General features: G+C 63.1%; 49 protein-coding genes and 2 pseudogenes (2 of these 51 cut by a window edge). 34 read left to right on the top strand and 17 right to left on the bottom strand.

Going from position 1 to position 56867, the window contains the following annotated elements:
• Positions 1 to 362, bottom strand: partial view of an acetyl-CoA sensor PanZ family protein gene (locus tag NUH87_RS15640; RefSeq protein ID WP_338521443.1) — the 5' portion only. 37 nt of this gene lie to the left of the window's left edge; 362 of the gene's 399 nt are visible here — the first part of the coding sequence; the start codon lies at positions 360 to 362; the stop codon falls past the left edge of the window.
• Between the two features lie 273 nt (positions 363 to 635).
• Here NUH87_RS15640 and hisB point away from each other — a divergent pair, with 273 nt between their 5' ends.
• From hisB to NUH87_RS15610, 6 genes are all read left to right on the top strand, one after another.
• A complete protein-coding gene (gene hisB / locus NUH87_RS15635; protein WP_040063491.1) occupies positions 636 to 1229 on the top strand; it encodes an imidazoleglycerol-phosphate dehydratase HisB in 594 nt (197 codons plus the stop codon).
• Positions 1229 to 1867: an imidazole glycerol phosphate synthase subunit HisH gene (hisH, locus tag NUH87_RS15630; protein WP_040063492.1), complete on the top strand. Its 639-nt coding sequence runs from the start codon at positions 1229 to 1231 to the stop codon at positions 1865 to 1867. Before hisB ends, hisH begins: the two co-directional genes overlap by 1 nt.
• Positions 1868 to 2125, top strand: a complete 258-nt coding sequence (locus NUH87_RS15625; RefSeq protein WP_338521440.1) for a DUF2164 domain-containing protein — start codon at positions 1868 to 1870, stop codon at positions 2123 to 2125.
• 41 nt (positions 2126 to 2166) lie between these two features.
• On the top strand, positions 2167 to 2904 hold the full coding sequence (gene hisA / locus NUH87_RS15620) for a 1-(5-phosphoribosyl)-5-[(5-phosphoribosylamino)methylideneamino]imidazole-4-carboxamide isomerase (protein ID WP_038605771.1): 738 nt from the start codon (positions 2167 to 2169) through the stop codon (positions 2902 to 2904).
• A 9-nt stretch (positions 2905 to 2913) separates the two neighbouring features.
• Positions 2914 to 3684: an imidazole glycerol phosphate synthase subunit HisF gene (gene hisF, locus NUH87_RS15615; protein WP_040063494.1), complete on the top strand. Its 771-nt coding sequence runs from the start codon at positions 2914 to 2916 to the stop codon at positions 3682 to 3684.
• 73 nt (positions 3685 to 3757) lie between these two features.
• Positions 3758 to 4513, top strand: coding sequence for an ABC transporter substrate-binding protein (locus tag NUH87_RS15610; RefSeq protein ID WP_338521436.1), 756 nt, complete (start codon positions 3758 to 3760; stop codon positions 4511 to 4513).
• Here the strand turns inward: NUH87_RS15610 and NUH87_RS15605 are convergent.
• The 4 genes and pseudogenes from NUH87_RS15605 to gpmI all read right to left on the bottom strand — a co-directional run bounded on the left by NUH87_RS15605 (position 4494) and on the right by gpmI (position 9615).
• On the bottom strand, positions 4494 to 5297 hold the full coding sequence (locus NUH87_RS15605) for a divergent polysaccharide deacetylase family protein (RefSeq protein ID WP_338521434.1): 804 nt from the start codon (positions 5295 to 5297) through the stop codon (positions 4494 to 4496). The two genes, NUH87_RS15610 and NUH87_RS15605, sit on opposite strands and share 20 nt — an antisense overlap.
• 1 nt (position 5298) lies before the next feature.
• Positions 5299 to 6621, bottom strand: a complete 1323-nt coding sequence (locus NUH87_RS15600) for a S41 family peptidase (protein WP_040063497.1) — start codon at positions 6619 to 6621, stop codon at positions 5299 to 5301.
• Between the two features lie 30 nt (positions 6622 to 6651).
• Positions 6652 to 7940: pseudogene (locus NUH87_RS15595) on the bottom strand (murein hydrolase activator EnvC family protein).
• Positions 7941 to 8079: 139 nt separating this feature from the next.
• Complete coding sequence (gene gpmI, locus NUH87_RS15590) at positions 8080 to 9615, bottom strand: 2,3-bisphosphoglycerate-independent phosphoglycerate mutase (RefSeq protein ID WP_338521431.1); 1536 nt, start codon at positions 9613 to 9615, stop codon at positions 8080 to 8082.
• A 148-nt stretch (positions 9616 to 9763) separates the two neighbouring features.
• On the opposite strand from gpmI, the gene NUH87_RS15585 reads away from it, so the two are divergent.
• The 3 genes from NUH87_RS15585 to secB are packed head-to-tail and all read left to right on the top strand — an operon-like array spanning position 9764 to position 10962.
• Complete coding sequence (locus NUH87_RS15585; RefSeq protein WP_040063500.1) at positions 9764 to 10177, top strand: rhodanese-like domain-containing protein; 414 nt, start codon at positions 9764 to 9766, stop codon at positions 10175 to 10177.
• A 1-nt stretch (position 10178) separates the two neighbouring features.
• Positions 10179 to 10433, top strand: a complete 255-nt coding sequence (grxC, locus tag NUH87_RS15580; RefSeq protein WP_040063501.1) for a glutaredoxin 3 — start codon at positions 10179 to 10181, stop codon at positions 10431 to 10433.
• A 46-nt stretch (positions 10434 to 10479) separates the two neighbouring features.
• Complete coding sequence (gene secB, locus NUH87_RS15575) at positions 10480 to 10962, top strand: protein-export chaperone SecB (protein WP_338521427.1); 483 nt, start codon at positions 10480 to 10482, stop codon at positions 10960 to 10962.
• 51 nt (positions 10963 to 11013) lie between these two features.
• Here secB and NUH87_RS15570 read toward each other — a convergent pair whose 3' ends face one another.
• Entirely contained in the window at positions 11014 to 11469 is a 456-nt protein-coding gene (locus NUH87_RS15570) for a tRNA (cytidine(34)-2'-O)-methyltransferase (RefSeq protein ID WP_248798088.1), read from the bottom strand.
• On the opposite strand from NUH87_RS15570, the gene NUH87_RS15565 reads away from it, so the two are divergent.
• A complete protein-coding gene (locus tag NUH87_RS15565; RefSeq protein ID WP_338521421.1) occupies positions 11468 to 11908 on the top strand; it encodes a hypothetical protein in 441 nt (146 codons plus the stop codon). The genes NUH87_RS15570 and NUH87_RS15565 overlap by 2 nt on opposite strands.
• Positions 11909 to 12483: 575 nt before the next feature.
• Here the strand turns inward: NUH87_RS15565 and ntrC are convergent.
• From ntrC to glnA, 7 genes are all read right to left on the bottom strand, one after another.
• Positions 12484 to 13920: a nitrogen regulation protein NR(I) gene (ntrC, locus tag NUH87_RS15560; protein ID WP_040063505.1), complete on the bottom strand. Its 1437-nt coding sequence runs from the start codon at positions 13918 to 13920 to the stop codon at positions 12484 to 12486.
• Positions 13917 to 15002, bottom strand: coding sequence for a nitrogen regulation protein NR(II) (gene glnL / locus NUH87_RS15555; protein WP_040063506.1), 1086 nt, complete (start codon positions 15000 to 15002; stop codon positions 13917 to 13919). Before glnL ends, ntrC begins: the two co-directional genes overlap by 4 nt.
• A gap of 249 nt (positions 15003 to 15251) precedes the next feature.
• Complete coding sequence (locus tag NUH87_RS15550) at positions 15252 to 15887, bottom strand: DUF4124 domain-containing protein (RefSeq protein WP_338521417.1); 636 nt, start codon at positions 15885 to 15887, stop codon at positions 15252 to 15254.
• Positions 15884 to 16429, bottom strand: a complete 546-nt coding sequence (locus NUH87_RS15545) for a DUF4124 domain-containing protein (protein WP_338521415.1) — start codon at positions 16427 to 16429, stop codon at positions 15884 to 15886. Before NUH87_RS15545 ends, NUH87_RS15550 begins: the two co-directional genes overlap by 4 nt.
• A gap of 83 nt (positions 16430 to 16512) precedes the next feature.
• Positions 16513 to 17082 (bottom strand): chorismate mutase, encoded by a 570-nt coding sequence (locus NUH87_RS15540; RefSeq protein ID WP_338521413.1) that lies wholly within the window; start codon positions 17080 to 17082, stop codon positions 16513 to 16515.
• A 180-nt stretch (positions 17083 to 17262) separates the two neighbouring features.
• A complete protein-coding gene (locus tag NUH87_RS15535; RefSeq protein WP_338521411.1) occupies positions 17263 to 17649 on the bottom strand; it encodes a cupin domain-containing protein in 387 nt (128 codons plus the stop codon).
• A gap of 204 nt (positions 17650 to 17853) precedes the next feature.
• The gene (gene glnA / locus NUH87_RS15530; RefSeq protein WP_338521409.1) at positions 17854 to 19260 is read right to left on the bottom strand and encodes a type I glutamate--ammonia ligase; all 1407 of its coding nucleotides are present in this window, start codon (positions 19258 to 19260) and stop codon (positions 17854 to 17856) included.
• 331 nt (positions 19261 to 19591) lie between these two features.
• Here glnA and thiI point away from each other — a divergent pair, with 331 nt between their 5' ends.
• Both thiI and typA read left to right on the top strand, forming a co-directional pair.
• Positions 19592 to 21046: a tRNA uracil 4-sulfurtransferase ThiI gene (gene thiI, locus NUH87_RS15525; protein WP_338521407.1), complete on the top strand. Its 1455-nt coding sequence runs from the start codon at positions 19592 to 19594 to the stop codon at positions 21044 to 21046.
• A gap of 139 nt (positions 21047 to 21185) precedes the next feature.
• On the top strand, positions 21186 to 23006 hold the full coding sequence (gene typA / locus NUH87_RS15520) for a translational GTPase TypA (RefSeq protein ID WP_040063516.1): 1821 nt from the start codon (positions 21186 to 21188) through the stop codon (positions 23004 to 23006).
• Positions 23007 to 23152: 146 nt separating this feature from the next.
• Here the strand turns inward: typA and NUH87_RS15515 are convergent, their stop codons facing one another.
• Positions 23153 to 23587 (bottom strand): YkgJ family cysteine cluster protein, encoded by a 435-nt coding sequence (locus NUH87_RS15515; RefSeq protein ID WP_040063517.1) that lies wholly within the window; start codon positions 23585 to 23587, stop codon positions 23153 to 23155.
• A gap of 265 nt (positions 23588 to 23852) precedes the next feature.
• Here NUH87_RS15515 and NUH87_RS15510 point away from each other — a divergent pair, with 265 nt between their 5' ends.
• From NUH87_RS15510 to NUH87_RS15485, 5 genes and pseudogenes are all read left to right on the top strand, one after another.
• Positions 23853 to 26303 (top strand): glycogen/starch/alpha-glucan phosphorylase, encoded by a 2451-nt coding sequence (locus NUH87_RS15510; RefSeq protein WP_040063518.1) that lies wholly within the window; start codon positions 23853 to 23855, stop codon positions 26301 to 26303.
• Between the two features lie 95 nt (positions 26304 to 26398).
• Positions 26399 to 30040 carry a DUF2339 domain-containing protein gene (locus tag NUH87_RS15505; RefSeq protein ID WP_338521402.1) on the top strand — a complete coding sequence of 1214 codons (3642 nt, stop codon included), beginning with the start codon at positions 26399 to 26401 and terminating at the stop codon, positions 30038 to 30040.
• Positions 30041 to 30072: 32 nt separating this feature from the next.
• Positions 30073 to 31400: pseudogene (locus tag NUH87_RS31295) on the top strand (DUF3999 domain-containing protein).
• A 164-nt stretch (positions 31401 to 31564) separates the two neighbouring features.
• Entirely contained in the window at positions 31565 to 32575 is a 1011-nt protein-coding gene (locus tag NUH87_RS15490) for a class 1 fructose-bisphosphatase (protein WP_040063521.1), read from the top strand.
• A gap of 4 nt (positions 32576 to 32579) precedes the next feature.
• Positions 32580 to 33182, top strand: coding sequence for a DUF924 family protein (locus tag NUH87_RS15485; protein WP_338521397.1), 603 nt, complete (start codon positions 32580 to 32582; stop codon positions 33180 to 33182).
• Between the two features lie 64 nt (positions 33183 to 33246).
• Here the strand turns inward: NUH87_RS15485 and NUH87_RS15480 are convergent, their stop codons facing one another.
• A complete protein-coding gene (locus tag NUH87_RS15480; protein WP_338521395.1) occupies positions 33247 to 35139 on the bottom strand; it encodes a methyl-accepting chemotaxis protein in 1893 nt (630 codons plus the stop codon).
• Between the two features lie 400 nt (positions 35140 to 35539).
• Between NUH87_RS15480 and bamE the strand changes: the two genes are divergently transcribed.
• Together bamE and NUH87_RS15470 are read left to right on the top strand one after the other, a co-directional pair.
• On the top strand, positions 35540 to 35794 hold the full coding sequence (bamE, locus tag NUH87_RS15475; RefSeq protein ID WP_338521393.1) for an outer membrane protein assembly factor BamE domain-containing protein: 255 nt from the start codon (positions 35540 to 35542) through the stop codon (positions 35792 to 35794).
• Positions 35795 to 35824: 30 nt separating this feature from the next.
• The gene (locus NUH87_RS15470) at positions 35825 to 36382 is read left to right on the top strand and encodes a lipocalin family protein (RefSeq protein WP_338521391.1); all 558 of its coding nucleotides are present in this window, start codon (positions 35825 to 35827) and stop codon (positions 36380 to 36382) included.
• Between the two features lie 102 nt (positions 36383 to 36484).
• Here NUH87_RS15470 and NUH87_RS15465 read toward each other — a convergent pair whose 3' ends face one another.
• Positions 36485 to 37849 (bottom strand): formimidoylglutamate deiminase, encoded by a 1365-nt coding sequence (locus NUH87_RS15465; protein WP_338521389.1) that lies wholly within the window; start codon positions 37847 to 37849, stop codon positions 36485 to 36487.
• Between the two features lie 144 nt (positions 37850 to 37993).
• Between NUH87_RS15465 and hutC the strand changes: the two genes are divergently transcribed.
• The 12 genes from hutC to hutG all read left to right on the top strand — a co-directional run bounded on the left by hutC (position 37994) and on the right by hutG (position 52837).
• Positions 37994 to 38704, top strand: a complete 711-nt coding sequence (hutC, locus tag NUH87_RS15460) for a histidine utilization repressor (protein WP_209437120.1) — start codon at positions 37994 to 37996, stop codon at positions 38702 to 38704.
• Entirely contained in the window at positions 38701 to 39282 is a 582-nt protein-coding gene (locus NUH87_RS15455; protein ID WP_338521387.1) for a HutD family protein, read from the top strand. Before hutC ends, NUH87_RS15455 begins: the two co-directional genes overlap by 4 nt.
• A 503-nt stretch (positions 39283 to 39785) precedes the next feature.
• On the top strand, positions 39786 to 41486 hold the full coding sequence (gene hutU, locus NUH87_RS15450) for a urocanate hydratase (RefSeq protein ID WP_338521385.1): 1701 nt from the start codon (positions 39786 to 39788) through the stop codon (positions 41484 to 41486).
• A gap of 113 nt (positions 41487 to 41599) precedes the next feature.
• On the top strand, positions 41600 to 43069 hold the full coding sequence (locus tag NUH87_RS15445; RefSeq protein ID WP_338521383.1) for a cytosine permease: 1470 nt from the start codon (positions 41600 to 41602) through the stop codon (positions 43067 to 43069).
• A 50-nt stretch (positions 43070 to 43119) separates the two neighbouring features.
• Entirely contained in the window at positions 43120 to 44088 is a 969-nt protein-coding gene (locus tag NUH87_RS15440) for an ABC transporter substrate-binding protein (protein WP_338521381.1), read from the top strand.
• Positions 44089 to 44159: 71 nt separating this feature from the next.
• Entirely contained in the window at positions 44160 to 45011 is an 852-nt protein-coding gene (locus NUH87_RS15435) for a proline/glycine betaine ABC transporter permease (protein WP_338521379.1), read from the top strand.
• Positions 45008 to 45838, top strand: a complete 831-nt coding sequence (locus NUH87_RS15430) for a glycine betaine/L-proline ABC transporter ATP-binding protein (RefSeq protein WP_338521377.1) — start codon at positions 45008 to 45010, stop codon at positions 45836 to 45838. Before NUH87_RS15435 ends, NUH87_RS15430 begins: the two co-directional genes overlap by 4 nt.
• Before the next feature lie 16 nt (positions 45839 to 45854).
• Positions 45855 to 47378: a histidine ammonia-lyase gene (gene hutH / locus NUH87_RS15425; protein WP_338521375.1), complete on the top strand. Its 1524-nt coding sequence runs from the start codon at positions 45855 to 45857 to the stop codon at positions 47376 to 47378.
• Positions 47379 to 47489: 111 nt separating this feature from the next.
• Positions 47490 to 49028, top strand: a complete 1539-nt coding sequence (gene hutH / locus NUH87_RS15420; protein ID WP_338521373.1) for a histidine ammonia-lyase — start codon at positions 47490 to 47492, stop codon at positions 49026 to 49028.
• A 361-nt stretch (positions 49029 to 49389) separates the two neighbouring features.
• Entirely contained in the window at positions 49390 to 50799 is a 1410-nt protein-coding gene (locus NUH87_RS15415) for an amino acid permease (RefSeq protein WP_338521371.1), read from the top strand.
• A gap of 17 nt (positions 50800 to 50816) precedes the next feature.
• Positions 50817 to 52022: an imidazolonepropionase gene (gene hutI, locus NUH87_RS15410; protein WP_040063609.1), complete on the top strand. Its 1206-nt coding sequence runs from the start codon at positions 50817 to 50819 to the stop codon at positions 52020 to 52022.
• An 11-nt stretch (positions 52023 to 52033) separates the two neighbouring features.
• Complete coding sequence (gene hutG, locus NUH87_RS15405; RefSeq protein ID WP_338521368.1) at positions 52034 to 52837, top strand: N-formylglutamate deformylase; 804 nt, start codon at positions 52034 to 52036, stop codon at positions 52835 to 52837.
• 2 nt (positions 52838 to 52839) lie between these two features.
• Here the strand turns inward: hutG and NUH87_RS15400 are convergent, their stop codons facing one another.
• A complete protein-coding gene (locus NUH87_RS15400) occupies positions 52840 to 53760 on the bottom strand; it encodes a hypothetical protein (RefSeq protein WP_338521366.1) in 921 nt (306 codons plus the stop codon).
• 272 nt (positions 53761 to 54032) lie between these two features.
• Between NUH87_RS15400 and pip the strand changes: the two genes are divergently transcribed.
• The 3 genes from pip to NUH87_RS15385 all read left to right on the top strand — a co-directional run.
• Positions 54033 to 55004, top strand: coding sequence for a prolyl aminopeptidase (pip, locus tag NUH87_RS15395; protein ID WP_040063612.1), 972 nt, complete (start codon positions 54033 to 54035; stop codon positions 55002 to 55004).
• Positions 55001 to 55438, top strand: coding sequence for a D-aminoacyl-tRNA deacylase (dtd, locus tag NUH87_RS15390; protein WP_040063613.1), 438 nt, complete (start codon positions 55001 to 55003; stop codon positions 55436 to 55438). Before pip ends, dtd begins: the two co-directional genes overlap by 4 nt.
• A gap of 265 nt (positions 55439 to 55703) precedes the next feature.
• Positions 55704 to 56867 carry the 5' portion of a glucan biosynthesis protein G gene (locus NUH87_RS15385; protein ID WP_338521362.1) on the top strand. The gene runs 606 nt beyond the window's last position, so 1164 of the gene's 1770 nt are visible here — the first part of the coding sequence; the start codon lies at positions 55704 to 55706; its stop codon lies beyond the right edge, outside the window.

Raw genomic sequence — 56867 nt, 5'->3', positions numbered from 1 at the left:
AGCGCCTGGGCCTCGAGATGCCCGGCGGGCGCCTGGAGGCGCAGTTCCGCTCCTGACAGTCTGGCCATTCGTGAGGCTTCTGCCACCAGTCGTTCGGCTACCCCACGGCGTCTGGTGACTTTTCTGACGCAAAGTTGGGATAAAAGCCAGAAGTCCGTGCGCCGTTCCAGGCGCGCCGCGCCCAGCAGGCGGTCATTGAAGCGTCCGGCGATCAGGCTGCCGTCGGCCAGGGCGGTTTCGATCAACTGCTGGCCGTCGGCTTGCGGCGCGAAGAGCCAGGGCGGGGCGTCCTGGTAGATCTTCTGCAGGTCCTGCTGGTCCTGGTAGGTGGCTTCGGTGAGGGACTCGACAACGATGGGCATAAATTCCTCAAATGTCCGGTGTAGGAGCGAGCTTGCTCGCGATGATGTTACAGGCACCGCGGGGCATCAGGTGCCCTGCGTTATCGTTGACGTCCATCTCGAGCAATCGAGCATCGACCTGCTGCTCCTGCAGGAGGGGTGGTTGTACTGACAGGTATAGCCCCGACACCCCCGGATTCAGCCCGTCCGGGAGTTCACCTTGTGTGTTTCTGTTTGCCGTCCGCGCCCCTATAATGATTGCCTTTTTCGCCCAATGATTTTGCGGAGCTGGTGATGGCCGAACGTAAGGCGTCCGTCGAGCGCGACACTCTGGAAACCCAGATCAAAGCCTCGATCAACCTGGATGGCACCGGAAAGGCCCGATTCGATATCGGTGTGCCTTTTCTTGAACACATGCTCGACCAGATCGCCCGTCACGGGTTGATCGACCTGGATATCGAGTGCAAGGGCGACCTGCATATCGACGATCACCACACCGTGGAAGACGTCGGTATCACCGTCGGCCAGGCCTTCGCCAAGGCCATCGGCGACAAGAAAGGCATCCGTCGCTACGGCCACGCCTATGTGCCGCTGGACGAAGCGCTGTCGCGGGTGGTCATCGACTTCTCCGGCCGTCCCGGCCTGCAGATGCACGTGCCCTACACCCGTGCCACCGTGGGCGGCTTCGACGTCGACCTGTTCCAGGAGTTCTTCCAGGGCTTCGTCAACCACGCGCTCGTCAGCCTGCACATCGACAACCTGCGTGGCAGCAACACCCACCACCAGATCGAAACCGTGTTCAAGGCCTTCGGTCGCGCCCTGCGCATGGCCGTCGAGCTCGATGAGCGCATGGCCGGGCAAATGCCATCGACCAAGGGCGTGCTCTGATGCAGACGGTTGCGGTTATCGACTACGGCATGGGCAACCTGCACTCGGTGGCCAAGGCCCTCGAACACGTGGGTGCCGGCAAGGTGCTGATCACCAGCGATGCCACCGTGATTCGCGAAGCCGACCGGGTGGTGTTCCCCGGCGTCGGCGCGATTCGCGACTGCATGGCCGAGATTCGGCGGCTGGGCTTCGATGCGCTGGCGCGTGAAGTGAGCCAGGATCGCCCCTTCCTCGGCATCTGCGTCGGTATGCAAGCCTTGCTCGACCGTAGCGAAGAGAATGGCGGCGTCGACTGCATCGGTCTGTTTCCCGGCCAGGTGAAGCTGTTCGCCAAGGACCAGCACGAGGACGGCGAGCACCTGAAAGTCCCGCACATGGGCTGGAACGAAGTGAAGCAGGCGGTGGATCACCCCCTGTGGCACAACATTCCGGACCTGGCGCGTTTCTACTTCGTGCACAGCTACTACATCGCCGCCGGCAACCCGCGGCAGGTGGTGGGCAGCGGCCACTACGGCGTCGACTTCGCCGCGGCGCTGGCCGAGGGCTCGCGTTTCGCCGTGCAGTTCCACCCGGAGAAAAGCCATACCCACGGCCTGCAATTGCTGCAGAACTTCGCCGCCTGGGACGGGCGCTGGTAAATGGCCGTCAAACAGAAGCCGCCGATCCTGACCCTCACTCCCGAACAGGAGAGCGAGGCCAATCACAAGATCAAGCGCTTCATGGAGGATCGCTTCGAACTGAACCTGGGTTCGTTCGAAGCGGCTGAAATCCTCGACCTGTTTACCCGTGAAATTGCTCCACACTATTACAACAGGGCGATTTTCGATGTGCAGACGCACCTTAAAGAAAGGTTCGAGAGCATCGAAAGCGACTTGTGGGCGCTCGAGAAAAACTGATTTCCGAGTGAAGCTGAAAAAACGACTCTAAGGTTTGCCAGATGCTGATTATCCCCGCTATCGATCTCAAGGACGGTGCCTGCGTCCGTCTGCGTCAGGGCCGCATGGAAGATTCCACGGTGTTCTCCGATGATCCGGTGAGCATGGCTGCCAAGTGGGTGGAGGGCGGCTGCCGTCGTCTGCATCTGGTCGACCTGAACGGCGCCTTCGAAGGCCAGCCGGTCAACGGTGAGGTGGTCACCGCCATCGCCAAGCGTTATCCGAACCTGCCGATCCAGATCGGCGGCGGCATCCGTTCGCTGGAGACCATCGAGCACTACGTGAAAGCCGGCGTGAGCTACGTGATCATCGGTACCAAGGCGGTCAAGGAACCCGAGTTCGTCGCCGAGGCCTGCCGTGCGTTCCCCGGCAAGGTGATTGTCGGCCTGGACGCCAAGGACGGTTTCGTCGCCACCGACGGCTGGGCCGAAGTCAGCTCGGTGCAGGTGATCGACCTGGCCAAGCGCTTCGAAGCCGACGGCGTGTCCGCCATCGTCTACACCGATATCGCCAAGGACGGGATGATGCAGGGCTGCAACGTGCCCTTCACCGCCGCCCTGGCCGCGGCGACGAAGATCCCGGTGATCGCTTCCGGCGGCATCCACAACCTGGGCGACATCAAGGCCCTGCTGGACGCCAAGGCGCCGGGGATCATCGGTGCCATCACCGGTCGCGCGATCTACGAAGGCACCCTCGATGTCGCCGAGGCGCAAGCCTTCTGCGATTCGTACAAAGGCTGAGGACTCACCATGGCGCTGGCCAAACGCATCATCCCTTGCCTGGACGTCGACAACGGTCGCGTGGTCAAGGGCGTCAAGTTCGAGAACATCCGCGATGCCGGTGATCCGGTGGAAATCGCCCGGCGCTACGACGAGCAGGGCGCGGACGAGATCACCTTTCTCGACATTACCGCCAGCGTCGACGGCCGTGACACCACGCTGCACACCGTCGAGCGCATGGCCAGCCAGGTGTTCATCCCGCTGACGGTCGGCGGCGGCGTGCGCACCGTGCAGGACATCCGCAACCTGCTCAATGCCGGCGCCGACAAGGTCTCGATCAATACGGCAGCGGTGTTCAACCCCGAGTTCGTCGGCGAAGCGGCCGAGCATTTCGGTTCGCAGTGCATAGTCGTCGCCATCGATGCGAAGAAGGTCTCGCTGCCGGGTGAAACCCCGCGCTGGGAGATTTTCACCCACGGCGGCCGCAAGCCTACCGGGCTCGACGCGGTGGAGTGGGCGAAGAAGATGGAAGGCCTGGGCGCCGGTGAGATCCTGCTCACCAGCATGGACCAGGACGGCATGAAAAACGGCTTCGACCTCGGCGTGACCCGCGCCATCAGCGATGCCCTGGGCATCCCGGTGATCGCCTCGGGTGGCGTCGGCAATCTCCAGCACCTGGCCGACGGGATTCTTGAAGGCCACGCCAGCGCGGTGCTGGCGGCGAGCATCTTCCACTTCGGCGAATACACGGTGCCGGAAGCCAAGGCCTACATGGCTCAACGCGGCATCGTGGTCCGCTAGGCAGTACAGTCCACTGGACAGCATGGCGAGCCCGGGTCACGCTTGGGCACGCCATGGATTTCGGTAGTACAGCATGTTCAAACCTCTTCTACTCGCTTTCGCTGGCGGCTTGCTGCTGTTGGCGGAGGCTGCCCGTGCGGCGGACACTGCCGACACTTCTCTGGTCCTGCTGACGGAAAACTTCCCGCCGTACAACATGGCGAAGAACGGCAAGAACTTCGCCCAGGACGAGAATATCGAAGGCATTGCCGTCGATATCGTGCGGGAAACTTTCAAGCGTGCCGGTATTTCCTACAGTCTGACCCTGCGATTCCCCTGGGAGCGTATCTACAAGCTCGCCCTGGAGAAGCCCGGTTACGGGGTGTTCGTCATGGCGCGCCTGCCGGATCGCGAGACGCTGTTCAAATGGGTGGGGCCGATCGGGCCGGACGATTGGGTCATGCTCGCCAGGGCTGATAGCCAGCTTGTCCTGAAGGCTTTGCAGCAGGCTCGCAAGTACAAGATCGGGGCCTATAAGGGCGATGCCATTGCTGAAACCCTGGCCAAGCAGGGGCTGGCCCCGGTGCTGGTGCTGCGCGACCAGGACAATGCGAAGAAGCTGGTGGCGGGGCAGATCGACCTGTGGGCCACCGGCGACCCGGCGGGACGCTTCCTAGCGCGTCAGGAAGGGGTGACCGGGCTCAAGACCGTGCTGCGTTTCAACAGCACCGAGTTGTATCTGGCGCTGAACAAGGAGGTGCCGGACGAGGTGGTGGCCCGATTGCAGGCGGCGCTGGACCAGTTGCGCAAGGAAGGCAAGGTCGACGAGATCATGGCGCGCTACCTGTAGGAGCCTGACGGTAAACACCGTCCTTGCCATGCCCGGCCGCGGCCTGGTTGCCGCGCAGGGCGATCATCGACTTGATATCGATCCAGTCGATGCCCTGTTCCTTGAGCTTGGGCAGTTCGCGTTCCAGCACGGCCAGCGTCTGCGGGTAGGGATGGCCGATGACCACCGCGCTGCCTTGCTTGCGCGCCAGCTTGATCGCGGCGTCCAGCTGGGCCGCAATGGCCGGCTCGGTGCGTTCATTGTCCAGGAACACATCCCGCGACACGCTCGCCAGGCCGATCTTCTGCGCTTCGGACGCGGCGACGGTCCTGGCACTGGTACGACTGTCGACGAAAAACTTGTTGCGCCGCTGCAACTCGCCCATCAACCAGGCCATGGCCAGCGGTTCGGCGGTCATGCGGCTGCCTTCATGATTGTTGATGCCGCTGGTATAGGGCACGACCTTGAAGGCGGCCGCCAGGCGCTTTTCCAATTCGTCCAGGGGCAGTTCGGGATGCCAGGCGAAGGGGCCCGTGGCCGGGTCCATGGGCATGTGCAGCATGATGATCTTGCCGGCGGCATGGGCCTCGCGGGCGAGTTCGGCGGCGTGCGGGGTGTCCGGCATGATCGACGGGGTGATCGGTCCGGGCAGGGCCAGCACGCGACGATCCCGGGGCAGGTTCTGCCCCAGGTCATCGATGATCAGTGTGAGGTAGGCCTTGGGCGGCGTCGGCGTGTCGACCGGCGTTGCCTGGGCAACGCCGATCAGGCAGGCGAACAGGGCGCACAACGGCCAGCGCAACATCTCAATTGCCGCGCGTGACGCTCAAGCCCTTGAGCAGGCTCAGCGCCTGGCCCAGCTGGTAGTCGTCGTCCTGCAGGCGTGGCTTGCCCTTGGTCGGCTTGACGCTCGGCTTGTCCGCGCCGCCGTTGCCATTACCCAGGTGACCTTGCAGGTCGGCTTCCTTGAAGGTCTCGTCGTCCTGGGCCCCGCTGACCTTGGCCTGGCGCACCTCGACATCCGGAACGATGCCCTGGGCCTGGATCGAGCGACCGTTGGGCGTGTAGTACAGCGCGGTGGTGATCTTCAGCGCGCGGTCATTGCTCAGCGGCAGCACGGTCTGCACCGAGCCCTTGCCGAAGCTGTTGGTGCCCATCAGGACCGCGCGTTTCTGGTCTTGCAGGGCGCCGGCGACGATTTCCGAAGCCGAGGCGCTGCCGCCGTTGATCAGCACCACCATCGGGACCGCTTCGCTTTCGTCGTGGCCGGTGGCCGAGAAGCGCAGTTCGGAGTTGGCGATGCGACCCTTGGTGTAGACGATCAGGCCCTTTTTGATGAAGTGGTCGACCACTTCCACCGCCGCCTGCAGCACGCCACCGGGGTTGTTGCGCAGGTCGAGGACAATGCCGTTGAGCTTCTTGTTGCCATTTTCCTTGCGCAGGGCCGTTAGGGCCTTGGAGACCTCGTCGCCGGTCTTGACCTGGAACTGGGTGATGCGGATATAGCCGTAGCCGTTATCCAGCATCTGGCTGCGCACGCTCTTGGTGCGGATGATCGCCCGGGTCAGGGTCACGTCAAAGGGCGCGCCGCCATTGCGTACCAGGGTCAGGGTGATTTTCTGGCCGACCTTGCCGCGCATCTTGTCGACCGCTTCGGTCATGGTCTGGCCGCGGGTCGGCTGGCCGTTGATCTTGACGATCAGGTCACCGGCCTGCACGCCGGCCTTGGACGCCGGGGTGTCGTCGATGGGCGAGATCACCTTGACGAAATTGTCTTCCATGCCGACTTCGATGCCCAGGCCGCCGAATTCGCCGCTGGTGTCTTCCTGCAACTGGGCGAAGTCGTCCGGCCCGAGGTAGGCGGAATGCGGGTCGAGGTTGCTGAGCATGCCCTTGATGGCATTCTCCAGCAGGGTCTTGTCGTCCACCGGCTCGACATAGGCGGCCTTGATCCGGTCCATGACCTCGGCAAAGGTGCGCAGCTCGTCGAGCGGCAGCGGGGCCTTGGCGGTGACGGCCGGGGCGGCGGCCGGAGCGGGCTGGGCAGGCTGCGCAGCGAACGCATGGGGCGCGCCGATCACCAGGGCGATCGTCAGGGCCAGCGAGGTGAGGCGGGACAGATGCAACATGTCGAACGAACTCCTGATTAAGATGCGGGCCTATCCTTGGGCGCGGCACCATTGAGCCGGATCACTCGGGTGACCCTGCTGACGTATAGCGAAATACAGTGCTGGTGCCTCCTGACCGCCACTGTTACCTACAGTAGAGATCGATTCACCGGCTTTTACCACATCGCCTGCTGACTTGAGCAGCGTCTGGTTGTGTCCGTAGAGGCTCAGGTAACCGTTGCCGTGGTCCAGAATGACCAGCAGGCCGGCGCCCCGCAACCAGTCGGCGAACACCACGCGGCCACCGTGCACGGCATGCACCTGGCTGCCGGCGGCGGCGCTGATCATCACCCCGTCCCACTTGGTCCGGGCGTCATCGCCACGGGTTTCACCAAAGCGCGCGAGCAAGCGGCCATCAACTGGCCAGGGCAGTTTGCCGCGCGCTGAGGCAAAAGGGCCGCCGAAGGATTCTCCCGCACTCGAGACCAGGGCGCCGGGCGTGGTTTTACGCGGGGGGCGAGGGCTGTCGTCGTTGGCGAGCTCGGCCGCCTCACGCTGGCGCTTTTTTTCCGCTTCCTGCTGGGCGAGCAGCGCTTTCTGGCGCGCTTCTTCCGCCTCGCGGGCCTGGCGGGCCAGGGTTTCTTCGATGGTCTTGAGGACTTTCGACAGGTCGGCCTGGTCCTGTTCGCGGGCGGCGAGCTTCTGGTCGCGGGCCTTCACGTCGTCATTGAGCTTGGCCAGCGCCGCCTGGCGTTCCTTGCGGACCTTGTCCAGCTCGTCGCGCTGGCTGTCCAGGCTGCTTTTCTGCACCAGCAACTGGGCCTGCTGCAGATTGATGTCTTTTTCGACATTGGCCAGTTGGCGCAGGGTCTCGTTGAAGTTCTTCAACTGCTCCAGGCGGGCCTGGCTCAGGTAGTCGTAATAGGTCAGGGTGCGGGCGAATTTTTCCGGGTTCTGCTGGTTGAGCAGCAGCTTGAGGTACTCCTGGCGGCCCCCTGGTAGGCGGCGCGGGCCTGGATGGCGATCAGTCGCTGCTGTTCAGTGCGCGCGCTCTGGAGTTTTTTTTTCTCCCCATCGAGCCGCTGCAGTTCGCTTTCGCTCTTTTTCAGCTCTTTCTGCAGGGCGTCGACTTCCTTCTCCAGCTTGCCCATCTCGGTTTCGGTGCCGCGCAGTTCTTTCTGCACGCCGGATTTTTCTTCCTGCAGCTTGCCCAGGAGCTTTTTCAGCTCAGCGATATCCTGACGCGTGGCGTCCAACTGCTGCTGGGTTTGCGTGCGCTCGTCGGCAAAGGCCGGTTGGAGCAGGCAGATCAAGGCTAGGGCGATAAGGGCGCGGAGCATGGGGCGGGCGACACCTGGGAACGGGACGTCCTAGTATGCCCGCCGCGCGCTGCAAAAAAAACGCCCAAAAGCGGTTGCTTTCAGGCGTTTCCGATAAAGCGGTAGGCCGCAGGCCTGCGGCCGGCCAGATTTACGGCATTTAGATGTCAGTCAGGATCGAAGTACCAGTCATTTCTTGCGGCTGTTTCAGGCCCAGAAGCTTGAGCATGGTCGGTGCGACATCCGCCAGAACGCCGCCTTCGCGGACCTTCAGCGGCCGTTTGCCGAAGTAGATGAACGGTACTGGCTCGGTGGTGTGAGCGGTGTGGGCCTGGCCGGTGGTTTCGTCTTCCATTTGTTCGACGTTGCCGTGGTCGGCGGTGATCAGGGCTTCGCCACCGACCTTCTCCAGGGCGTCGACGATACGTCCTACGCACAAATCCAGACATTCCACGGCTTTAACGGCCGCCTCGAACACGCCGCTGTGGCCGACCATGTCTCCGTTGGCGTAGTTGACCACGATCACGTCATAGCGCAGGTGCTCGATGGCGTCGACGATCCGGTCGGTGACCTCGGGCGCGCTCATTTCCGGCTGCAGGTCGTAGGTGGCGACTTTCGGCGACGGGATCAGGATGCGTTCTTCGCCCGGGAAGGGCTCTTCGCGACCGCCGGAGAAGAAGAAGGTCACGTGGGCGTATTTCTCGGTTTCGGCGATCCGCAGCTGGGTCTTGCCGTTTTTCGCCAGGTAGTCGCCCAGCACGTTTTCCAGGCTGCCCGGGGCGAAGGCCGACGGCGCGGGGATGCTGGCGGCGTATTGGGTGAGCATGACGAAACCGGCCAGCTTTGGTTGGCGGGCGCGTTCGAAGTCCTTGAAGTCGTCTTCGACGAACACCCGGGTCAGTTCACGGGCGCGGTCGGCGCGGAAGTTCATGAACACCACGGCGTCGCCGTCTTCGACCGTGACTTTCTCGCCAATGCTCGTGGCCTTGACGAATTCGTCGCTCTCGCCGCGCTCATAGGCGGCCTGCAGGCCTTCCTGGGCGGTGGCGGCCTGGAACTCGGCCTGGCCGTCGACGATCAGGTTGTAGGCCTGGGCCACACGGTCCCAGCGGTTGTCGCGGTCCATGGCGAAATAACGGCCCACCAGGCTGGCGATGCGGCCCTTGCCCAGGGTGCGGAAGGTTTCGTCCAGCAGTTCGATGGACGACTCGGCGCTTTTCGGCGGGGTGTCGCGGCCGTCGAGGAAGGCGTGCAGGTAGATCTTCTCGGCACCGCGCTTGAACGCCAGCTCGGCCATGGCCACCAGGTGGTCCTGGTGGCTGTGCACGCCACCCTCGGACAACAGGCCGAGAATGTGCACCGCCTTGCCCGCGCCCACCGCCTTGTCCACCGCCGCGCAGATCGTCGGATTCTCGAAGAACTCGCCGTCGCGGATCGCCTTGGTCACGCGGGTGAAATCCTGGTACACCACACGACCGGCACCGAGGTTCATGTGGCCGACCTCGGAGTTGCCCATCTGCCCGTCCGGCAGGCCGACATCCATGCCCGAGCCCGAGATCAGACCATTGGGCACGCTGGCGACGAGACGGTCGAGCACCGGTTTTTTCGCCGCATAGACAGCGTTGTAGTCCTGGCTCTCACTGTGACCGAAGCCATCCAGGATGATCAGGACCAAAGGTTTAGGCGTGGTAGTCATGGATGGCTCTCGCGGCTGGATTGAAAGGACATGGAAAAAAGAGTCGCAGTTTAAAGCCAAGTTCAAATGCCGTCACCGCCGGGCGGGGTTTGGCCGACCTTGACGGCTGTGTATACTGGCCCACATTTTAACGCCCTGGAAACTCCTGATGGTCGATCACCTGATTGCATTTGCCACTAACCACTACCTGTTGGCCGGCGCCTTCGTGCTCCTGCTGGCCTTGCTGATTGCCCATGAAATGAGCCGCGGCGGCGCCAGCCTGAGCACCGGCCAGCTGACGGCGCTGGTCAACCAGGACCAGGGCGTGGTCATCGACCTGCGTCCGAGCAAGGAATTCGCTGCCGGTCATATCGTCGGCGCGCTGAACATTCCCCAGGACAAGCTGATGGCGCGTATCGGCGAACTGGAAAAGCACAAGGCCAAGACCCTGATTCTGGTCGACGCCCAGGGCCAGCATTCCGGGACTCATGCCCGCGAACTGCTCAAGTCCGGCTTCATTGCCGCCAAGCTGTCCGGCGGTATTTCCAGCTGGAAAGCCGACAATCTGCCGCTGGTGAAGTGATATGGGCCAGGTCGTCGTTTACTCCAGTGATTACTGCCCTTACTGCATGCGGGCCAAGTCGTTGCTCGGCAGCAAGAACGTTGCCTTCGACGAGATCAAGGTCGACGGCAAGCCGCAGTTGCGTGCCGAAATGGCCCGGAAGGCGGGGCGCACGTCCGTGCCGCAGATCTGGATCGGCGACCGGCATGTCGGTGGTTGCGATGACCTGTTCGCCCTCGAGCGCGCCGGGAAGCTGGATGCGTTGCTAGAAGCTTGATTCCCCAACCCTTTAAAGACCTGAAGATCAAGAAGGATCTGCTGCGATGACTGACCAACAGAACACTGCTGCGAACGAAGAAGAAAACCAACCGCAATTCTCCCTGCAGCGTATCTACGTGCGTGACCTGTCCTTCGAAGCCCCGAAAAGCCCGGCGATCTTCCGTCAGCAGTGGGAGCCGAGCGTCGGTCTGGACCTCAACACCCGTCAGAAAGCCCTGGAAAGCGACTTCCACGAGGTGGTGCTGACCCTGTCGGTGACCGTGAAGAACGGTGACGAAGTGGCGTTCATCGCTGAAGTGCAGCAGGCCGGTATCTTCCTGATCAAGAACCTGGACGCGGCTTCCATGAGCCACACCCTGGGTGCGTTCTGCCCGAACATCCTGTTCCCGTACGCGCGCGAAACCCTGGACAGCCTGGTGACCCGTGGTTCGTTCCCGGCGCTGATGCTGGCCCCGGTCAACTTCGACGCCCTGTACGCGCAAGAGCTGCAGCGTCTGCAGGAAGAAGGTTCGCAAACCGTTCAATAAGCGGATTGCTGGCCCCTACAGAAAAAAGCGCCTTTTCGGCGCTTTTTTTGTTCAGGCAAAGCCCAGCTGGCGCCAGCCTTCGTAAACCGCCACCGCCACGGTGTTGGACAGGTTCAGGCTGCGGCAGCCTTCGCGCATGGGCAGGCGCAGGCGCTGTTCGCCGGGCAGGGCGTCGAGCACCTCGGCCGGCAGGCCACGGCTTTCCGGACCGAAGAGAAACGCATCGCCCTCGGCGAAGCGCGCATCGTGGAACAGCCGCGAACCCTTGGTGGTGAAGGCGAACAGGCGCGGGTGGCCGAGGCTTTCCAGGCAACTGGCAAGGTCGGCGTGGGTCTTGAGCGTGGCGTACTCGTGATAGTCGAGGCCGGCACGGCGCAGGCGCTTGTCGTCCATTTCGAAACCGATGGGCTCGATCAAATGCAGGTGGCAGCCGCTGTTGGCGCATAGCCTTATAATGTTGCCGGTATTCGGCGGAATTTCTGGTTGAAAAAGGATGACGTGAAACATGCACGGCTCCGAAGATGAAGATAAGCAGCATTCTACTCCCGAAGAGGACCCGCGACCGAAGCTAATGCCGCGGGTGATGGGATCGCTGGCGATTGTCGGCCTGATGATCGGTCTGATGATCGGTCGCCTGACGGCGCCCGAGCCCCTGGTGCTGCAACAGGTCGACGCGGTGCCCGACGGGGTGGTGCTGTGGTTCAGTGCCGAGCCCAAGGTGCATGGCGAGGAGGTCGACGGTGCGGTGGCGTTGTTGTTCGATGCCGAGGGCAAGGCGCAGAGCGGGCACTTGCAGGTGGCCGGCAAGGACGCCAACTGGCATGTGCGCTCGAGTGACAAGGGGTTGCTGCTGACGCTGCTGGCGGCGCGTCCGCTGCACGGCGAGTGGGCCGGTGCGACGGTGGACGGCCGCTGGAGATTGGCGGTCAATCTCAGGGAGGAATAAAAGAGGGAAGTCCTGGCCTGCCTGTACCAGGGTTCCCGAAAGCGTCTGGACTCGTCGCTGTGAGCGGTATGAGTCCCGGTTGTAAAGAAGGGGAGTCCCGGCCTGCCTGTACCAGGGTCCCGAAAGCGTTTGGACTCGTCGCGCGGGCGGTGTGAGTCCGGGTGTTAAAGAGGGAAGTCCCGGCCTGCCTGTACCGGGGTTCCCGAAAGCGTTTTGGGGCTCGTCGCTATGAGCGGTGTGAGCCCCGGTTGTAAAGAAGGGGAGTCCTGGCCTGCCTGTACCAGGGTCCCCGAAACTGGGTTGTACTGGGGTTATTGCAGGGCGCGTGCCAGTTTTTGAAAAACGCTGACGATTGCTTCGGAAATTTCCTAGGGATGGCTGAGAGCCCCGGAATACGGGGCCTTTCCGGTGCGGCAGGAAAACGGCGGTGAGGCTTGCGTAGCTCGGTAGCCTGCTCGATAGCGGTTCAAAGTGCATTGCTGTGGTGCACGCCAAGCTATTTTCAGGGCAATAAAAAACCCTCTACAGCCGGGCTGTAGAGGGTTTGGCTTGAAGCTTCGCAGGTGCGATCAGGTTTAACCCTCGTCGCTGTCGTCCTCATCCCCGCCATCGACCTTCATGCCCAGCTCCTTGATCTTGCGGGTCAAGGTGTTGCGGCCCCAGCCCAGCAGCACGGCGGCGTCGCGGCGGCGGCCGGCGGTGTGCTTGAGGGCGGTCTCGATCATGATCCGCTCGAAGCTCGGCACGGCGCTGTCCAGCAGGCTGGATTGACCGCGTGCCAGCGCCTGGTCCGCCCACTGGCGCAGCGCCTGCTCCCAGTTGGTCACCGGCGCCGAATCCTGGGGCAGGTTGAGCAGTTCCGGTGGCAGGTCGCTGATATGCACTTCGCGACCGGAGGCCATCACGGTGATCCAGCGGCAGGTGTTCTCCAGCTGGCGCACGTTGCCCGGCCACGGCAGGTTCTTCAGGTATTCCTCGGTTTCCGGCTTCAGCAGCTTCGGCTCCACCGACAACTCCTGGGCGGCGCGGGCGAGGAAGTGCTTGGCCAGGGTCGGAATGTCTTCGCGACGGTCCGACATCCGTGGAATATGGATGCGGATCACGTTCAGGCGATGGAACAGGTCTTCACGGAACTTGCCCGCGTGGACCAGGGTTTCCAGGTTCTGGTGGGTCGCGGCGATGATGCGCACGTCGACCTTGACCGGCGTATGCCCGCCGACCCGGTAGAACTCGCCGTCCGCCAGCACCCGCAGCAGGCGGGTCTGGGTGTCGGCCGGCATGTCGCCGATCTCGTCGAGGAACAGGGTGCCGCCATCGGCCTGTTCGAAGCGCCCGCGACGCAGGTTGGCCGCGCCGGTAAACGCGCCTTTCTCATGGCCGAACAGTTCGGACTCCATCAGGTCCTTGGGAATCGCCGCCATGTTCAAGGCGATGAACGGTTGCGCCGCCCGCGGACTGTGACGGTGCAGGGCGTGGGCCACCAGCTCCTTGCCGGTGCCGGATTCGCCATTGATCAACACCGTGATGTTGGAGTGGCTGAGGCGACCGATGGCGCGAAACACTTCCTGCATCGCCGGCGCTTCACCGATGATTTCCGGGGTGCGGGTCAGGGTCGGCGCCACGTCCATGCCTTGCTGTTCCTGGGCATGCTGGTTGGCGCGCTTGACCAGCGACACCGCTTCATCGACGTCGAACGGCTTGGGCAGGTATTCGAACGCCCCGCCCTGGTAGGACGCCACCGCGCTGTCGAGGTCGGAATGGGCGGTCATGATGATCACCGGCAGGCGCGGGTGCTGCTCGCGAATCCGCGCCAGCAGGTCCAGGCCACTGGCGCCGGGCATGCGGATGTCGGAGATGATCACATCCGGCTGCTGACGGACCAGGCGGCTCATCACACCATCGGCACTGTCGAAGCTCTGGGTGGTCATGCCTTCCTGTTGCAGGGCTTTCTCCAGGACCCAGCGGATAGAACGGTCGTCATCGACGATCCACACGGTTTCACTACGGCTCATGTCGATGTGGCTCCTTGTTCCAGTGGCAGAAAGATCGAGAACGTGGTGTGGCCGGGGTGGCTCTCACACTCGATCAGGCCCTGGTGCTGGCTGATGATGTTCTGGGTAATGGCCAGGCCCAGCCCGGTACCGTCCGGGCGGCCGCTGACCATGGGGTAGAAGATGGTTTCCTGCAGCTCGGCGGGAATCCCCGGGCCGTTGTCGATGATCTCGATCTTGGTCACCAGGCGATGGCGGACATGGCCGATGGTGAACTGGCGGATCGCCCGGGTGCGCAGGCTGATGCGGCCCAGGCGCAGCTCGTTCTGGCTGCTGATGGCCTGCATGGCGTTGCGCACGATATTGAGCACGGCCTGGATCATCTGTTCTCGATCTATCAGGACGTCGGGAATGCTGGGGTCATAGTCCCGCACCAGGTTGATGCAGCCCTGGCTTTCGGCCTCCACCAGGCTGCTGACGTGTTCCAGCACTTCGTGGACGTTGGTCAGCGCCAGGGACGGCAGCTTGTTCGAGCCGAGCATGCGATCCACCAGGTTACGCAGACGATCGGCCTCTTCGATGATGACGTTGGTGTAGTCCTTCAGGCTTTCTTCCGGCAGCTCGCGGGCCAGCAACTGCGCGGCTCCGCGGATCCCGCCCAGGGGGTTCTTGATCTCGTGGGCCAGGCCGCGCACCAGCATCTTGGTGGTTTCCTGCTTGGACAGCTGGGCCTCTTCCTTGGTGATGCGCAGCAGGCGGTCACGGGGATGGACTTCCAGCAGCAGCAGGGTTTCGCCCTGGCTGAGAATCGGCGTCACGGCGTAGTCGACGGTCAGGGTCTGGCCGGTCAGCGCCGTGAGCATGGCTTCGCGCTTGGTGAACGGGTGCGCCTGCTCCACGGCCTGGCGCAGGGAGTTCAAGGCTTCGACCGACTCGGTGAACAGTTCGCTGATGAACTGGCCATGGCTGCGCTGGCCGCTGATGGCCAGGAGCATTTCCGCCGCCGGGTTCATGTACTCCAGGCGCAGTTCGGCGTTGAGCAGGATGGTGGCGGTGGTCAGGTTGTCGAGTAACAGTCTGTGCAGGGCGTCGCTGATGGTCATGGGGACCTCTTTTGGAGCATGGCAAACGGGGCCGGTCCCGATTTGCGCGCGCGAATAAGGCGCCGATACGAGGAAAATGCAAAAACCAAACCAAGGCTCCGAAAAGAAGCGCGAATCGTCTGAAATGGGCGTTTCAGGCTCGATTGAGTGGCGTTCTGCCAGTTGTCGCGGGTACTTTCGAACCAAAATGGGATTTGGCTCGGGCAAGTGTGCAGTTTAGTGCACCAATGTGGTGCCTGTGAGCGCTGATCAGAGAAACGGCAAAATGCTGCTGCTTTCTTCTACGGGCTTGTCCGCCAGGGGGCATTCGGGCCGTTGGCCGTAGTCGGCAAGCTGGCAGGGGTTGGCCTGGCGTTTCTGCGCCAGCGAGATGCGCACCATATGGAAGGGCTGGTTGGCCGTGCGTTCGACGATCCGCCCTTGTTCGTCGAGGATTTCCACCGCCAGCTGGTGGCTGCCGCGGTCGATATTGTTCAAGGCGAATACCGGGCTGGAGCCGGGTGCGGCGGTGGGTTTGCCGTCCAGCAGCAGGCGATAGGCGTGGCCGGGCATCAGGCCGGGTTCGCTGGTGACGCTGACGATCAGATTGCCTTCGGTGCTACGGATGGTTGCATCGGGGTCCGGCACCAGGATGCGCAGCATCTGGTAATGGACGATCGGCTGGACCTTGGGCTTTGTCGGGGTGGCTGGCGAAGGCTGGGGGGCCGCCGGTGTCAGCGACAGGCGATTGACCGGCGGCAGGGGCACCGCTTTGGCTCCGACGCGGTGCTGGTCGGTGAAGACCCGATTGCCCTGGCTGTCGATGTAGGTGTAGATCTCGGCCGGCGCGGAGCCTGCGCAGAGGGTCAGGAGCAGCGGCAGCAGGCGGACGAACACTCGAATCATGGATGGCTCACGGGCTTGTGCACCCGTTGGAGGGTAAAGGGCACGATGGGGCTTTGCTGCACGACCTGGTCGCCCGCCAGCACCTGGACGCCGAGGGTATGGTCGCCGCGGTCGATATTCACCAGTTGCAGGCGCGGCACATTGCTCGGTTGGCCGTAGGGCGCGCCGTCGAGCACCAGGCGCAGCAGGTGCTGGCGTTGCAGGCGCGGCTCCAGCTTCACGCCGACGGTAAAGGTGCCGTTGTTGGCGCGCAGGGCTTCCTGGGTCGGGATGTCCGTCAGCTCCAGGGTGCTGTAGAGCGCGCCGTCGTTCGCCGATGTCGCCTTCGAGGTCACGGGTGTGGCCGCTGCCGGTGCCGCCGGCGCGGCCGGTTGCTGCAGGCCGACGCTGTTGAGTGGCGGCAGTTCGACAGTCTGCGCGGCGGTGCCGTCGGGTGGCTGGTTGCTGTAGGCCGTGTTGCCGTTGGCGTCGGTGTACTTGTAGATCTGTGCGGCCGCCGGCAAGGCAACGGCCATTAGCAGCAAGAGAAGGCTTCGACCCATGGGCACTCCCGATAATGGTCCTGGCGGTGGCATCCCGCCCAGGTGCGTCAGGGTGTCAGCATAGAGCACAACCTTCAACGGCTTCAGCGCCCGCTGACGCACAGCTCGCCCGTGGCGCGAACCAGGGCCAGGTCATGGATCTCGTCGATGCTCAGGGCCTTGCGCCCCTGGGCCAGCCAGGTCGGGCATTGCGGGTCCCGTCGTGAGGCGGCGAAGGCGGCGTAGTGTTGCAGCAGGCGGGTCTGCAGTTGGTCCAGTGCCGGGCGGATCTGTTTCACCAGGTCGGGGCGGGCGATGGTCGGGGCCTTGCCGGCATCGCGCCACTTGGCCAGCAGCGCGTATTGCACCAGCTTGTTGGCTTCGATCTGGGCGGCGAGGAATTGGCTCACGTCTTCGGGGTTGAGCTGATAGGTGGCGGCCTGTTGCGCGGCGTTGGCGATGACTTGCTGCTCGCGCGGGCTGTCCTGGATCGGTTTGCCGCTGTCCCATTTGGTCAGCGCGACCTGGTCGGCGATGTCCAGGCGTTCGCTCATGGCCTGGAGCAGGGGCGCCAGGGACGTGGGGGCTGTCGTGGTGTTCGGGGTCTGGGCACAGGCGCCGGTGCTGAGGAGGATGAGCAGCAGTGGGCCGGCAAGGGATTTTTTCAGGTGCATGGAGCGAGCTTCGTCCTGGAAGAGTGGTATGGGGCTCTGAGTAAACGTCACAAGCGCGGCCAGGCGCCAGTCTCTTTTCATGAAGAAGGTGCGGGCTTGTCCCGGGATGTCTATTCACAGCGTGGGATCTTGAAAATGCCGCGAAACCTGTAGGAGCCGGCAAGCCGGCTCCTACAGGGGTCAGAGGTCCGACACGGAGAGCGGTTCTCCCTCGATGCCGGCATAGAACACCAGCAGCTCCACCGGAACCGCGCCGGTCTTGGCGCGGTGCTGGATGTTGACCAGCGCGGCTATTGTGTCGCCCTGTTTCAAGAGCGTGTTCCGGCCGCCTTCCCGGGTCTCGACCCGCACTTCACCCGACAGGATGTAGGCCGCGCTGGGAGTCGGGTGGATGTGCCAGCCCAGTTCGGTGTCGGGCGGAATATTGACCTGCAGCAAGGTCAGCTCGGGCGGGCCCGCCGGATAGCGTTCGTAGGGCGTGCCGTCCCAGGAGCGGGTACTGCGCAGCAATACCTGGGCGCGGGGCTGGGGCGGGGTTTGTGGCTCGGGTGTCGAGATCGAGGTCATGAGCGGGTTTCCAGGTTAACGTCCTTGTACCGCGCATCATGCGCGGTGCCTGTGGTTCCCGGCGCGAGGTCGGGAACCCTAGTTAACGCCCCGCGGCGTCGACCTGCCAGTCTTGAAACGTTTCAAGAAATCTCGTTTTTTACCCATGAAAAAGGCCACCCGAAGGTGGCCTTTCGTTACGCCGCTTGCGCGGGCGCGACTGGATCAGCAGCTGTAGTACAGCTCGTATTCCAGTGGGTGTACGAAGGTACGTACCTTGATTTCTTCTTCGCTTTTCAGCTCGATGTAGGCATCGATGAAGTCGTCGCTGAAAACGCCGCCTTTGGTCAGGAACGCACGACCTTTGTCCAGCTCTTCCAGGGCTTCTTTCAGGCTGCCGCAAACTTGTGGGATCTCTTTGGCCTCTTCAGGCGGCAGGTCATACAGGTTTTTGTCAGCGGCATCGCCAGGGTGGATCTTGTTCTGGATACCGTCCAGACCGGCCATCATCAGTGCGGCGAAGGCCAGGTAAGGGTTGGCAGCCGGATCCGGGAAGCGTGCTTCGATACGACGGGCCTTGGGGCTGTTGACGTAAGGAATACGGATCGAGGCGGAACGGTTGCGAGCCGAGTAGGCCAGCATCACCGGTGCTTCGAAACCTGGGACCAGACGCTTGTAGGAGTTGGTCGACGGGTTGGTGAAGCCGTTCAGGGCCTTACCGTGCTTGATGATGCCGCCGATGAAGTACAGGGCGGTGTCGGACAGACCGGCATAGCCTTCGCCAGCGAAGGTGTTCTTGCCTTCCTTGGAGATGGACATGTGCACGTGCATACCCGAGCCGTTATCGCCGTACAGCGGTTTTGGCATGAAGGTCGCGGTACGGCCGTAGGCATCCGCCACGTTGTGTACGCAGTACTTCAGGGTCTGGACTTCGTCAGCCTTGTTGACCAGGGTGTTGAACTTCACGCCGATTTCGTTCTGGCCGGCAGTCGCCACTTCGTGGTGGTGAACTTCGACGGTCTGGCCCATCTCTTCCAGCGCGTTGCACATGGAGGTACGGATTTCGTGGTCGTGGTCGAACGGTGGAACCGGGAAGTAACCGCCCTTGATACCTGGACGGTGGCCTTTGTTACCGCCTTCCACGTCCTGGTCGGACATCCACGAACCTTGTTCGGAGAAGATCTTGAACATGGAACCGGAGATGTCGGACTTGAACTTGACCGAGTCGAAGATGAAGAACTCAGGCTCCGGACCGAAGAAAGCGGTGTCGCCGATACCGGTGGACTTCAGGTATTCCTCGGCACGACGGGCGATTGCACGTGGGTCGCGGTCGTAGCCCTGCATGGTCGAAGGCTCGATCACGTCGCAGACCAGGATCAGGGTCGGCTCTTCGGTGAACGGGTCGAGTACGGCAGTGCTGTCGTCCGGCATCAGGATCATGTCGGAGGCTTCGATGCCTTTCCAGCCAGCGATGGAGGAGCCGTCGAACATCTTGCCGATTTCGAAGAAATCTTCATCCAGTGCATCACGGGCCGGCATGGTCACGTGGTGCTGAGTGCCTTTGGTGTCAGTGAAGCGCAGATCAATCCATTTAACGTCATGATCTTTGATGAGTTGAACCGACTTCGACATGGTGTCCTCCGGGTGGCTTCGGGCTGGGTAGTGGAGTTAGCCCTGAAAGAGTGGTGATGCCGGCGCGAATATCGGCCAAGGCAACCTGCCTCACAAGAGAGCAAATTGCATGCCAGTGCCCCGTGATGGGTTTTTTGCCCCAATCTCAAGCGTTGCAGCGAGCATAGGCGGATTTTCGGGTATTTGCCGCACCAATATGGTTCTCGAATAATTGTGAATGACCCGTTTTGGTGCGTTCAAAACCATCTGCACAATAACTGGTTAAACCTTGAGCAATTTCCGCTATAATCCGCGCCCCCCTTTTTCGGCCGGCCCTTCGCGCGCTGTTTTCATGAAACTTATCGTAAAAGTCTTCCCCGAAATCACCATTAAAAGCCGCCCTGTCCGGACGAAATTCATCCGCCAGCTGGCCAAGAACATCCGTACCGTGCTCCGCGACCTGGACCCGGACGTGGTGGTGAACGGCGTGTGGGACAACCTCGAGCTGGAAACCGCGCTGAGCGAGCCCAAGGCCTTGCAGGAGCTGACCGAGCGCCTGTGCTGCATGCCGGGCATCGCGCATTTCCTGCAGGTCGACGAATACCCGCTGGGCGACTTCGACGACATCACCGCCAAGTGCAAGCAGCACTTCGGCGCGGCCCTGCCCGGGAAGATCTTTTCGGTGCGCTGCAAGCGGGCCGGCAAGCACAGCTTCACCTCGATGGAAGTGGAGAAATATGTCGGCAGCCAGTTGCGCCGACAGTGCAATGCCGCCGGGATTTCCCTCAAGGCGCCGGAAATCGAAGTGCGGATGGAAATTCGCGACCAACGGTTGTTTGTCATCCACAGCCAGCACAATGGCCTGGGCGGTTACCCGCTGGGTTCCATCGAGCAGACGCTGGTGCTGATGTCCGGCGGTTTCGACTCTACCGTGGCCGCCTATCAGATGATGCGCCGTGGCCTGATGACCCACTTCTGCTTCTTCAACCTCGGTGGCCGCGCCCACGAGCTGGGGGTGATGGAAGTCGCCCACTACCTGTGGAAGAAGTACGGCAGCTCCCAGCGGGTGCTGTTCGTCAGCGTACCGTTCGAGGAAGTGCTGGGAGAAATTCTCGGCAAAGTCGATAACAGTCATATGGGCGTAGTATTGAAGCGTATGATGTTGCGCGCGGCCTCGATCATGGCCGATCGACTGCACATCGATGCGCTGGTCACCGGCGAGGCGATCTCCCAGGTGTCCAGCCAGACGCTGCCGAACCTGTCGGTGATCGACTGCGTGACCGAGAAGCTGGTGATCCGTCCGCTGATCGCCAGCCACAAGCAGGACATCATCAACCTGGCGAACGAGATCGGCACGGCCGACTTCGCCAAGCATATGCCGGAATATTGCGGGGTCATTTCGGTGAACCCCAAGACCCACGCCAAGCGCAACCGCGTGGAGTACGAAGAACAGCAGTTCGACATGGCGATTCTCGAGCGGGCGCTCGAGCGGGCCAAACTGGTGCCGATCGATCGGGTCATCGACGAACTGGGCCAGGATTTGCAGATCGAAGAAGTCAGCGAGGCGCTGGCCGGTCATATCGTGATCGACATCCGTCACCCGGATGCTCAGGAAGACGACCCGCTGGAGATCGCTGGCATCGAGGTACAAGCGATGCCGTTTTATGCACTGAACGCTCGTTTCAAGGAACTGGACCCTACTCGCCAGTACCTGTTGTATTGCGACAAAGGCGTGATGAGTCGCCTGCATGCTCACCATTTGCTCAGTGAGGGGCATGCCAATGTGCGCGTTTATCGACCGAGCTAAGTGCCCGGGGCTGTTTGCCTGTGGCTTGCGTCACCGGCCCCCCGACGCCGCCGTCAAGCTGTAACGGCAAAGCCTGACTCTACTGTAAATCGCTGCCAAGACTTGTCAGCACACCGAATCCTCTGATCGAGATACACAAGTGATCGAAAATCTACGCAACATCGCCATCATTGCCCACGTTGACCATGGTAAGACCACCCTGGTAGACAAACTCCTGCGTCAATCCGGCACCCTGGAGCGCAACGAGCTCAACGACGAGCGCGTGATGGACTCCAACGACCAGGAAAAAGAGCGCGGTATTACCATCCTGGCGAAAAACACCGCCATCAACTGGAACGGCTACCACATCAACATCGTGGACACCCCGGGCCACGCCGACTTCGGTGGTGAAGTAGAGCGCGTGATGTCGATGGTCGACTCCGTGCTGCTGCTGGTTGACGCTCAAGACGGCCCTATGCCGCAAACCCGTTTCGTGACCAAGAAGGCGTTCGAAGCCGGCCTGCGTCCAATCGTGTGCATCAACAAGGTTGACCGTCCAGGCGCGCGTCCGGACTGGGTTCTGGACCAGATCTTCGACCTGTTCGACAACCTGGGTGCCACCGAAGAACAGCTGGACTTCAAAGTCGTCTACGCCTCGGCCCTGAACGGTATTGCCGGTCTGGACCACAACGAAATGGCTGACGACATGACCCCGCTGTACCAGTCGATCGTCGACAACGTACCGGCGCCGGCTGTTGACCGTGACGGTCCGTTCCAGATGCAGATCTCCGCGCTGGACTACAACAGCTTCCTGGGTGTTATCGGCGTTGGCCGTATTGCCCGTGGTCGCGTCAAGCCGAACACCCCGGTTGTTGCTATCAGCGCCGACGGCAAGAAGCGCAACGGTCGTATCCTGAAGCTGATGGGTCACCACGGTCTGCACCGTGTGGACGTTGAAGAAGCTGCTGCAGGCGACATCGTGTGCATCAGCGGTATGGACGAGCTGTTCATTTCCGACACCCTGTGCCAACTGGACACCCCGGAGGCGATGAAGCCTCTGACCGTTGACGAGCCAACCGTTTCCATGACCTTCCAGGTAAACGACTCGCCTTTCTGCGGTAAAGAAGGCAAGTTCGTGACCTCCCGTAACATCAAGGAGCGTCTGGACAAAGAGCTGCTGTACAACGTTGCACTGCGCGTTGAAGAAGGCGACTCGGCTGACAAGTTCAAGGTTTCCGGCCGTGGTGAGCTGCACCTCTCGGTACTGATCGAGACCATGCGTCGCGAAGGCTTCGAAATGGCTGTAGGCCGTCCGGAAGTGATCATCCGTCTGGTTGACGGCGTGAAGCACGAACCGTACGAAAACGTCACTATCGACCTGCCGGAAGAATCCCAGGGCAAGGTGATGGAAGAGATGGGTCTGCGTAAAGGCGATCTGACCAACATGGTGCCGGATGGCAAGGGCCGTGTACGTCTGGAATACAACATCCCTGCTCGTGGTCTGATCGGTTTCCGTAACCAGTTCCTGACCCTGACCAACGGTGCTGGCATCCTGACTTCGATCTTCGACCGTTACGACGTGATGAAGTCCGGCGACATGTCCGGCCGTCAGAACGGCGTTCTGGTTTCGGTTGAAACCGGCAAGGCACTGACCTATTCCCTGGAAACCCTGCAGGCGCGCGGCAAGCTGTTCGTCGAGCACGGCCAGGAAATCTACAACGGTCAGATCGTTGGTCTGAACAGCCGTGACAACGACCTGGGCGTGAACCCTACCAAGGGCAAGAAGCTCGACAACATGCGGGCTTCGGGTAAAGACGAAACCATCGCCCTGGTTCCACCTGTTCGCTTCACCCTGGAACAGGCCCTGGAATTCATCCAGGACGACGAGCTGTGCGAAGTCACTCCTAAGTCCATCCGTCTTCGCAAGAAGATCCTGGACGAAAGCGAGCGTACCCGCGCTGCCAAGAAAGCCAAGGCTTGATCGTTTAGCCCCGGCTGAATAAAAAACGCCCCCGACCGCAAGGTCGGGGGCGTTTTTGTTTGTGCTGTTTATCTGTTGTCGCCGAGGTGGCGAGTGCTATTCAGTAAAGGCGGTTTGAAGCCAAGCCCACTCGCCACAGGTTCTGGTCAGAAGTTGTACAGTGTCTTGTCCGGTGCCTGGCGTTCCGGGGCCTTCGGCTTGTAGGCGCAATAGCCCGGGCGTGGCCCGATTTTTGGATGGTTTCGGCAGGTGTCCGGGCGTTTGTCGTAGATGGTGCACAACCGCGACTTGCGATCCAGGTACAGGCAATCGTTGTTGCTCATGCGCTGCAAGGTGAAGATCTCGGACTTCTGGTTGTAACGCTCGACGATCCCTTCCTTCTGCAGGCGCTTGGCGATGTTCTTCGGCGGGTCGCCACGCTCGAACTCGTCGACGATGCCGATGCGGATCAGGTCCTTGATCTTCACTTCCACCGGCAAGGTGCAGCAACTGGACATGCAGCCGCCGCACATATGACTGGAGTATTTCTGCCAGGTTTCGAGACGGTCGAGTTCCGCGGCGGCGATCAAGGTGGGTTTCATCGGGGCGTTGTCCAGGGTGTATCAGGGCGCGCGATGATACCGGGGCTGGTGGATTTGTGAACAACCTTTTGACGGTTTTTTATACAAGCGCGCCTTTGCAGGGAGATTTCCACATGACTGCATTCTTTTGGGGCAATACTGGCTCGGCGGTTTTTCCCGCGGCCATCTGCAAAAAACGCCGAACCCGCACGGCTGCCTTGGGTCGAACCGTCTAGGCTCAGAAGGCCCGTCTTTCCAATCCTCCATCTCGCTAGAGGTTGTATCGATGTCTCAGGAACCGCTAGTCCGTGAAGCCGAGGTCGCCGCCTTTCGCGAGGCTGTCCTCGCCAAACTTACATACGCGGTGGGCAAGGACCCGGACCACGCGTTTGATCATGACTGGTTCGAGGCTATCGCCTTGGCCGCCCGCGACCATATGGTCGAACACTGGATGGACCACACGCGACAGATTTATCGCAAGGGCCAGAAGCGGGTGTATTACCTGTCCCTGGAGTTCCTCATCGGCCGGCTGCTGTACGACAGCCTGAGCAACCTCGGCCTGCTGGAGGTGGCCCGGGAGGCGTTGGTGGAGCTGGGCGTGGACCTGGAACGCATCCGCCTGCTGGAGCCCGATGCGGCCCTGGGCAACGGTGGCCTGGGGCGCCTGGCGGCCTGCTTCATGGAAAGCATGTCGACCCTCGGGATCGCCGGTCACGGCTATGGCATTCGCTACGAGCACGGCTTGTTCCGCCAGGCCGTCGTCGATGGCTGGCAGCAGGAACAGACCGAGAACTGGCTGGACTTCGGCAACCCCTGGGAGTTCGAGCGCGCCGAAGTGATCTATCCCGTCGGTTTCGGCGGCCAGGTGCAGACCGTCACCGATGCCAACGGCGCGAGCCGCCAGGTCTGGACGCCGTCGGAAACCGTGCGGGCGGTGGCCTATGACACGCCAGTGGTGGGGTGGCGCGGGGCCAGTGTGAACACCCTGCGCCTGTGGCGGGCGCGGGCGATGGAGGATCTGCACCTGGAGCGCTTCAATGCCGGCGACCACCTCGGCGCGGTGGCCGAGGTGGCGCGGGCCGAGAGCATTTCCCGGGTCCTGTACCCGGCCGACAGTACCGAGGCCGGCCAGGAGCTGCGACTGCGCCAGGAATACTTCTTTGTCTCCGCCTCGTTGCAGGACCTGCTGCGCCGGCACAAGAACATGCACGACTCGGTGCTCAGCCTTGGCGAGCATGCGGCGATCCAGCTCAACGACACCCACCCCTCGATTGCCGTGGCCGAGTTGATGCGCCAACTGGTCGACCTGCACGATATCGCCTGGGATGCGGCCTGGCAGATCACCGTGGAAACCCTCTCCTACACCAACCACACGCTGCTGCCCGAAGCCCTGGAAACCTGGCCGGTGGGCCTGATGGAACGCATGCTGCCGCGGCATATGCAGATCATCTACCTGATCAACGCCCAGCACATCGATTCGCTGCGGGCCAAGGGCATTCACGATTTCGACGTGCTGCGCGCGGTGTCGCTGATCGAGGAGGACAACGGCCGGCGGGTGCGCATGGGCAACCTGGCGTTCCTCGGTTCCCACAGTGTCAACGGCGTTTCCGGCCTGCATACCCAGCTGATGCGCAGCACGGTGTTTTCCGAACTGCACAAGCTCTATCCGGAGCGGATCAATAACAAGACCAACGGCATCACCTTCCGCCGCTGGCTGTACCAGGCCAACCCGAAACTCACGGCGATGATGGTCGATGCGCTGGGGCCGGAGCTGCTCGATAACCCCGAGCAACTGTTGCAGGGCCTGGAGCCCTTTGCCGAGAAGGCCGGTTTTCGCAAGCAGTTCGCCGAACAGCGCCTGCACAGCAAGCGGGCCCTGGCGGCCTTGATCCATGAGCGGCTGGGGATCGCCATCAACCCGGCGGCGATGTTCGACGTGCAGGTCAAGCGGATCCACGAGTACAAGCGCCAGTTGCTCAACCTGCTGCATACCGTGGCCCTGTACCAGGCGATCCGTGCCGAGCCGGAAACCGACTGGGTGCCGCGGGTGAAGATCTTCGCCGGCAAGGCGGCGGCCAGCTATCACCAGGCCAAGCTGATCATCAAGCTGGCCAACGATATCGCCCGCACGGTGAACCACGACCCTACCGTACGCGGCCTGCTCAAGGTGGTGTTCCTGCCCAACTACAACGTCAGCCTGGCGGAAAGCATCATCCCGGCGGCGGACCTGTCGGAGCAGATTTCCACCGCGGGTTTCGAGGCCTCGGGCACCAGCAACATGAAGTTCGGTCTCAACGGCGCGCTGACCATCGGCACCCTGGACGGGGCCAACGTCGAGATGTGCGAGCGGGTGGGCGAGGAGCATATGTTCATCTTCGGCCTCGGCGCCCGGCAGGTGGAGTCGCGCAGGCGCAACGGCGAGTTCAGCGCGGCGGCGGATGTGGCCGCCTCCCATCGGCTCAACGATGTGCTGCAGGCCATTCGCGGCGGGGTGTTTTCACCGGACGATCCGGCGCGCTACGTCGGGCTGGTGGATTCGCTGATCGACTATGACCGCTTCCTGGTCTGCGCCGATTTCGATTCCTACTGGAGCGCCCAGGCCCGGGTCGAAGCCCATTGGAACGACTCCAAGGAATGGTGGCGTTCTGCCGTACTCAACAGTGCGCGGATGGGCTGGTTTTCCTCGGACCGGACGATTCGTGAGTACGCCACTGAAATCTGGAAGGCATTGGAGTAACTTTTTGCGGCAAGTTGTGCGTCCGGCCCCACTTTCCGGGGGCCGGATCGATATACTACGCGGCATCTTTCGGACGCCGCATAGGGATATCGCGCATGCAATGGATTCTGATGCTGGTGGGCCTGGCATTGGGCTGGCTGGTGGACTCGGTGTTCACCGATGCCTTGATCGGTGCCCTGCTGGGCCTGGGCATCGGCCAGACCTTTCGCCTGATGAGCCTGGGCCGGCAGACCGCCGAGCAGGTGGTTCAACTGGAGCAGGCGCGAAAAGCCCTGGCGAGCGTCGAGCAGCGGCTGCATCAGCTCGAAGTCGCCGTCACCCGAACACCTGAACAGCCTGTGGCCCCGACGCTCGCCGACGTGGCGCCCGAGGTTGCCGCGCCAGCGTCGCCAAGCGTCGCCGAACAGGCGCCTGCGGAACAAGCCCCCGAGCCGGTCCCGGAAGCCCTGGGCGTCGTTCCCGAACTGGTCTGGGAACTGCCGACCGAACTCCAGGCGCCCGCACGCGAAACGCCGCAGCCCGAAAGCGTCCACGCCGAGGTCGATGCCTGGGCGCCGGAACCGATCATCGCCCAATCCCGCGAGCCACAAGCGCCTCGCGTTCCTCGCGAACCCAACCTGATCGAACGTGCCCTGGCCGGTGCCCGCGACTGGCTGTTCGGCGGCAACACGGTGTTGCGCGTCGGCGTGCTCCTGTTGTTCCTCGGCCTGGCTTTCCTGCTGCGCTATGCCACCGAAGGCATGGTGGTGCCCATCGAGGCGCGCTACGCCGGGGTCGCCGCCTGCGCCCTGGGCCTGCTCGGGCTCGGTTGGTGGCTGCGCCTGCGCAACAGCAACTACGCCTTGATGCTGCAAGGCACCGGGATCGCGGTGCTGTACCTGACGGTCTTCGCCGCCATGCGCCTGCATCCGCTGCTCGACCCTTCGGCGGCCCTGGGCCTGCTGGTGGCGGTCACCGTGTTCTCGGCGATCCTCGCGGTCACCCAGGACGCCCTTGGCCTGGCCGCCGCCGCGGCGCTGGGCGGTTTCGCCGCGCCGATCCTGACCTCCACCGGCAGCGGCAACCACGTGGCGTTGTTCAGCTACTTCGCCATGCTGAACGCCGGCATCCTGGCCATTGCCTGGTTCAAGGCCTGGCGTCTGCTCAACCTGATCGGTTTTGTCGGCACCTTCGGCATCGGTTTCGCCTGGGGCCTGCGTTCGTATAAACCGGAGTTGCTGTGGAGCACCGAACCTTTCCTGGTGCTGTTCTTCCTGATGTACCTGGCGATCGGCCTGCTGTTCGCCCGGCGTAAATTGCGCGAGCTGGCCGCCGGTCCCGAGGACGACAGTCGTGATGCGCTGCTGCGCTGGTCGGCGCGCCAGGGCGACTATGTCGACGGCGTCATGCTGTTCGGGCCGCCGCTGGTGGGTTTCGGTCTGCAATTCGCCGTGGTCCGGCACCTGGAGTTCGCGGCGGCCTTCAGCGCCTTGGCCCTGGGTATCATCTACATGGGGCTGGCGCGGATCCTGGCCGGCGGTCGCGCCTTGCTGTTGGGGGAAACCTGTCTGGCCCTGGGGGTGATCTTCGCCAGCCTGGCAATCCCGCTGGGCCTGGATGCCCGCTGGACTTCGGCGGCCTGGGCGGTGGAAGGTGCAGGGATCTTCTGGCTCGGCGTACGCCAGCAACGGCCGTTCGCCCGGGCGTTTGCCCTGTTGTTGCAGATCGGCGCGGCGCTGGCGTTTCTCGGCAAACTGCAGGTCGGGGAAATCAGCCTGCTGGACGGCGCACCGCTGGGTGCCTTGCTGCTGGGCGGGTCCTTGTTGTTCAGCTTCCAGCAATTGCGCAAGGCCGTGCCTGAACAGCTCTCCGCCTGGGAGCGCCACCTGGCACCGCTGCTGGCCTGCGGCGGCCTGACCTTCCTCTACCTGCTGGCACCGCTGTTCTTCTCCACCCAGGGTACCTCCATCAGTTGGGCGCTGGCCGGGCTGGCGACCCTGTTTGTCGGCCTGCGCCTGCAATCGCGCAGTTTCCTGTTCAGTGCCTTTGCCGTGCAACTGCTCGGTGGCGCCCTGTTCCTGCTGCGGCTGCATGGCGCCGAGGGCGGCTCGACGGCGGTGTTCAATGCCGGCTGGAACGGCCTGATGAGTGCGTCGCTGATCGGCCTGTCACTGATCGCCGGGATGCTGCTGGCGGCCCGCGACGAGATGGTGCGCAACGATGTGCGCCTGCTGCGCAGCCTTTCGGTGGTGTTGCTGGCGGGGCTGGTGCTGATCAATCTCGCGGTGCTGTTCGTCCTGCCCTGGGAAACCGCCAGCGGGGTCTGGGCGGCCAGCGGCTTGTTGATCATCTGGCTGAGCCTGTACTTGCAGCAACGGGTGAGTTTCGTCTTCGGCCTGCTGTTGCAGGTGATCGGCGGCACGGCGTTCCTGCTGGCCGAGCCGGAGCTGTTCCGCGCGCTGTCCGCCGAGGGCTTGCGGCCATTGGCCCACAGCGGCTTCTGGACACCGATGGTGCTGAGCCTGGCGGCCATGATCGGCGCCTGGCGCTTGCAGCGCGGAACCCCGGCCGCGGCATTCGAGGCCCTGAGCCTGGCGGGGCTGTCCACTGTCCTGCTGATCTGGGGCGCATTGTGGTGGGCGTTGGCCTGGGTCAGCGAAGTGCTGCGCTTCGTCCCGGCGCATCTCCAGGCCCAGGCATTGCTGGGGCTGGCGGTGCTCAGCGTGGTGCTCTGGACGCCGTTGGCGGCGCGGCTGAACTGGCCGACGCTGGGCCGGCTCTGCACCTTGCTGACGCCGGTGGCGGTGGTGGTGCTCTATGGCGCCTGGTACCCGGCTTATCACCCGGCGGCCGATTACGGCTGGCTGGCCTGGGCGGCGGTGTTCGTCGTGCATCTGCTGTCCTTGCGCCGCCTGGCGCCGATCCTGCCCGCCCGGGCCATGAGCTATGCCCATGTGCTGGGTTGCTGGCTGATCCTCGGCGTGCTGGCGCTGGAGCTGCGTTTTGGCCTGATGAGCCTGTCCGAGCATTACAACGCCTGGCGCTGGCTGGGCTGGGCGATCCTACCGAGCCTCTATCTGGTGCTGATGGCCGCGCCGCGCCAATGGCCATGGCCGGTGGCGGCCTTCCCGCGCGAATATCGCCTGTACGCCGCCTTGCCCCTGGCCGTACTGATGCTGGCCTGGTTCTGGCTGGCGAACACTTTCAGCGACGGCCAGGCCGAGCCGCTGCCGTACGTGCCGCTGCTCAACCCGTTGGAGCTGGGCCTGATGTTCGCCCTGCTGGGGATCTACCTCTGGTCGCAGAGCGCCGTGGCGCAGTGGGCGCTTCGCCGTGACTACGCGCAGCTGGTCACCCAGGCCGTGGCCGGGCTTTCGTTGTTCGCCTTCGTGACCGCGCTGGTGATGCGCGCCGCGCACCATTGGGGCGGCGTGCCGTTCAACCTGGATGACTTGCTGGCGTCGATGCTGGTGCAGGCCGGCCTGTCGATTGCCTGGACCCTGATTGCCCTGGGCCTGATGATCGGCGGCCATCTGCGCCATCGTCGCGAGGTCTGGCTGGTGGGGGCGGCGCTGATCGCCGTGGTGGTCGCCAAGCTGTTCTTCGTCGAGTTGAGCAACCGTGGCGGACTGGCGCGGATCGTCTCGTTCATCGGCGTGGGCGTGCTGTTGCTGGTGGTCGGCTACTTTGCGCCGCTGCCGCCGAAACGTCCGGAGCCAAAGCCCGGGCAAGCGGAAACTGAAGGAGTGTCGTCTTGATTGGCAAATCACGCCCGTGCTGGTTGGGCATCATGGGGCTGTGCGTGGCGCTGTCGGCGCTGGCCCAGGAAAAACCGACGGACTACAGCACCCAGGTGCCCCTGAGCCTGAGTGGCGAGGGGCCCTGGTATCGCCTGGAGTTGCCGCTGAGCCTGCAGTTGAATGCGCGCCAGTCCGACCTGAGCGATGTACGGGTGTTCAATGCCGCCGGTGAGCCCCAGGCCTACGCCCTGGCGCGGGAACAGGCGCAGGCTACGCAGAGCCACAGCCTGACGGATGTGAAGTGGTTCCCGCTGTACAACTCGGCCGATGCGCCCCAGGCCACGCCGAGCGTGCGGGTCCAGTCGTCGGCCAATGGCACCCTGGTCGAGGTCAGCCCCACGGGTCAGCAGGCAGCCGGTGAAGAAGTGCTGCGCGGCTGGCTGCTGGATGCCAGCGCGATCAAGGCGCCGTTGCAGCAGCTTGTTTTGGATTGGAGTAGCGATCGCGACGGCTTCCAGCGTTTCAGCATCGAGGCCAGTGACGACTTGCAGCACTGGCAGGCCTGGGGCGACGGGCAGGTGGCGCGCCTGTCCTTTGCCGACGAACGGGTGGAGCAGCATGAAGTCGCCTTGCCGGGGCAGTCGGCGCGCTACCTGCGCCTGTTGTGGCAGTCGCCGCAGGCGGCGCCGGCGCTCAGTTCCGCACGGTTGGCCAGCTCCACCACCAGCAGCCTGCCCTTGCCGCTGGCATGGTCGCAGCCGCTGGCCGGCAGCAGTGCCAAGCCCGGCGAATACACCTGGCAGTTGCCGCTCGGCCTGCCCTTGAACAGGTGCGGGTCGAGCTGGCGCAGGCCAACAGCCTGGCGCCGGTGACCCTGTACGGGCGCCAGGACGGCAATGCGCCCTGGCAGACGCTGGGCAGCGGTTTGCTCTATCGCCTGACCCAGAACGGCCAGGACGTGGTCCAGGACCAGTTGCAGTTGCCCGGCCATGCCGTCGCGCAATTGAAGCTGGTGGTCGACCAGCGCGGCGGTGGCCTGGGGGCGCAGGCGCCGACCTTGCGTTTCGCGGTGCGCAGCACGCAGTTGGTGTTCCTGGCCCGTGGCGAACCGCCGTTTTCCCTGGCGCTGGGCAACCCGACGGTCAAGGCGGCGAACCTGTCGTTGTCGACCCTGATCCCCGATTACAGCCCGCAGCGCCTGGCGGGGTTGGGCAAGGCCACGGCCAGCGGCGGCGCGGTGGCGACGCTGCAGCCGCCGGTGGTGGCGGTGGCGCCGGGTCCCGACTGGAAGAAGATCGGCCTGTGGGCGGTCCTGCTGCTGGGGGTGGCGGCCTTGGCCGGGATGGCGTTCAGCTTGTTGCGCAAGCCGCAGGTGTAGGCGCCTGGCAAGGACCGGGGCAGGCCATTTCTGGCGTTTTTTTGAACTAGGCTTGATCCGGTCCCTGAACTCTCCGTGTCAGAACTCGGTCTGATAGGAGGCAATACCTGTCGACTCGCGTTAAACTGCGCGGGTTTTCAGCCCCCCCATTTCCGGAGCCATCCATGTCCCGCGTTACCCTGAGTCGCTATTTGATTGAGCAGACCCGCAGCAACAACACGCCTGCCGATCTGCGTTTCCTGATCGAAGTGGTCGCGCGTGCGTGCAAGGAAATCAGCCATGCCGTCTCCAAGGGCGCGCTGGGCGGGGTTCTGGGCAGCATGGGCACCGAGAACGTGCAGGGCGAAGTCCAGAAGAAACTCGACGTGCTGTCCAACGAGATCCTGCTCGAAGCCAACGAGTGGGGCGGTCACCTGGCCGGCATGGCGTCCGAAGAAATGGACAATGCCTACCAGATCCCCGGCAAATACCCGAAAGGCGCCTACCTGCTGGTCTTCGACCCGCTGGACGGTTCGTCGAACATCGATATCAACGCACCGGTCGGTACCATCTTCTCGGTGCTGCGTTGCCCGAACGAATACCTGAGCCAGAACGAAGCCTTGAACGAAAAGGCCTTCCTGCAGCCAGGTACCCAACAGGTAGCCGCCGGTTATGCCATCTACGGCCCGCAGACCATGCTGGTGCTGACCCTGGGCGATGGCGTGAAAGGCTTTACCCTTGACCGTGAAATGGGCAGTTTCGTGCTGACCCATGAAGACATCAAGATCCCGACCTCCACTCAGGAATTCGCGATCAACATGTCCAACCAGCGTCACTGGGAAGCTCCGGTACAACGCTACGTCAGCGAACTGCTGGCCGGCGAAGAAGGCCCGCTGAAAAAGAACTACAACATGCGCTGGGTCGCCGCGATGGTGGCGGACGTGCACCGTATCCTGACCCGTGGCGGCTTGTTCATGTACCCGCGTGACAGCCGCGAGCCGTCCAAGCCGGGCAAGCTGCGCCTGATGTACGAAGCCAACCCGATGTCGTTCCTGGTGGAACAGGCGGGCGGTGCGTCCACCGACGGCCACCAGCGCATCCTCGACATCCAGCCTGAAGGCCTGCACCAGCGTGTCGCGGTGTTCCTCGGCTCCAAGGAAGAAGTGGCGCGGGTCACCGACTACCACAAGGGCTGAACCCATGCCCGCGCCCTGGCAGCCCTTGCTTGAGTGGTGGTTCGGTTCAGCCGAGACGCTCGCCGCGATGGTGGCTGACAAGGGCCGCTTGTGGTTCGGCAAGCGCGACAGCCAGGACCTTGAAGCGCGCCAGCGTTTCGGGGTTCAGGTCGAGCAGGCACTGGCCGGCGGATTGGTCGAGTGGACGCAATGTCCCGAAGGCTGGCTGGCCGTGGTGATCCTGCTCGATCAACTGCCGCGGATGATCTTCCGTGAAACCCCCAAGGCTTTTTCCGGTGATGCCCGCGCCCAGGCGCTGGTGGCGCAGGGGATTGCCGCGGACTTCGATCGGCGGCTGTCGGCGATGCAGCGGGTGTTTGTCTACCTGGTGCTCGAGCACTGCGAGAACCTGGCGGTGCAGAACGAGGCGGTGTCGCGCTATGCGGCGTTGCAGCAGGAGCAGCCGGAGGCGGATCGGGCGGTATTTGCCGATCATCTGGACTATGCCGAACGGCATCACAGGATCATTGCCCGGTTCGGGCGCTTTCCCCATCGCAATGCGATTCTCGGGCGTGAATCCACGGCTGAGGAAGTGGCGTTCCTGCGCGAGCCCGGTTCGGGTTTCTAGATCTTCTGGCTGACACCACCCTTGTGGCGAGCGGGCAAGCCCGCTCGCCACAAAACGGTGTCTGTTAGATCCGGAAAGTGCCGACCAGATGCTTCAACCGCGCCGCCTGCTGCTCCAGGTCCGCACAGGCGCGCAAGGTCGATTGCAGGTTTTCCACGCCTTCCTGGTTCAGCATGTTGATCTCGGTAATGTCGACGTTGATCGACTCCACCACCGCCGTCTGCTCCTCGGTCGCGGTCGCCACCGACTGGTTCATGCCGTCGATCTCGCCGATCCGCTGGGTCACGCTGCCCAGTCGCTCGCCCGCCTGGTTGGCGATGCCCACGCTGTTTTCGCTCTGACGCTGGCTGTCGGTCATGATGCCCACCGCTTCCCGGGCGCCGACCTGCAACTCCTCGATCATCTTCTGCACCTGCTGCGCAGAATCCTGGGTGCGGTGCGCCAGGTTGCGCACCTCGTCGGCGACCACCGCAAACCCGCGTCCGGCTTCACCGGCGCGGGCGGCCTCGATGGCGGCGTTGAGCGCCAGCAGGTTGGTCTGCTGGGAAATGCCGGTGATCACTTCGAGAATCTGCCCGATGTTCACCGTGTTGCTGTTCAGGGTTTCGATATTGCCGCACGAATCGCTGATCTTGGCCGACAGTTGCTGCATCGCGTTGATGGTCTTGTCCACCACCTGCTGACCGTCTTCGGCCAGGCTGCGGGCTTCGCTCGAATGCTGCGAGGCGAGGGCGGCGTTCTGCGCGATCTCCTGGGCCGCGGCACCGAGCTGGTTGATCGCCGCGGCCACGCTGCTGGTACGGCTGGCCTGCTGGTCGGAGTTGAGCATCGACGAGTTGGAGGCACTGACCACCCGCAAGGCCACTTCGTTGACCTGGCCGGTGGCCGAGGCCACTTCACGGATCGAGGTGTGGATGCGCTCGACGAAACGGTTGAAGGACATGCCCAGGGTGCCGAACTCATCGTGGCCGTGGATGGTCAGGCGCTTGGTCAGGTCGCCTTCGCCCTCGGCGATGTCATGCATGGCGCGGCCCATCAGGTGCAGCGGCTGCATCAGCACACGAATCAGCATGCCCAGCAGGGCGATGATGATGATCACGGCGATCACCGTGGCGACGATCGCCGAGGTGCGGAACTCGCTGAGCATGGAGAACGCGGTGTCCTGGTCGAGCACCAGGGCGACGTACCAGTCCACCGAGGACACGCCGTTGACGTGGGTGAAGGAAATGAACTGGTGCTTGCCGTCCGCGTCGACTTCCTTGAGCCCGGCACTGATTTTCGGTGCGCCGGCCGGATAGGCGTCGGAGAGGTTTTTCAGGATCAGCTTGCTGTCCGGGTGGATCAGGATCTTGCCGTCGGCGCTGACGATGAACGCATGGCCGTGGCCGCCGAAGTTCAACGAGTTGATGATGGCGCTGATGCTGCCCAGGTCGATGTCGGCGCCGGTCACGCCGATAAACTGGCCCTGATGCTGCACCGGGGTGGCCAGGGTGATCACCAGCTTGCCGGAGGAGGCGGCGATGTAGGGTTCGGTGACGATGGTCTGTTGGGCGGTGGTGGCTGCCTTGTACCAGCCACGGGTGCGCGGATCGTAGTCGGCGGAGCGGTTGCCCGCCGGAATCGAGGTCATCACGCCTTCCGCGCTGCCGAAATAGCTGAGCTGGAAGTTGCCGGAGTAGGCGGGCAGGCCGATGGCGTGTTTCAGGCTGTCGGCGGAGCTGCCGTCCGCGGCGATCTGCTGGGACAGCGATTGCAGCAATTGAATGCGACTTTCCAACCAGGTCTGGATATTGCTGGTGGTCAGGCTGCCCAAGGCCTGCATCGAGTCATCGGTGCTGTGGCGCAGAGCCTCGCGTTGACGGTAGTCGTTGAACAGGATGAAGCAGGCGAACGCCACGGCGACCACCAGGGCCGCCGCCAACAGAATCTTATGGCTGAATTTGAAATTTTTGGTCATGAAATGGGCTGTCCGCAGGGGGGCTGGTCACCAGGGGGCGTCAATTTGCCACAGGTCTCGACCTATGGGGCAATTTCTCTTGGTCAACGTTGGTGTCGGAAGTCCTTGTCCTGCTTTTCCATTGCCCGCCATGGCGGGGTGTCGCGCCTTGAATGGCTACTGACAGGCCGTCCATGCAGGCAATGGGGTATTGCCCCTTTATGTCGGCACCTTTGCACCGAATATTAATTTTCGAGGGGCAAAGCCGACGAAATGCCGGTTTCGCGGAAAAAAATGCCTGAACAGCCCCGATGGAAAGGGCTGTAAGAAAAGGTCGTAGGCTCGGGAACCAGATGGGCATTTTCTCTTCTAAGCTTGCGGTAGGCAGCCGTGCCCACCTTCGAGCCCCAGGAGTTCCCCCATGTCGTTGCGCTCTCTCGCCCTTGTGTCGTTTTGCGTGCTGTTGGTCGCATGCAGCAAGGTCAATCAGGAAAACTACTCGAAACTGTCCACCGGCATGGCCAAGGCGGATGTCGAGAAACTGCTCGGCTCACCTTCGGACTGTTCCGGGGCACTCGGCATGTCCAGTTGCACCTGGGGTAACAAGAACAGCTTTATCAGCGTGCAGTACGCCGGTGACAAAGTCCTGATGTTTTCCGGGCAAGGCCTGAAGTAAACCGGGGCGATCGCCCTCGGGAGAAGAACAATGCTGCGTTTAGTGGTTACTCTTTTGGCTGGCTTGTTGCTGGCCGGTTGCGCTACGTCAGGCGACGATTTGGCGCCCAAGACCGCGGGTCATGTGGACCTGAAACGTTACCAGGGCACCTGGTACGAACTGGCACGGATGCCGATGTATTTCCAGCGCAATTGCGCGCAGTCGGAGGCCCGCTACAGCCTGATGGCGGGTGACAAGGTGGCGGTGTTCAACCGTTGCCTGACCGAGAAGTGGACCTGGGAAGAAGCCAAGGGCACGGCGACGCCGCAGGTGCCCGGGCAGACCGACAAGCTGTGGGTGAAGTTCGATAACTGGTTCACCTCGCTGTTGCCGGGCGTGGCCAAGGCCGATTACTGGATCCTGTACGTCAGCGACGACTACAAGACCGCGATTGTCGGCAATCCGAATCGTCGCTACCTGTGGTTGTTGTCGCGTACCCCCAGGGTCAGTGAAGACACGCGCGAGGACCTGCTGAGCAGGGCGCGCCAGCAGGGTTACGACACCTCCCGGCTGATCTGGCGCACACCGGATTCGAAGATGCCCAACTAGTAGGAGCGAGCTTGCTCGCGATGGTCGTCAACGATAACGCGGGGTATCTGATACCCCGCGGTGGCCAGGTTGCCATCGCGAGCAAGCTCGCTCCTACCAGGTTCAGCTCAGCAGATCGCGCAGCACCTGGGTAAACGCCCGGGCGCTCTCTTCTTCGCCCGTGTGGCGTCCACCGCGCACCGCCCACTGGCCGTTGACCATCACATCCCGTACCTGACGGTCGCCGCCGGCGAACAACCAGCGGTTGAGAATGCCGTCGTCCTGCGCCGTCGCCAGGTACGGGTCGCTGCCGTCGAGTACCAGCCAGTCGGCGCGCTTGCCCACTTCCAGGCGACCAATCGATTGCCCCAGGGCCTGGGCGCCACCGTCCAGCGCGGCGTCATACAGCGTGCGCCCGACCATCGGCTGATCGGCGCGGTACAGGCGATTGCGCCGCTGGTCCCGCAGGCGCTGGCCATATTCCAGCCAGCGCAGTTCTTCCACCACGCTCAGGGACACATGGCTGTCGGAGCCGATGCCCATCCGTCCGCCCTGGGCGAGGAAGTCCACCGCCGGGAAAATCCCGTCGCCGAGGTTGGCCTCGGTGGTCAGGCACAGGCCGGCAATCGCCCGGCTGCGCGCCATGCGCGTGACTTCCTCGGCGTCGGCGTGGGTCGCGTGCACCAGGCACCAGCGCTGATCCACCTCGACATTGTCATACAGCCATTGCAGCGGACGCTTGCCGCTCCAAGTCAGGCAGTCGTCGACTTCCTTCTGTTGCTCGGCGATATGGATATGCACCGGGCAGTGCTTGTCGCTGGCGGCCAGCACTTCGTCGATCTGTCGGGGCGTCACCGCCCGCAACGAGTGGAAGCACAACCCCAGGGCCTGTGCCGGCTGTTTGGCGAGCAACGGCTGCAAACGTGCCTGCAACTTCAGGTAATTCTCGGTGCTGTTGATGAAGCGGCGCTGCCCTTCGTTGGGCGCCTGGCCGCCGAAGCCGGAATGGCTGTAGAGCACCGGCAGCAGGGTCAGGCCGATGCCGGCGTCCGTGGCCGCCTGGCTGATGCGCAAGGCCAGTTCGGCCGGATCGGCGTAGGGCTGGCCGTTGCTGTCATGATGCACATAATGGAATTCGGCCACCGAGGTGTAGCCGGCCTTGAGCATCTCGATGTACAACTGGCGGGCGATGACGCCCATCTGCTCCGGGCTGATCTTGCCGACCAGCCGATACATCAGGTCGCGCCAGGTCCAGAAGCTGTCGTTGGGGTTGCCGGCGACTTCCGCCAGCCCACCCATGGCGCGCTGGAAGGCGTGGGAATGCAGGTTCGGCATGCCCGGCAGCAGCGGGCCGCCCAGCCGTTCGGCACCTTCTGCATGAGAATCGGCCTGGACCTGGGTCAGCACGCCCTCGGCGTTGACCTCCAGGCGTACGTTGTTGGCCCATCCACTAGGCAGCAGCGCGCGTTCGGCAAAGAAAGCGGACATGGTTAAGCACCCCATCGTGTGTTATTTGTATATACATATACAGACGTTTGCCTGCCCGGTAAACTCCGGCAAGCTAACCATCTTTAAATCGAACAAGGATTTCCCGTGCCGACTCCGCCTGCCAACCCACCGCTGGCTGCCCATATGGGCGACAGTCCGGCGCCGCTCTATGCCCGCGTCAAACAGATGATCAGCCAGCAGATCGACAGCGGAAACTGGCCGCCGCATTACCGCGTGCCGTCCGAGAGCGAACTGGTGGAACAACTGGGCTACAGCCGCATGACCATCAACCGGGCCCTGCGGGAAATGACCGCTGAAGGCCTGCTGGTGCGCATGCAGGGGGTCGGTACTTTCGTCGCCGAGCCGAAGAGCCAGTCGGCGCTGTTCGAAGTGCACAACATTGCCGACGAGATCGCCTCGCGCGGCCATCGCCACACCTGCCAGATCATCACCCTGGGCGAAGAGGCCGCCGGTTCCGAACGGGCCGTGGCCCTGGACATGCGCGAAGGGCAGAAGGTGTTCCACTCGCTGATCGTGCATTTCGAGAACGATATCCCGGTGCAGATCGAGGATCGTTTCGTCAACGCGCTGGTGGCACCGGACTACCTCAAGCAGGATTTCACCCTGCAGACGCCTTACGCCTATCTGTCCCAGGTCGCGCCGCTGACCGAGGGCGAGCACGTGGTCGAAGCCATCCTCGCCGACGCCGAGGAGTGCAAGTTGTTGCAGATCGAGCCGGGCGAGCCGTGCCTGCTGATTCGTCGCCGGACCTGGTCCGGTCGTCAGCCGGTGACCGCCGCTCGTCTGATTCACCCCGGTTCCCGTCATCGTCTGGAAGGACGCTTTACCAAATGAGTCAGTTGAAAGTCTTGCGCGCGGCGGATTACCCGCGCATGCCGTGGAAAAACGGCGGCGGCAGCACCGAGGAAATTACCCGGGACGCAGGCGAAGGCCTGGACGGTTTCGGCTGGCGCCTGTCGATTGCCGATATCGGCGAGTCGGGCGGGTTCTCCACCTTTGCCGGGTATGAGCGGATCATTACCGTGCTGCAAGGCGCGGGCATGACCTTGCAGGTCGATGGCCAGCGCACGCGGGCCTTGTTGCCGCTGGATCCGTTTGCCTTCAGCGGTGCCAGCCAGGTGAGCTGCACCTTGATCGACGGGCCGATCCGCGACTTCAACCTGATCTATGCGCCGGATCGCTACAGCGCGCGCTTGCAGTGGCTCGATGCCATGCAGCCCAAGCGTTTCTTCAGTTCGGCGGCGGTGTTGCTGGTTTTCAGTGTCAGCGAGCAATTGCATGTCGGCCTGGGTAACAGCGGTTATGAAGTGCTGGGGCGGCATGACTGCCTGCAACTGGACGGTAACAACGGGCTGCTGGAAGTGGCGGTGACCGGGCGTTGCTGTGTGATCGAGCTGGCCTCGATTCGCTGACGTTCACATTGGGTTGCAATCATCCGATTGCATCCCTTTTGTCCTCTGTATAGCTTTTCCCGTAACACACCCGCCATGCCTATGGTCGCCTCGGCAACCAAGCACAAATCGAGCGGGTTTTTTTATGCCTGGATATTTTTCGATGCGGCTTCCCAAGCTGCTCCCATCCCGCACCATTGTGTTACCGAACGCCCCAGCATGACGCAAATCTCTGTTTCGGTAACATCTTCCTACCTGCAGCCTGTCATCCTCCTACAGTTTCATTTTCCGGCAAAAGCCCCGTCCTACGGCCTCTGCAGGCTATTCTGAAAAATTCTTCAGCACGCGATTCTCAAGTTGGCCGCTTGATTGCATATGCTTGTATGTACAAGTAAATATGTGTGCGTATGAGTCATCAGGGAGAGCTGCGCACCACCCTAATTTTCGCTTGTGAGGGATTTTCCCGCACAGGCTCGCTCGCCCACTGCCTGGGCTGGTTTGGACGATCGCAGAGGAGTTGTTTCGTGACTGAGAATACCCAGAAACCTACCGCCACTTTTACCAAGCGCCGTGACGTCGAAATCCGCGCCGCCCGTGGCAACAAGCTGACCGCCAAGAGCTGGCTGACCGAAGCGCCGCTGCGGATGCTGATGAACAACCTCGACCCGCAAGTGGCCGAGAACCCCAAGGAGCTGGTGGTCTACGGCGGTATCGGCCGGGCCGCGCGCAACTGGGAATGCTACGACAAGATCGTCGAGAGCCTGACCAACCTGAATGACGACGAGACCCTGCTGGTGCAATCCGGCAAGCCGGTCGGCGTGTTCAAGACCCACAGCAACGCCCCGCGCGTACTGATCGCCAACTCCAACCTGGTGCCGCACTGGGCTACCTGGGAACACTTCAACGAACTGGACGCCAAGGGCCTGGCCATGTACGGCCAGATGACCGCCGGCAGCTGGATCTACATCGGCAGCCAGGGCATCGTCCAGGGCACCTACGAAACCTTCGTCGAAGCCGGTCGCCAGCACTACGACAACAACCTGAAAGGTCGTTGGGTCCTGACCGCGGGCCTCGGCGGCATGGGCGGCGCCCAACCGCTGGCCGCGACCCTGGCCGGCGCCTGCTCGCTGAACATTGAATGCCAGCAGACCAGCATCGATTTCCGCCTGAACAGCCGTTATGTCGATGAACAAGCCAAGGACCTCGACGACGCCCTGGCGCGTATCGCCAAATACACCAAGGAAGGCCTGGCCATTTCCGTCGCCCTGCTCGGCAACGCGGCTGAAATCCTGCCGGAACTGGTCCGTCGCGGCGTACGCCCGGACATGGTCACCGACCAGACCAGCGCCCACGATCCGCTCAACGGCTACCTGCCGGCCGGCTGGACCTGGGAAGAGTACCGCGCCCGCGCCATCACCGAACCTGCAGTGGTGGTGAAGGCCGCCAAGGCGTCGATGGCCGTGCACGTCAAGGCGATGCTCGACTTCCAGAAACAAGGCATCCCGACCTTCGACTACGGCAACAACATCCGCCAGATGGCCCAGGAAGAAGGCGTGGAAAACGCTTTCGACTTCCCAGGCTTCGTGCCGGCGTACATCCGTCCGCTGTTCTGCCGCGGCATCGGTCCGTTCCGCTGGGCCGCGCTGTCGGGTGACCCGCAGGACATCTACAAGACCGACGCCAAGGTCAAGGAACTGATCCCGGACGACGCCCACCTGCACAACTGGCTGGACATGGCCCGCGAGCGCATCAGCTTCCAGGGTCTGCCGGCGCGGATCTGCTGGGTTGGCCTGGGCCTGCGCGCCAAGCTCGGCCTGGCGTTCAACGAAATGGTCCGCAGCGGCGAGCTGTCGGCGCCGATCGTGATCGGTCGTGACCACCTGGACTCCGGTTCGGTGTCCAGCCCGAACCGCGAAACCGAGTCGATGCAGGACGGTTCCGATGCCGTGTCCGACTGGCCACTGCTCAACGCCTTGCTCAACACCGCCAGCGGCGCGACCTGGGTCTCGCTGCACCACGGCGGCGGCGTCGGCATGGGCTTCTCCCAGCACTCGGGCATGGTGATCGTCTGTGACGGTACCGACGAAGCGGCCGAGCGGATCGCCCGCGTGCTGCACAACGACCCGGCCACCGGGGTCATGCGTCACGCCGATGCCGGTTACCAGATCGCCATCGACTGCGCGAAGGAGCAGGGCCTGAACCTGCCGATGATCACCGGTAAATAAGCTGTTGCAGGAAACCCGTCCCTTGTAGGCGTCGGCAAGCCGGCTCCTACAAGGGGGGAGCATGTTCCACAAACGCTGTGCACCTAACTAAAACAATCCACAGAGGTTGAACAATGTCTGCGTCAAATGATCGTGCAAGCAGCAAACCGTTGATCGAAAGGCGTTCGATCGACTACATCCCGGAAGCGGAAAGACACGGTCGTCTACTCAGTCAGTTCACCCTGTGGTTGGGGGCCAACCTGCAAATCACCGCGATTGTCACCGGTGCGTTGGCAGTGGTGCTCGGCGGCGATGTGTACTGGTCGCTGATCGGCCTGCTGATCGGGCAACTGATCGGCGGCGGGGTCATGGCACTGCACGCCGCGCAAGGTCCGCAACTGGGCCTGCCGCAGATGATTTCCAGTCGGGTGCAGTTCGGCGTCTATGGTGCGGTGATCCCGCTGGTGCTGGTGTGCCTGATGTACGTCGGCTTTTCCGCCAGCGGTTCGCTGCTGGCCGGCCAGGCGGTGGCGCAGCTGCTGCACGTGGAAGACTGGGTCGGCATCGTGCTGTTTGCCGCCAGCATCATGGTCTGCACCATCTTCGGCTACCGGGTGATCCACGGCATCGGCCGGATCGCCAGCGTGCTGGGGGTGATCGCCTTCTTCTATCTGTTCTACAAACTGTTGGCCGGCAACGATATCTCGGCCTTGCTGGACAACAAGCATTTCTCCCTGGCGAGTTTCCTGTTGGCGGTGTCGCTCTCGGCATCCTGGCAGATCGCGTTCGGGCCTTATGTGGCGGATTACTCGCGTTATCTGCCGCGCAGCACTTCGGCGGTGAAAACCTTCTGGGCCGTGGGCCTGGGTTCGGTGATCGGCGCGCAGGCGTCCATGGTCTTCGGCGTGTTCGCCGCGGCCCTGGCCGGCTCGCAGTTCTCCCACCACGAAGTCTCGTTCATCGTCAGCCTCGGCGGCACCGGGGCCGTCGCGGCGGCGCTGTATTTCGCCGTGGCCTTCGGCAAGGTGACGGTCACCACCCTGAACGCCTACGGCAGCTTCATGTCGATCGCCACCATCATCAGCGGTTTCCGTGGCAGCCGGCATATCTCCAGCGGCGTGCGCCTGCTGTACATCTTCATCATGGTCAGCGTGTCCGCGGCACTGGCGCTGCTGGGCAAGGATTCGTTCCTCAAGGAGTTCTCGGCCTTCATCCTGTTCCTGCTGGCGTTCTTCACGCCCTGGAGCGCGATCAACCTGGTGGATTTCTACTGCATCACCAAGGAACGCTACGACATCCCCGCGTTGTCCGATCCCAAGGCCCGCTATGGTGGCTGGAACCTGCTGGGCATCAGCATCTATGTGTTCGGCGTACTGATCCAGATGCCGTTCATTTCCACCCACTTCTATACCGGTTCCCTGGTGGCGAGCCTGGGCGATACCGATATCTCCTGGATCATCGGCCTGGTGGTGCCGGCGGCGCTGTACTACGTCGCGGCGAAGAAGTGGCATGGGGCGGTTCCCGATCGTTTGATCCTGCCGGTGGAGCCGGGCGAGACCGTGGCAGCCAAGGCCAATGGTCGTGTGCAACCGGCGGCGAACTAGCCGGATGTCGCTTGCGGCGTTAACCCTTTGATGATTTGGAGCGGCACAGAATGAACATGACCAAGACCCTGCTGACCACGGCGCTGTCCCTCGGCCTGTTGGTAGCGGCCGGCGCAAGCCAGGCCGCCGGCTGGTGCGAATCCGGCAAGCCGGTGAAGTTCGCGGGTCTGAACTGGGAAAGCGGCATGCTCCTGACCGACGTGCTGCAATTCGTTCTGGAAAAGGGTTACGACTGCAAGACCGACAGCCTGCCGGGTAACTCCATCACCATGGAAAACGCCCTGAGCAGCAACGATATCCAGGTGTTCGCCGAGGAGTGGGTAGGCCGCAGCGAAGTCTGGAACAAGGCGGAAAAGGCCGGCAAGGTCGTCGGTGTCGGCGCACCGGTGGTGGGGGCCGTCGAAGGTTGGTACGTGCCGCGCTACGTGATCGAAGGCGATGCCAAGCGCAACCTCAAGGCCTTGGCGCCGAACCTGAAGCACATCGCCGACCTGGGCCAGTACGCCGCCCTGTTCAAGGATCCCGAAGAACCGAGCAAGGGCCGCTTCTACAACTGCCCGGCCGGCTGGACCTGCGAGCTGGACAACAGCGAAATGCTGAAAAGCTACGGCCTGGAAAAGTCCTATACCAACTTTCGCCCTGGAACCGGCCCGGCACTGGACGCCGCCGTGCTGTCGAGCTACAAGCGTGGCGAGCCTATTCTTTTCTACTACTGGTCGCCGACGCCTCTGATGGGCCAGGTCGACCTGGTGAAACTGGAAGAGAAGCCAGGTGTCGACAAGCACGTGAGCATCAAGGTCGGTCTGTCCAAGGCCTTCCATGAGCAAGCGCCCGAGCTGGTCGCCGTACTGGAAAAGGCCAACCTGCCCATCGATCTGTTGAACCAGAACCTGGGTCGCATGGCCAAGGAACGGATCGAATCGCCGAAGCTGGCGAAAATCTTCCTCAAGGAACACCCTGAGGTCTGGCAGGCTTGGGTCAGCGCTGACGCTGCCAGGAAAATCAACGCGGCTCTGTAGGTCGACTACCTCCCGGCTAACCGAGAGGCGGGCCGGGAAGTTCGCCACATCCACTTGATTGAGAGTTTCCAATGTTTCCCGAACGTTTCACATTTTCCATCGCCGACTGGGTCAACGCCTGGGTCGATGCACTGGTGACCCGCTACGGCGATGTGTTCCGGCAGATCTCCGACACCCTGCTGTGGGCCATCGTCAATCTGGAAGGCCTGCTGCGCATGGCGCCCTGGTGGCTGATGCTGGCCATCGTCGGCGGTATTGCCTGGCACGCCACCCGCAAGTGGCTGACTACGCTGGTGATCGTCGGCCTGCTGTTCCTGGTGGGCGCGGTCGGTCTCTGGGACAAGCTGATGCAGACCCTGGCGCTGATGCTGGTGGCCACGCTGATTTCGGTGCTGATCGGCATTCCGCTGGGCATTCTTTCGGCACGCAGCAACCGCCTGCGTTCGGTGCTGATGCCGCTGCTGGACATCATGCAGACCATGCCCAGCTTCGTGTACCTGATTCCGGTGCTGATGCTGTTCGGCCTGGGCAAGGTCCCGGCGATCTTCGCCACGGTGATCTACGCGGCGCCGCCGCTGATCCGCCTGACCGACCTGGGCATCCGCCAGGTGGACGGCGAGGTGATGGAGGCGATCAACGCCTTTGGCGCCAACCGTTGGCAGCAACTGTTCGGCGTGCAACTGCCGCTGGCCCTGCCGAGCATCATGGCCGGGATCAACCAGACCACCATGATGGCGCTGTCGATGGTGGTGATCGCCTCGATGATCGGTGCCCGTGGCCTGGGCGAAGACGTGCTGGTGGGCATCCAGACCCTGAACGTCGGTCGCGGCCTGGAAGCGGGCCTGGCGATCGTGATTCTCGCGGTGGTGATCGACCGTATTACGCAAGCCTATGGGCGTCCGCGCCATGAGGTGAGCAAATGAGCGAGCCTATCGTCAGCAAGATCGAAGTCAGGAACGTCTTCAAGATCTTCGGTTCACGCGCCAATGACGCGATGAACCTGATTCGCCAGGGCAAGACCAAGGACCAGGTACTGGCCGAGACCGGTTGCGTGATCGGGGTCAACGACCTGTCGCTGACCGTCGGTACCGGCGAGATCTTCGTGATCATGGGCCTGTCCGGTTCCGGCAAGTCGACCCTGGTGCGGCACTTCAACCGCCTGATCGACCCGACCAGCGGCGCGATCCTGGTCGACGGCGTGGACATCCTCCAGCACGACATGGAGGCGTTGCGCGAGTTTCGCCGGCACAAGATCAGCATGGTGTTCCAGAGCTTCGGCCTGTTGCCCCACAAGACCGTGCAGGAAAACGTCGCCTACGGCCTCAAGGTGCGTGGCGAGAGCAAGGCGGTGTGCGCCGAGCGCGCCTTGCACTGGATCAATACCGTGGGTTTGAAGGGCTACGAGAACAAGTACCCGCATCAGCTGTCGGGCGGTATGCGCCAGCGTGTGGGCCTGGCCCGGGCCTTGGCGGCGGACACCGACATCCTGCTGATGGACGAGGCGTTCAGTGCCCTGGACCCGTTGATCCGGGCCGAGATGCAGGATCAGTTGCTGGAGCTGCAGAAGACGTTGCACAAGACCATCGTGTTCATCACCCATGACCTGGATGAGGCGGTGCGGATCGGCAACCGCATCGCGATTCTCAAGGATGGCAAGTTGATCCAGGTCGGGACGCCGCAGGAGATCCTGCATTCGCCGGCGGATGAGTATGTGGATCGGTTTGTTCAGCGGCGTGCCGCGATCGTTTAAGCAGATGAGGTTGAAGATGTCCCAGTCTGAAAAAATCGTTATCGCCGATGCGCCATTGCGCTGGCAGGATGTGGTTGCGGTTGCCCGTCATGGTGCGCCGCTCGAATTGTCGCCCCAGGCCTGGGCCCGGATCGACAACGCCCAGGCCATCGTCCAGCGTATCGTCGTCAGCGGCGAGCGCGCCTATGGCGTGAACACCGGCCTTGGCGCCCTGTGCAATGTGTCGCTGTCCGGCGAGCAACTCAGCCAGTTGTCGCGCAATACCCTGCTCAGCCATGCCTGTGGGGTCGGCGCGCCGCTGCCCGATGAGCAGACCCGGGCGATTATCTGCGCCGCCATCGTCAACTACAGCCACGGCAAGTCCGGCCTGCACCGCCAGGTGATCGAAGCCCTGCTGGCTTTGCTCAATCGCGGTATCACCCCGCAAGTGCCGGCCCAGGGTTCGGTGGGCTACCTGACCCATATGGCCCATGTCGGCATCGCCTTGCTGGGTGTCGGCCAGGTGAGCTATCGCGGGCAGATCGTCCCGGCGCAACAGGCGCTGGCCGAGGAAGGCCTGCAACCGGTGCAACTGGGGGCCAAGGACGGTCTCTGCCTGGTCAACGGCACGCCGTGCATGACCGGCCTGGGCTGCCTGGCCCTGGCCGACGCGACGCGCCTGGTGCAATGGGCCGACGTGGTCGGGGCCATGAGCTTCGAGGCCCAGCGCGGGCAGATCGCCGCGTTCGACGCGGAAATCATCGCGCTCAAGCCGCATCCCGGCATGCAGCAGGTCGGCGTCAATCTGCGCAGCCTGCTCGACGGCAGCGAAGTGATTGCCGCCAGCAAGGGCATTCGCACCCAGGACGCCCTGAGCATCCGTTCGATCCCGCAGGTGCACGGTGCCGCCCGTGATCAACTGGCCCATGCCGCCCGGCAGATCGAAACCGAACTCAACGGCTGCACCGACAACCCGCTGTTGCTGGGCACGCCGGACAACTACCGGGTGATGTCCCAGGCCAACCCCCATGGCCAGTCGGTCGCCCTGGCGGCGGACCTGCTGGCGATCGCCATGGCGGAAGTCGGCTCGATTGCCGAACGTCGCCTCGACCGCCTGATCAACCCGCATGTCAGCGGCCTGCCGGCCTTCCTGGTGAGCAACCCCGGGGTCAACTCCGGGATGATGATCGTGCAGTACGTCGCCGCTTCCCTCTGCGCGGAAAACCGCCAGTTGGCGCAGCCGGCGGTGCTCGACAACTACGTCACCTCGGGCCTGCAGGAAGACCACCTGAGCCTGGGCACCAACGCCGCGCTGAAATTGCACCGGGCCCTGGAAAACTGCACGCAGATCCTCGCCATCGAGTACCTGCTGGCGGCCCAGGCCTTCGAATTCCTCAAGGAGCAACGCTTCGGTGCCGGCACCGACGTCGCCTGGAAACTGCTGCGCGAGCGCGTTCCGGCCTATGACCAGGACCGCTGGCTGGCCCCGGACATCGCCCGCGCGGCGGCTTTGCTCAAGGACCCGACATTGATCCAGGGCAGGTTTCCCGACCTGCGCTGATACCAAGAATAACCAGCGTGCCAAGGCGTCGCCTGCTCAAGAAAGCCGGCGACGACGGATAACGGAAACCTCCGGAGCGTCTGGTAGTTGATAAAAACTCTCAAAAGGAGAATGAATGTGACTGCTTTGAACCTGATTCCCGGCCAACTGAGCCTGGCCCAACTGCGTGCCGTCTATCAGCAGCCGGTGAAACTGACCCTGGACAACAGTGCTTCGGCACAGATCGAAGCCAGCGTTGCCTGCGTTGAACAGATCCTCGCTGAAAACCGCACCGCCTATGGCATCAACACCGGTTTCGGCCTGCTGGCCTCGACCCGCATCGCCAGCGAAGACCTGGAAAACCTCCAGCGCTCGCTGGTGCTGTCCCATGCCGCCGGTGTCGGCGAGCCGATCAGCGATGCGCTGGTGCGCCTGATCATGGTGCTCAAGGTCAACAGCCTGAGCCGCGGCTTCTCCGGGATTCGCCGCCAGGTGATCGACGCGCTGATCGCCTTGATCAATGCCGAGGTCTACCCGCACATTCCGCTGAAAGGTTCGGTCGGTGCGTCCGGCGACCTCGCGCCGCTGGCCCATATGTCCCTGGTGCTGCTGGGCGAAGGCAAGGCACGCTACAAGGGCGAATGGCTGGATGCGCACGCCGCGCTGAAACAGGCTGGCCTGCAACCCCTGACCCTGGCCGCGAAGGAAGGCCTGGCGCTGCTCAACGGCACCCAGGTGTCCACCGCTTTCGCCCTGCGCGGTCTGTTCGAAGGTGAAGACCTGTTCGCCGGCGCCCTGGTCAGCGGTGCGCTGACAGTCGAAGCGGTGCTGGGCTCGCGCTCGCCGTTCGACCCGCGCATCCACGCGGCCCGTGGTCAACGCGGCCAGATCGACGCCGCTGCCGGCTATCGCCACCTGTTGGGCGAGCGCAGCGAAGTGTCCGACTCCCACGAGAACTGCGAGAAGGTCCAGGACCCGTACTCCCTGCGCTGCCAGCCACAGGTCATGGGCGCTTGCCTGACCCAGTTCCGCCAGGCCGCCGAAGTGCTGGTGATCGAAGCCAACGCCGTGTCCGACAACCCGCTGGTGTTCGCCGCCGAAGGCGACGTGATCTCGGGCGGCAACTTCCACGCCGAGCCGGTGGCCATGGCCGCTGACAACCTGGCCCTGGCGATTGCCGAAATCGGCTCCCTGAGCGAGCGCCGCATCTCCCTGATGATGGACAAGCACATGTCGCAGTTGCCGCCGTTCCTGGTGGCCAATGGCGGCGTCAACTCCGGCTTCATGATCGCCCAGGTCACCGCGGCGGCCCTCGCCAGCGAGAACAAGGCGCTGGCGCACCCGCATAGCGTCGACAGCCTGCCGACCTCCGCCAACCAGGAAGACCATGTGTCGATGGCACCGGCGGCTGGCAAGCGTCTGTGGGAAATGGCCGAGAACACCCGTGGGATCCTCGCCGTGGAATGGCTGGGGGCGTGTCAGGGCCTGGACCTGCGCAATGGCCTGAAAACCTCGCCGGCCCTGGAAATCGCCCGGGCGACCTTGCGCGAGCAGGTGGCGTATTACGAGAAGGATCGTTTCTTCGCACCGGATATCGAGGCGGCCACCGGGTTGCTGGCATCGCGTTGCCTGAACGAGCTGGTACCGGCGAAGTTGCTGCCAAGCCTGTAAGCATTGCTCGAGAGCAGACTGGGGTTGAGCCGACTCTTTATCGGGCGGTGCGATCCATTGTGGCGAGTGGGCTTGCCCACGCTGGGGCGCGAAGCGGCCCTGAAACCGGACACCGCGTTGTATCAGGTATAACGCGGGTTCTGGTTTTACGGCTGCTGCGCAGCCGAGCGCGGGCAAGCCCGCTCGCCACAGGGTGATTTTTCGGCTTTCCGACAAAGGGCCCCACCCGGCAGATGCGTTTTGCCTGCGCGTGCTGGGTTGGGTACTCTGCGCCCCCTTTTGCGGCCGGCCGGTCGCAAGACACTCGCCTCCAGTCTGATTCTCATCGAGGTTCACCGATAAGAACAATCAAGGACTAGCAATGCAACAGCAAGTCAAAGGTTTGAAACGCGGGCTTTCGGCCCGACATATTCGCTTCATGGCCCTGGGTTCCGCCATCGGTACCGGGCTGTTCTATGGTTCCGCCTCGGCCATCCAGATGGCCGGCCCCGCCGTGCTGCTGGCCTACCTGATCGGCGGCGCCGCAGTGTTCATGGTCATGCGCGCCCTCGGTGAAATGGCCGTGCACGAGCCGGTGGCCGGCTCCTTCGGCCACTACGCCAGCACCTACATCGGTCCCCGTTCCGGTTTCATCCTCGGCTGGACCTACGCGTTCGAGATGGTCATCGTCGGCCTGGCCGACGTCACCGCCTTCGGCATCTATATGGGCTTCTGGTTCCCCGAGGTCGACCGCTGGATCTGGGTGCTCGGTGTCGTCTTCGTCATCGGCGGCCTGAACCTGTGTACGGTGAAAGTCTTCGGCGAAATGGAGTTCTGGCTGTCGCTGCTCAAGGTCGGCGCCATCGTGGCGATGATCCTCGGCGGCTTCGGCATCCTGTTCTTCGGCATCAGCACCGCCACGCCTTCGGCGAGCGTCGGCATCAGCAACCTCTGGAGCCAGGGCGGTTTCATGCCCAATGGCGCGGCGGGGATGATCGCTTCGTTCGCGGTGGTCATGTTCGCCTTCGGCGGTATCGAGATCATCGGCGTCACCGCCGGTGAAGCCCAGGACCCGCAGCGGGTGATCCCCAGGGCGATCAACGCGGTGCCGCTGCGCATCCTGCTGTTCTACGTGCTGACCCTGTTCGTGCTGATGTCCCTCTACCCGTGGCAGCAGATCGGCAACCAGGGCAGCCCCTTCGTGCAGATCTTCCAGAACCTGGGAATTGGTTCGGCGGCCACTATCCTGAATATCGTGGTGATTTCGGCGGCGATCTCCGCCATCAACAGCGATATCTTCGGTGCCGGCCGGATGATGTACGGCCTGGCCCAGCAAGGCCATGCGCCCCAGGCCTTCGCCAAGCTGTCCCGCGCCGGTGTGCCGTGGATGACCGTGCTGGTGATGGCCGTCGCCCTGTTGCTGGGGGTGTTGCTCAACTACCTGATCCCGGAAGACGTGTTCCTGCTGATCGCGTCCATCGCCACCTTCGCCACCGTGTGGGTGTGGATCATGATCCTGGTCACCCAGGTGGCCATGCGCCGTTCCATGAGCCGTGAAGAGGCCGCGCAACTGAAGTTCCCGGTGCCGTTCTGGCCCTATGCGCCGATGGCGGCGATTGCCTTCATGGTGTTCATCTTCGGTGTGCTGGGCTACTTCCCCGACACCCGGCCGGCACTGATCGTCGGCGCGGTATGGATCGGCCTGCTGATACTGGCCTACCAGATCTGGGTCAAGCCGGCGGCGGTCCGGGATGCCCGTGTTCAGCAAGCCCCTGCTTTGTCTAGTCGATAACCTAACGGAGACCCCGGATGAAAACGCTTTGGCAGAACTGTCATGTTGCAAGCATGGCGCAAGGCAGCTACTCGATCATCGAGGACGCCGCCATCGTGACCGTGGCGTCGAAGATCGAGTGGATCGGCCCGCGCGCCGAACTGCCGGCTGCGGATTATCCACAGGTCAATGACCTGGAAGGCGCCTGGGTTACCCCGGGGCTGATCGACTGCCATACCCACACGGTGTTCGGCGGCAACCGCAGCGGCGAATTCGAGCAGCGCCTGCAAGGCGTGAGCTATGCCGAGATCGCCGCCGCCGGTGGCGGTATTGCCAGCACGGTGCGGGCGACCCGTGCCGCGAGCGAGGACGAACTGTTCGCCAGCGCCCGGCAACGCCTGACCTGCCTGCTGCGCGACGGTGTGACCAGTGTCGAGATCAAGTCCGGCTACGGCCTGGACCTGGACAGCGAGCGCAAGATCCTCAAGGTGATTCGCCGCCTGGGCGCCGAGCTGCCGGTCAGCGTGCGCAGCACCTGCCTGGCGGCCCATGCCTTGCCACCGGAATATGCCGGGCGGGCCGACGACTACATCGAGCATATCTGCGCCGAGATGCTCCCGGCCCTGGCCGCCGAAGGCCTGGTGGATGCGGTGGATGCCTTCTGCGAATACCTGGCGTTTTCCCCGGCCCAGGTCGAGCGGGTGTTCAAGGTCGCGCAACAACTGGGCTTGCCGGTGAAGCTGCATGCCGAGCAGCTGTCGTCGTTGCACGGTTCCAGCCTGGCGGCGCGTTACCAGGCGCTGTCGGCGGACCATCTGGAATTCATGACCGAGGAGGATGCCATCGCCATGGCCGCCTCCGGTACCGTCGCGGTGCTGCTGCCGGGGGCGTTCTACTTCCTGCGCGAAACCCAGTTGCCGCCGATGGAGGCCTTGCGCAAGCACGGCGTGAAGATCGCCATTGCCAGCGACCTCAACCCCGGCACCTCGCCGGCGCTGTCGCTGCGCCTGATGTTGAACATGGCCTGTACCCTGTTCCGCATGACCCCGGAAGAAGCCCTGGCCGGGGTCACCCAGCATGCCGCCACGGCGCTGGGCATGGGCGCCACCCACGGTTCGCTGGAAGTCGGCAAGTTCGCGGATTTCGTCGCCTGGCGGATCGAACGTCCGGCGGACCTGGCCTATTGGCTGGGTGGTGATCTGGGCAAGCGCGTGGTGCGCCATGGTGTCGAAGTATTGATCTAGGAGACTGTCCTGTGGATAACGTTCTGAGCTTCAAACAAGGTCGCGTGCCGCTGTTGATCAGCATGCCCCATGCCGGGGTGCAACTGACCCCGGCGGTCAAGGCCGGGTTGATCCCCGAGGCGCAAAGCCTGCCGGACACCGACTGGCACATCCCGCGGCTCTATGATTTTGCCGCCGAGCTGGGTGCCAGCACCCTGGCTGCCGGTTACTCGCGGTTTGTCATCGACCTGAACCGGCCGTCCGATGACAAGCCGATGTATGTCGGGGCCACCACCGGTCTGTACCCGGCGACCCTGTTCGACGGCGTGCCGCTGTTCGTCGAGGGGCAGGAGCCGTCGGCCGCGGAGCGGGCCAACTACCTGGAGCAGGTCTGGACCCCGTATCACCAGACCCTGCAGCAGGAACTGGCGCGGCTAAAGGCCGAGTTCGGCTATGCCTTGCTGTTCGATGCCCACTCGATCCGCTCGGTGATCCCGCACCTGTTCGACGGCAAGCTGCCGGATTTCAACCTGGGCACCTTCAACGGCGCCAGCTGCGATCCGCAACTGGCGGCGCGACTGGAGGCCATCTGTGCCGGGCATCCGGCCTACAGCCATGTGTTGAACGGACGTTTCAAGGGCGGGCATATCACCCGTCATTACGGCGATCCGGCGCAGGACATCCACGCGGTGCAGCTCGAGTTGGGGCAGTGCACCTATATGGAAGAGTTCGAGCCGTTCAACTACCGCAGCGACCTGGCCGAGCCGACGCGGGTGGTGCTCAAGGAGCTGCTGCAAGGCCTGCTGGCCTGGGGCCGCGAGCACTACGGTCGCTGAATTCATCCCGGTAACACATCGACTCCTGGGCTCAGGAAGTCGATGTGATAGCCGCTGGCACCGTCCCCCAGGCCCACATGCACGCCGCCGATGCCCTCGTTCATCGGCGAGTTGTGGCTGTAGTTGATGTTCGGCCCGATGGTGTCGTTCACGCCGATGGCGAATTCACTCAGATTCAGCCCCCTGTCGCCCGCGGCCCGAGCCAGCAGGCCGACATATTCCTGCCCGGCGACCTTGAACGAGCGCACCTGGTTGTGTTCGATGTGCAGCCAGGCCTGGTGCCTGGCAACACCTTGGGCCAGCTCCATCAGTTGTTCATCGACGCCCAGGGCGAGTGGCGCCCTGCTGCTGCCCTGGGACGTCAACAGGCCACTGATGCGCAAAATGCCGTTCAATTGAAAGAGGTCGGGGCTGTCCGGGCGCATATGGGCGTAGTGCACTTCGAACAACTCCGAGACGCACAGCACGAAATGCTCGCTGATTTCATCACGGGTCGTGACGTAAGGGGCCGAGCGGCTTTTCAACCAGACGTCGGCCCGCGATCCCTCGCCGGCCAGGTGCAGTCGTTGGTGCCGGTTCAGCAGCCTGAGGTGGTCGCGCTGGCGCCTCAGGCAGTTGGCGAAGTCGCTGCGCAGCAACAGCATCAGGCTGTAAAGCGCGTTCTCCAGGCCCGGGTCGAAGGCGTGCAGCGGGCAGAGAATGCTTTGTTTGTGCCGCGTCCTGGCCGCTCGCTCATAGAACTGCCGGGCGCCCTGGCTGGTGAAGGAAAACACCAGGCTTTGCGCCGGCAGTGGTTGCGGTGAGTCCACGGCGGCGGCGTCCAGACCCAGCTCGGAGAGGGCGCGGATAAACATTTCGTTGTCGGCGAGGATGATGGCCTTCTCCGGGTAGGAAAGCAGGCCCGGCAAACAGTCTTGCTGCATTGGAAACTCCCTTTCACTTTTGCGCGGATACCCCGGCAGAACGGCTCCTGCCTTTCTCTGTGACCTCGCTATTGAAGCGTTTATCGGGCGGACTTGAACACTGGCCGAATGGCTAGGCAGCGTCCGACGGGAGGGAGACCGCGATGAATGCGCCCACATGCCCGCGCTTTTGACAAGGGCATGCCGATTCCGTGATTCGGGTTTATGATGCCGGACGACAGAATAATATGAAGTCCCCAGCAGGGATGACCTCGACCCCTACGGAGCGCGTGATGCAGACTTTGTACCCGCAGATCAAACCCTACGCCCGGCACGATCTGGCCGTGGATGAAACACATGTGCTGTATGTCGACGAGAGCGGTTCGCCGGAAGGATTGCCGGTGGTATTCATCCACGGAGGCCCGGGAGCCGGCTGCGATGCCCAGAGCCGGTGCTATTTCGACCCCAACCTGTATCGCATCATCACCTTCGACCAGCGCGGTTGCGGACGCTCGACCCCGCACGCGAGCCTGGAGAACAATACCACCTGGGACCTGGTGGAGGACCTCGAGCGCATTCGCCAGTACCTGGAGATCGACAAGTGGGTGCTGTTCGGCGGCTCCTGGGGCTCGACGCTGTCCCTGGCCTACGCCCAGACCCACCCGGAGCGGGTTCACGGCCTGATCCTGCGCGGTATCTTCCTGGCCCGCCCACAGGAAATCGAGTGGTTCTACCAGGCCGGTGCCAGCCGTCTGTTTCCGGACTACTGGCAGGACTACGTGGCGCCGATCCCGCTGGATGAGCGTGACGACCTGCTCGGCGCGTTCCACCGGCGCCTGATCGGCAACGACCAGATCGCCCAGATGCACGCCGCCAAGGCCTGGTCCCTGTGGGAGGGCCGTACCGCGACCCTGCGCCCGAACCCGCTGGTGGTCGACCGCTTCTCCGAGCCGCAGCGCGCGCTGTCGATTGCCCGGATCGAATGTCACTACTTCACCAACAACGCGTTCTTCGAACCCGATCAACTGATCCGCAACATGGACAGGATCGCCCACCTGCCGGGTGTGATCGTGCACGGTCGCTACGATGTGATCTGCCCGCTGGACAACGCCTGGGAACTGCACCAGGCCTGGCCCAACAGCGAGTTGCAGGTGATTCGCGACGCCGGTCACGCGGCTTCCGAGCCGGGCATCACCGATGCGCTGGTGCGGGCGGCCGACCGGATGGCCCGGCGCCTGCTCGACCTGCCACTCGAAGAAGCATGAAGGGCTTGTTGCAACGCGTCAGCGGCGCGCGGGTGGAGGTGGCGGGAGAAGTGGTCGGGTCCATCGACCAGGGCCTGCTCGTGCTGCTGGCGGTGGAGCCGGGCGACACCCGGGCGCACGCTGACAAACTGCTGAAGAAGCTGCTTAACTATCGGGTATTCAGCGATCCGCAGGGCAAGATGAACCTGTCCCTGGCGGACACCGGTGGCGGTTTGCTGCTGGTGTCGCAGTTCACCCTGGCGGCCGATACCCAGAGCGGATTGCGTCCGAGTTTCTCCACGGCCGCGCCCCCGGCGCTGGCCGAGGCGCTGTTCGACTATGTGGTGGCGCAGGCGCAAGGTTTGCATGGGCAAGTGGCGACCGGGCGTTTCGGGGCGGACATGCAGGTGCATCTGGTCAATGATGGCCCGGTAACCTTCCTGTTACAGACCTGAAAGCACCAAAAACGACGTATTTGACTGAAAACAGGGGGTTTTCGCGATAAATACTTTGTTTCACCTGATGCGTTGTAACGCGGCCTACTAGATAATCGCGCGCTACGGGGATCGGCGTTCGTTGGTCCATTTTGACTTAGGTAGAGACTTGTCCGCGACCGTTTGGGGAATCATTTGGCCCCAGCGGAGTCGGAACAATGCTCGCCAACCTGGCATATAGATAGCTGGCCGTTGGTTTTTGATCTGTTTTCGGCGAGGGTTGCTCGTGATTGTTAGTCCCTGTAATGCTCCAACACTGACTGCCAAAGGGTTACGAAAAGCGCTGGTGGCGGGCTCGGCACTGCTCTGCCTGCTCAGCGCGGGACAACTCTTTGCGTTCAACCTGGATGATGTGGCGGCCAAGGCCAAGACGCTGGCCGGGCAGAAGTACGAAGCTCCGCGCAGCAATCTGCCGAACGAGTTCCGTGACATGAAGTTCGCGGACTACCAGAAAATCCGCTTCCTGACCGACAAGGCCGAATGGGCGGGCGAGAAAACCCCGTTCAAGCTGTCGTTCTACCATCAGGGCATGCATTTCGATACGCCGGTGAAGATCAACGAAATCACCGCGGACGACGTGAAAGAGATCAAGTACGACCCGACCCGCTTCGATTTCGGCGATGTGAAGTTCGATCCCAAGGCCACCGAGCAGCTGGGCTATGCCGGCTTCCGTGTGCTTTATCCGATCAACAAGGCCGACAAGCAGGACGAGATCATGACCATGCTCGGCGCGAGTTACTTCCGCGTCGTGGGCAAGGGCCAGACCTATGGCCTGTCGGCCCGTGGCATGGCCATCGACACCGCCTTGCCGTCCGGTGAAGAGTTCCCGCGTTTCACCGAGTTCTGGATCCAGCAACCCAAGCCGGCCGACAAGCACCTGGTGATTTTCGCCCTGTTGGACTCGCCGCGTGCCACCGGCGCCTACCGCTTGACCCTGCGTCCCGGCACCGACACCATCGTCGACGTGGACGCGCAGATGTTCCTGCGCGACAAGGTCGGCAAGCTGGGCGTTGCCCCGCTGACCAGCATGTTCCTGTTCGGCGCCAACCAGCCGTCCAAGGTCCTCAACTACCGTCGCGAGCTGCATGACTCCAGCGGCCTGTCGATCCACGCCGGCAATGGCGAGTGGATCTGGCGCCCGCTGAACAATCCGAAACACCTGGCCGTGAGCAATTTCTCCGTGGAAAACCCGCGGGGCTTCGGCTTGCTGCAGCGTGGCCGTGATTTCAGCCACTACGAAGACCTCGACGACCGCTACGACAAGCGTCCAAGCGCCTGGATCGAGCCCAAGGGCGACTGGGGCAAGGGCACGGTCGACCTGGTGGAAATTCCGACCGCCGACGAAACCAACGACAACATCGTCGCTTTCTGGAACCCGGCCGAGCGCGCC

Origin of the sequence: Pseudomonas batumici, from assembly GCF_036585405.1 — a bacterium.
In the GTDB taxonomy this organism is placed as follows: domain Bacteria; phylum Pseudomonadota; class Gammaproteobacteria; order Pseudomonadales; family Pseudomonadaceae; genus Aquipseudomonas; species Aquipseudomonas batumici.
Note: the sequence above shows the minus strand (reverse complement) of the source record. Positions and strands in the feature narration are given on the sequence as shown.

What these genes read in the sequence shown, in the direction of transcription:
- hisB (WP_040063491.1), top strand. Translation starts at nt 636, where the DNA reads ATGGCCGAACGTAAGGCGTCCGTCGAGCGCGACACTCTGGAAACCCAG.
- hisH (WP_040063492.1), top strand. Translation starts at nt 1,229, where the DNA reads ATGCAGACGGTTGCGGTTATCGACTACGGCATGGGCAACCTGCACTCG.
- NUH87_RS15625 (WP_338521440.1), top strand. Translation starts at nt 1,868, where the DNA reads ATGGCCGTCAAACAGAAGCCGCCGATCCTGACCCTCACTCCCGAACAG.
- hisA (WP_038605771.1), top strand. Translation starts at nt 2,167, where the DNA reads ATGCTGATTATCCCCGCTATCGATCTCAAGGACGGTGCCTGCGTCCGT.
- hisF (WP_040063494.1), top strand. Translation starts at nt 2,914, where the DNA reads ATGGCGCTGGCCAAACGCATCATCCCTTGCCTGGACGTCGACAACGGT.
- NUH87_RS15610 (WP_338521436.1), top strand. Translation starts at nt 3,758, where the DNA reads ATGTTCAAACCTCTTCTACTCGCTTTCGCTGGCGGCTTGCTGCTGTTG.
- NUH87_RS15605 (WP_338521434.1), bottom strand. Translation starts at nt 5,297, where the DNA reads ATGTTGCGCTGGCCGTTGTGCGCCCTGTTCGCCTGCCTGATCGGCGTT.
- NUH87_RS15600 (WP_040063497.1), bottom strand. Translation starts at nt 6,621, where the DNA reads ATGTTGCATCTGTCCCGCCTCACCTCGCTGGCCCTGACGATCGCCCTG.
- gpmI (WP_338521431.1), bottom strand. Translation starts at nt 9,615, where the DNA reads ATGACTACCACGCCTAAACCTTTGGTCCTGATCATCCTGGATGGCTTC.
- NUH87_RS15585 (WP_040063500.1), top strand. Translation starts at nt 9,764, where the DNA reads ATGGTCGATCACCTGATTGCATTTGCCACTAACCACTACCTGTTGGCC.
- grxC (WP_040063501.1), top strand. Translation starts at nt 10,179, where the DNA reads ATGGGCCAGGTCGTCGTTTACTCCAGTGATTACTGCCCTTACTGCATG.
- secB (WP_338521427.1), top strand. Translation starts at nt 10,480, where the DNA reads ATGACTGACCAACAGAACACTGCTGCGAACGAAGAAGAAAACCAACCG.
- NUH87_RS15565 (WP_338521421.1), top strand. Translation starts at nt 11,468, where the DNA reads ATGCACGGCTCCGAAGATGAAGATAAGCAGCATTCTACTCCCGAAGAG.
- NUH87_RS15570 (WP_248798088.1), bottom strand. Translation starts at nt 11,469, where the DNA reads ATGTTTCACGTCATCCTTTTTCAACCAGAAATTCCGCCGAATACCGGC.
- ntrC (WP_040063505.1), bottom strand. Translation starts at nt 13,920, where the DNA reads ATGAGCCGTAGTGAAACCGTGTGGATCGTCGATGACGACCGTTCTATC.
- glnL (WP_040063506.1), bottom strand. Translation starts at nt 15,002, where the DNA reads ATGACCATCAGCGACGCCCTGCACAGACTGTTACTCGACAACCTGACC.
- NUH87_RS15550 (WP_338521417.1), bottom strand. Translation starts at nt 15,887, where the DNA reads ATGATTCGAGTGTTCGTCCGCCTGCTGCCGCTGCTCCTGACCCTCTGC.
- NUH87_RS15545 (WP_338521415.1), bottom strand. Translation starts at nt 16,429, where the DNA reads ATGGGTCGAAGCCTTCTCTTGCTGCTAATGGCCGTTGCCTTGCCGGCG.
- NUH87_RS15540 (WP_338521413.1), bottom strand. Translation starts at nt 17,082, where the DNA reads ATGCACCTGAAAAAATCCCTTGCCGGCCCACTGCTGCTCATCCTCCTC.
- NUH87_RS15535 (WP_338521411.1), bottom strand. Translation starts at nt 17,649, where the DNA reads ATGACCTCGATCTCGACACCCGAGCCACAAACCCCGCCCCAGCCCCGC.
- glnA (WP_338521409.1), bottom strand. Translation starts at nt 19,260, where the DNA reads ATGTCGAAGTCGGTTCAACTCATCAAAGATCATGACGTTAAATGGATT.
- thiI (WP_338521407.1), top strand. Translation starts at nt 19,592, where the DNA reads ATGAAACTTATCGTAAAAGTCTTCCCCGAAATCACCATTAAAAGCCGC.
- NUH87_RS15515 (WP_040063517.1), bottom strand. Translation starts at nt 23,587, where the DNA reads ATGAAACCCACCTTGATCGCCGCCGCGGAACTCGACCGTCTCGAAACC.
- NUH87_RS15510 (WP_040063518.1), top strand. Translation starts at nt 23,853, where the DNA reads ATGTCTCAGGAACCGCTAGTCCGTGAAGCCGAGGTCGCCGCCTTTCGC.
- NUH87_RS15505 (WP_338521402.1), top strand. Translation starts at nt 26,399, where the DNA reads ATGCAATGGATTCTGATGCTGGTGGGCCTGGCATTGGGCTGGCTGGTG.
- NUH87_RS15490 (WP_040063521.1), top strand. Translation starts at nt 31,565, where the DNA reads ATGTCCCGCGTTACCCTGAGTCGCTATTTGATTGAGCAGACCCGCAGC.
- NUH87_RS15485 (WP_338521397.1), top strand. Translation starts at nt 32,580, where the DNA reads ATGCCCGCGCCCTGGCAGCCCTTGCTTGAGTGGTGGTTCGGTTCAGCC.
- NUH87_RS15480 (WP_338521395.1), bottom strand. Translation starts at nt 35,139, where the DNA reads ATGACCAAAAATTTCAAATTCAGCCATAAGATTCTGTTGGCGGCGGCC.
- bamE (WP_338521393.1), top strand. Translation starts at nt 35,540, where the DNA reads ATGTCGTTGCGCTCTCTCGCCCTTGTGTCGTTTTGCGTGCTGTTGGTC.
- NUH87_RS15470 (WP_338521391.1), top strand. Translation starts at nt 35,825, where the DNA reads ATGCTGCGTTTAGTGGTTACTCTTTTGGCTGGCTTGTTGCTGGCCGGT.
- NUH87_RS15465 (WP_338521389.1), bottom strand. Translation starts at nt 37,849, where the DNA reads ATGTCCGCTTTCTTTGCCGAACGCGCGCTGCTGCCTAGTGGATGGGCC.
- hutC (WP_209437120.1), top strand. Translation starts at nt 37,994, where the DNA reads ATGGGCGACAGTCCGGCGCCGCTCTATGCCCGCGTCAAACAGATGATC.
- NUH87_RS15455 (WP_338521387.1), top strand. Translation starts at nt 38,701, where the DNA reads ATGAGTCAGTTGAAAGTCTTGCGCGCGGCGGATTACCCGCGCATGCCG.
- NUH87_RS15445 (WP_338521383.1), top strand. Translation starts at nt 41,600, where the DNA reads ATGTCTGCGTCAAATGATCGTGCAAGCAGCAAACCGTTGATCGAAAGG.
- NUH87_RS15440 (WP_338521381.1), top strand. Translation starts at nt 43,120, where the DNA reads ATGAACATGACCAAGACCCTGCTGACCACGGCGCTGTCCCTCGGCCTG.
- NUH87_RS15435 (WP_338521379.1), top strand. Translation starts at nt 44,160, where the DNA reads ATGTTTCCCGAACGTTTCACATTTTCCATCGCCGACTGGGTCAACGCC.
- NUH87_RS15430 (WP_338521377.1), top strand. Translation starts at nt 45,008, where the DNA reads ATGAGCGAGCCTATCGTCAGCAAGATCGAAGTCAGGAACGTCTTCAAG.
- hutH (WP_338521375.1), top strand. Translation starts at nt 45,855, where the DNA reads ATGTCCCAGTCTGAAAAAATCGTTATCGCCGATGCGCCATTGCGCTGG.
- hutH (WP_338521373.1), top strand. Translation starts at nt 47,490, where the DNA reads ATGAATGTGACTGCTTTGAACCTGATTCCCGGCCAACTGAGCCTGGCC.
- NUH87_RS15415 (WP_338521371.1), top strand. Translation starts at nt 49,390, where the DNA reads ATGCAACAGCAAGTCAAAGGTTTGAAACGCGGGCTTTCGGCCCGACAT.
- hutI (WP_040063609.1), top strand. Translation starts at nt 50,817, where the DNA reads ATGAAAACGCTTTGGCAGAACTGTCATGTTGCAAGCATGGCGCAAGGC.
- NUH87_RS15400 (WP_338521366.1), bottom strand. Translation starts at nt 53,760, where the DNA reads ATGCAGCAAGACTGTTTGCCGGGCCTGCTTTCCTACCCGGAGAAGGCC.
- pip (WP_040063612.1), top strand. Translation starts at nt 54,033, where the DNA reads ATGCAGACTTTGTACCCGCAGATCAAACCCTACGCCCGGCACGATCTG.
- dtd (WP_040063613.1), top strand. Translation starts at nt 55,001, where the DNA reads ATGAAGGGCTTGTTGCAACGCGTCAGCGGCGCGCGGGTGGAGGTGGCG.